This window comes from Rathayibacter sp. AY1A5 (genome assembly GCF_002930875.1).
GTDB lineage: Bacteria > Actinomycetota > Actinomycetes > Actinomycetales > Microbacteriaceae > Rathayibacter.
In genome coordinates this window covers 1-55,161 of the sequence record NZ_PSTM01000007.1, presented here as the reverse complement: position 1 = coordinate 55,161, position 55,161 = coordinate 1, and the positions used below count along the sequence as shown (strand labels likewise).

Here is a 55,161-nt window from a genome sequence, read left to right as displayed (position 1 = left end):
GCAGCTTCAGCCAGGTGATCAGCACGACGATCACGGCGATGCCGACGACGGCGGCGAGGATCAGCTGCCCCTGCCCGGCGGTGGTGGCCGGCGCGTCCCCGGCGGCGGCGCGGAGGGCGGGGAGGAGGGTCGGTGTCATGAGCGTCCTTGGTCGAGCCGACGGCCAGCGGCCGGCTTTTGTCCGACATAACCTGCGTGTGTCCCGATCATGCCTGAAGATCGGCCGGGGCGCGACTCCGGCGATGGCAGGATGACCGCATGCCCGCGCCGACGCCCTCGCTGCACCACTCGGTGCTGGACGAGCTCGGCTCGCAGATCGTGCGCGGCGAGCTCGCGCCGGGCACCACCTTCAGCGCCGACGAGCGTGCGGAGCGGCGCGGGGTCTCCCGCTCGGTGATGCGGGAGGCGGTGCGCGTCCTCGAGACGCTCGGGCTCGTGACGTCCCGCCGCCGCGCGGGGACGCGGGTCCAGCCTCCGGAGTGCTGGAACGCCCTGGACACGCGGGTCGTCGCATGGGGACTGGACGGCCCGGACCGGCGGCGCCAGCTGCACCAGCTCAGCGAGCTCCGCCTCGGGGTGGAGCCGCTCGCGGCCCGGCTCGCCGCGGCGAACGCGACCGAGGAGCAGCGGCGGACGCTCACGGAGGCGGGCGACGCCCTCTCCACCCACTCCCGCGCAGCCGACCAGTCCGCCTACCTCGCCGCCGACACCGCCTTCCACCGCTCCCTCCTGGCCGCGTCCGGCAACCGGATGCTCGCGCATCTGGGCGATCTGGTCGCCGAGGTCCTCGCCGGCCGCACCCGCAATGCGCTCATGCCGCGCGAGGCCGACTCCACCGCGGTGCGGCTGCACCGGGCGGTGGCCGCCGCCGTCGCCTCGGGCGACGCGGACGCTGCGGAGGCCGCGATGCGGGCGATCGTCGAGGAGTCGGACCGGGCGGTGCAGGAGAGCTGACGGGGTTGCACGCCCGCAGCGCCGCGCGCACAGTGGAGCGCATGGTCGAGGGATACACGTCCGCGCAGGTGCGGGCCGCCGAGGCTCCGCACCTGGCCCGGCGGGAGCCGCTGATGCAGCGCGCCGCCGACGGCCTCGCCCGCGAGCTGCGTCTCGTGCTCGCCGGGCGCTCCGACCGCTCCCGTCCGGCCTCGGTGCTCGTCCTGGTCGGTCCGGGCGACAACGGCGGTGACGCGCTCTACGCGGCCGCCGAGCTCTCCTCCTCCGGAACCGACGTCGTCCTCGTCCTCACGGCCGAGCGGGTGCACCGCCGGGGCCTCGCCGTGGCGCTCGACGAGGGCTGCGGGCAGGTGCCGGCCGACGACGCGCCCGGCCTCGCCGCGGCGGTGGCGCGGGCGGATGTCCTGGTCGACGGGATCCTCGGCATCGGAGCGACGGAGCCCGCGCTGCGGGGGCGGCCGCGCGTCGTCGTCGAGGCGGTGCTCGACGCGCTGGAGCGGCGGGCCGAGCGCCCGGTGGTCGTCGCCGTCGACCTGCCGAGCGGCATCCATCCCGACGACGGGTCGGTCCCCGATCCCACCGTGCTGCGCGCCGATGTGACGGTCGCCTTCGGCGCGATCAAGGCCGGTCTGCTGCTGCCTCCGGGCGACTCCTACGCGGGCCGTCTGCGCCTGGTCGACATCGGCCTCGGCCCGGACCTGGCCGGAGTGGAGCCCGCGGTCCGCGAGTGAGTGAGCGGCTCAGGAGGGAGCGAGGAGGTGCGCCTTCTCGGGGTGCTGCTCGAACCACTGCCCGACGTACCAGCACATCGGCACGACGCTCCGCCCGCCGGCGGCCTCGATGTCGTCGACGGCGAAGGAGACCAGCTCTCCTGCGAGCCCGCGGCCTCGGAAGGGCGGGGTCGTGAAGGAGCGGACGAGGGAGACGCTGCCGGGCGCCTCGCGGTAGTCGAGGACGCCCACCAGGGCGCCGTCGAGGTGGAGCTCGTAGCGCGACGCGTCGTCCGCCCGGCGGAAGTCTTTGGCCATGCCTCCAGAGTAGGACGGCCAGGACGGATCAGGCCTCGTCGCCGAGCATCTCGCCGTCGACGTAGAGCCAGCGACCGTCCTCGCGCAGGAAGCGGCTGCGCTCGTGCACGAGGCCTGGGCCGGCGGGCGAGCGGTAGGAGGCGCGGAACTCGACCAGGCCCTCCTCGTCGCCCTCCCCGCCGAACGAGGTGTCGACGATCTGGAGCCGGCGCCACTGGAGGTCGGGATCGAGGTCGATGCGGCGCGGCCGGGTCGAGGGGTGCCAGCTCGCGAGCAGGTAGGGAGCGCTGCCGAGGACGTTCGCGCTGTAGCGGCTGCGCATCAGGCGCTCCGCCGTCGGCGAGGGCTCCTCGCCGAGGTGGGCGGGGCGGCAGCAGTCGGCGTAGTGGCGGCGGCTTCCGCAGGGGCAGGAGTCGGCGGGGTGCATCCGGCCAGTGTGGCAGGCGATGCGGCGCCCCCGGCCCGGCGCGGCTCCGGCGAGCGCCGCGACTCCCCGGGCCGTCCAGGTGTGCATCCCCTCCACATCCGCTCCGCCGCCTTGAGGGTGCCGCCGGATCCCGGCAACGTGGCCCCCTCATCGACCACGGACGGAAGGAACGACCCGATGCTCACGCTCACCGACAACGCCAGCACCGTCGTCAAGACCATCACCGGGCAGACCGAGACCCCCGTCGAGGGAGGCCTGCGCATCAGCGGCACCGATCTCGACGCCCGCAACTTCGCGGTCGCGGTCGCCGCGGCCCCCGAAACGACGGACGCCGTCGTGGAGCAGGACGGAGCGCGCGTGTTCCTCGACGTCGCCGCCTCCGTCGCTCTCGGCGACAAGGTCCTCGACGCGCAGGTGGACGAGGGCGGCTCCGTCAGCTTCGGGATCGCTCCCCAGGACTGACCCCGTCGACATCGGAGGCCGCCCCCACCGCAGTGCGGGAGGGCGGCCTCCGTCGTCCCAGGATCAGGAGAGGACGTCGCGAGTGGTGAAGCGGCCGATCGCGAGCGACCCGAACACGGCGACGTAGGCGAGCTGGAGCAGCGCGTTCTCGCCGAAGGAGCTCCACGCGATCGGGTCGCGCAGGAGATCGGCGAAGTCGAACCACCGGTCCGTCAGCAGGAACGGGTGGAGGGCGTCCAGCTGCGAGAGCGAGCCGACGATCTGCGCCGCGATGGAGACGACGACGGTGGCCGCCATGGCGCCGACCGGCACATCGGTCAGCGTCGAGATGAAGAGGCCGATCGCCGAGAGCCCGACGAGCGAGAGCGCCGCGTACACGGCGATCGCCAGGGCCCGGCCGATCGCGTCGCCGAGCGGGACGGTGCTGCCGGAGAGCAGCGTCACCGGTCCCGCCGGGAAGAGCGCCAGGCCGATCAGGATCCCGACCACCATGACGGTGAGCGCTGCGGCGAGGCAGAAGGCGAGGGAGGCGGCGAACTTCACCGCGAGCAGCCGCACCCGGCCGACGGGGCTGACCAGCAGGTAGCGCAGCGTCCCGAGCGAGGCCTCGCCCGCGATCGCGTCGCCGGCGACGACCCCGACCGTGAGCGGGAGGAACAGCGGGACGGCGACCGTGATGGCCGCGAAGCCGGTGAAGAGGCCGTTGCCGGCGATCGCGCCCACGAAGGAGGGCCCGCCTCCGTCGCCGCCCGAGAGCCGCACCGCGACGGCGAGCAGGATCGGGATGGCGGCCAGGGCCGCGAGCAGCGCCCAGGTGCGGCGCCGGCGGAAGAGCAGGGCGAGCTCGGAGGCGAGCAGGGACCCGATCCCCGCGCGGCGGACGGTCGCGTCAGCGCTCGACATCGAAGCCCTCCCCGGTCAGCTCGACGAAGCGCTCCTCGAGCGAGGGGCGGCGGACGGCGAACCCGCGGACGCGGACGTCGGCCCGCACGAGGTCGGCGACCAGCGTCTCGGCCTCGAGCCCGGGCGGCAGTGCGGCGACGACCAGCGGCGGATCGGCGGGGTGCGGGCCCGGCGCGGTGCGCGGCTCCAGACCCCGGGTGTGCAGGGCCACGATCGCGCGCTCGCGGTCGGGCGTCAGCAGCTCGACCGAGGCGGCGTCCCCGCGCAGCTCGTCGAGCCCGCCCTGGGCGACGAGGCGCCCGGTGCGCATGACGGCGGCGTGGGTGCAGAGCTGCTCGATCTCGGCGAGGAGGTGGCTGGAGACGAGGACGGTCGTGCCGTCCTGGTTCAGTCCGCGCACGAGAGCGCGGACCTCGCGGGTGCCCTGCGGATCGAGGCCGTTCGTGGGCTCGTCCAGCACGATCAGGTCGCGCGGCGAGAGCAGGGCGACCGCGATGCCGAGCCGCTGCTTCATGCCCAGGGAGTAGGAGCCGACCTTCTTGCGCGCCGCGGCCGAGAGACCGACGCGGGCGAGGGCCTCCTTCGCACGGGTGTCGCGGGTGCGGGACGAGGTGCCCGCCTCCGCGGCGTCGAAGCGCCGGAGGTTGGCCGCTCCGGAGAGGAACGGGTAGAAGCCCGGCCCCTCGACCAGCGCTCCCACCCGGGGCAGGACCTCGGCCGCGCGCCGGGGCATGGCCTGCCCGAGGACGGTGATGCTGCCCGCGGTCGGCGCGGCGAGGGCGAGCAGCATCCGGATCGTCGTGGTCTTGCCCGAGCCGTTCGGGCCGAGGAAGCCGAAGACGGCGCCGCGGGGAACGGCGAGATCGAGACCGGAGACCGCTTCCTGGCGCCCGAAGCGCTTGGTGAGGCCCCGCGTCTCGACGGCGAGCTCGCCCGCCGTCACCGAGCGGAGGCCGCGTCGCGGAGCGCCTCGGCCGGGACCGCGCCGGCGAGGACGCGTCCGTCGTCGGTGACGAGGACGGTCAGCAGGGCGGAGGAGAGGATCCGGCCGCCGTCGACCGGCGTGGTGACCGCGTCGAGCGAGGAGAGCGCGTCGGCGTCACCGGCGGGCAGCTCGACGACGCTCGTCCAGCCGGAGCCCGTGGTGACGACGTCGGAGTGCTCGGCCGTGCCCGCGGCGGGCGCGTCGGAGGCGTCCGCCTCGTCGTCGACCGGAGCGGCCTGCTCCGTCACCTCGGCGCCGGCCGGGGGCGTGAAGGAGAAGAGGGACGCGTCGGGCGTCGAGAAGTCGATGCTCGTGTACGCGACGCTGAACGCGGGCGCGGTGCCCCCGCGGGCGGTCACGGCTACCCCGAGCGGGAGGCCCGTCTCGCCGTCGACCGAGACGGTCACGGAGCCCACGAGGGTGCCGCCGTCGCGGGGCGTGAGCACGAGCTCGTACGCGTCGCGCCCGGCGACGCTGACGTCCGAGCCGACCGCGACCGTGGTCGTCGGGTCGATCGCGGCGAGCAGCTGCTCGGCGGCGGACGACGGCGTCACGACCTGATCGCCCGGCGAGGCCTCGGGGGCTCCGCCCGCGGGAGGCACGAGGTGGGTGGCGGTGTTCGCGCTCGAGTCGTAGATCCAGACTCCGTCGGTCGTCGAGGCGACGACGTCGCGCTCGGCCAGCCGGTCGAGCACCTGGAGGCGCGCGCCCTTCTCGGCGTCGACGTACACGCGCGCCTGGTGCGAGCCCGTGGCGAGCTCGACGAGGGAATCGGCGGGGTCGGCGGACGCCGAGCCGGCCGAGCCGCCGAGCGCCGAGAGGTCGGGCAGGCCGAGGTCCGAGGTCTGCCGGATCTCGCCGGAGAACGCCGAGGTGTCGCTCTCGGCGACGAAGGCGAGGAGGTCGGCGGCGGACTTCTCGGGGAGGTCTCCCGCGGCGCTCGCCGAGAAGGGGAGGGCGACGGCCGCGGCGACGACGACCGCGGGGACGACGGCGACGGGCGTCCAGCGCTTCCAGTCAATGCTCATGCCGGGAACGCTACGCCTCGAACCTCCGCGGCGGGCCCGGAACGTGCCGGTCCACAGCCTTCCGGAAGGGGGTGCGGTCCGAGACCGCGGCCCCTTCCGGAAGGGGGTGCGGTCCGAGACCGCGGCCGGGATGATCAGGGCATGGACCTCCCGTTCGCGCTCCCCGTCGCCCCGATGCTCGCCAAGGCCGTTCCTGCGGTGCCGGAGCAGACCGCCGTCGCGGGCGGATACTCCTACGAGCCGAAGTGGGACGGGTTCCGCGCGATCGTCTCGGTCTCCGGCGGGGAGTGCGAGATCGGGAGCCGCGGCTCCAAGCCGCTGACCCGGTACTTCCCCGAGCTCGTCGAGGCCTTCCTCCGGCTGCTCCCCGACGGCTGCGTGGTCGACGGCGAGATCGTCCTGGCGACCGGCGAGCCGGGAGCGCAGCGGCTCGACTGGGACCTGCTCTCGCAGCGCATCCATCCGGCCGCGAGCCGCGTGAGGATGCTGGCGGAGACCACCCCGGCGATGCTCGTCGCCTTCGACCTGCTCGCCGTGGACGGGCGCAGCATGCTCGAGGAGCCGTACTCGGCGCGGCGGGAGGCGCTCGCCGCGGTGATGGCCGGCATCCCGCATCCGCTGCACCTCGGCCGCGCCACCGACGACGAGGCCCTGGCGCGCGACTGGCTGGAGCGCTTCGAGGGCGCAGGACTGGACGGCGTCGTGGCGAAGCCCCTGGCCGCGCCCTACTCCCCCGGGAAGCGCGCCGTGCTCAAGGTCAAGCACCACCGCACGGCCGACGTGATCGCGATCGGGTACCGCGAGCACGCCTCCAAGCCGGGCGTGGGCTCGATCCTGCTCGGCCTGCACGGCGACGACGGAGAGGTCCGCCAGGTCGGCGGGGCCTCGGCCTTCAGCGACGAGCGTCGCGTGCAGCTGCTGGAGAAGCTCGCACCCGCGGTCGAGCGCGACGCGGGGGGAGCGCCGGTGCGCGGCGAGGGCGAGCGGAGCCGGTTCTCGAGCGGCCGCGACACCTCCTTCGTGCGTCTGCGTCCCGAGCTCGTGCTCGAGGTCCGCTACGACCAGCGCGAGGGCGAGCGCTTCCGGCACACCGTGCAGTTCGAGCGCTGGCGCCCGGACCGCGACGCCGCCTCCTGCACCATGGAGCAGCTGGAGCAGCCGACCGCGTACGACCTCGGCGACGTCCTCGGCTAGGCCTTCTTCGCGCGGCTGGGCTGCACGCGGGGCGGCTCGCCCGGCATCTTGGGGAAGTCGGGCGGGAACGGCAGCTCGCCGAGGCCGGCGGCGACATCGCGCTCCCACCAGGCGAGCAGGGCGTCGAGGTGACCGGGGGCGTCGTGCATCCGGGCCCACGGATCACCGCGCTCGGCGAGGCGCGCCGGGACCGTGCGGATCGTGAAGGCCCGCGGGTCGACGCCGTCGAGCTCGTCCCAGTCCAGCGGAGTGGAGACGGGAGCGTGCGCGAGCGGCCGCGGGCTGTAGGCACCGGCGATCGTGCGGTCGCGGTTGGCCTGGTTGAAGTCGACGAAGATCCGCTCGCCGCGCTCCTCCTTCCACCACGCCGTCGTGACCTGCTCGGCCATCCGCCGCTCCAGCTCGCGCGCCGCGGCGATCACCGCGTGGCGGACGTCGAGGAACTCGTGCTCGGCGACGATCGGCGCGAAGACGTGCAGGCCGCGGTTGCCGGACGTCTTCACGAACGGGTCGAGGCCGGCCTCCCGCAGGACCTCCCGCAGCGCGTGCGCGGCGACGACCGCGTCGGCGACGTCGGTGCCGGGCTGCGGGTCGAGGTCGATCCGGAGCTGGTCGGGCAGGTCGGGCGCATCGGCGCGGGACGCCCACGGGTGGAAGACGACGGTGTTCATCTGCGCCGCCCAGACGGCGGCCGCGGGCTCGTCGATCACGAGCTGCGGATGCACCCGCCCGCTCGGGTACGTCACCGGGACGGACCGGACGTACTCGGGCGCGCCCTTGGGCGGGTTCTTCGAGAAGAACTGCTCGCCCTCGATCCCGGAGGAGAAGCGCTGCAGCGAGACGGGGCGGCCGCCGTTCGCCGCGACGAACGGCTCGCCGACGGCGATCAGGTACTCCGCGACCTCGCGCTTGGTGATGCCCGGCTCCGGGAAGAGGACTCGCTCAGGGCTCGAGATCCGCACCTCCCGGTCGCCGTGCAGTCCGGGGACGGTGAGGACGACGGCGTCGCTGCTGGGCATCTGCTGAGGCTAGCCCGCGGCGCCGCCCGGCGACAGGGGTCCTCCGGGGCGTCGCCGCAGCCGGATCGGGCCCTTCGCCCGCGAGGGGTCGACGACCTGTCCGCCCTGCACGATGTCGATCTCGCCCCGGTCGACCAGGCGGCGCGCGGCCCGGCGCACGGGCTCCATCAGCGGCCGCCACTCCTCGCCGCCGACCCGGCGCGCGACCTCGGACGGGCACGCCGTCGACGACGCCGCTCGCGCGAGCAGGACGGTACGGATCTCCTCCTCGAGGCGCGCCTCCTCCGGACCGACTCCGCGACGGCGGCAGGCGTCCGAGCAGTAGCGGACGTCCTCCCAGTCGCGCGCCCACTTCGCGCGCCACTCGATCTCGCGACCGCAGGAGGCGCAGGTCTTGCTCTCGGGATGCGCGGTGGACGTGCGCTGACGGTGGGCCATGCCCTCGAGTGTGCGCGCAGACCGCGGCCGCAGCGACGGGTTGCGCTGAGGGCGAGCGACGGGTGCGCGGACGCCGGCGCCGACGACGCACACCCGATCCGGCGTGATCGGGAACAGGGAGCGGCGGATCGGCGTTCCCCGAGGTGGCGGCGTCATACTCCGCAATCTGGCGGCCCTCCCCCGGCCGGTGCGCCAGTCTGGAGGAGCCGTGCTGCGGCGCGACGGCGGGCCACCACCCCGTGCCGCACCCTCGACCGATCAGGAGTCTCCGATGAGCCGCGAGAACCTCGCCACCACCCCGGACCGCGAGCCGGAGCACCGCGCCTTCGCCGGACTCTCCCCGGAGGACTTCAAGCTCGCGTTCCGCAACCACGCCGCCGGAGTCGCGCTGATCACCGCCGACCCGGGCACCGGCCCGGTCGCCCTGACCGCGACCTCCGTCTTCTCGGTGAGCGCCGAGCCGCCGCTGTTCGTCTTCTCGCTCTCGTCCGCCTCGTCCAGCTCTCCGGCCATCCAGGCGTCCGAGACGCTGGTCGTGCACCTGCTCGGGGCGGAGCAGCTCGACCTGGCGCGCCTGGGCTCGACCAGCGGCATCGACCGCTTCGCCGACACGTCGCTCTGGTCGCGGCTGCCCACGGGCGAGCCGTTCTTCCCGGGCGCCGCCGCCTGGATCCGCGGCACGGTGATCAACCGCATGGAGGCGGGATCGTCCACGATCGTCGCCGTGCACGCCCTCGAGGCCCACGTGCCCGAGGACTCCGAGACCACGGCGCCGCTCGTCTACCACAACCGCACCTGGCACCACCTCGGCGAGCACTCCCGCCTCAGCTGAGCTCCGCGGGCGCTCCGGAGCAGGCGGTTCAGGCCTCCGGGCCGGTCGCCACCGTCCGGCCCGGCGTGCTCGACCACTGCGACCAGGAGCCCGGGTAGAGCGCCGGTGCGAAGCCCGCGAGCGTGAGCGCGACGACGTCGACCGCGGCCGAGACGCCGCTGCCGCAGTACACGCCGACGGGGGCGTGCTCCCGCACGCCGAGCGCCTCGAATCCGGCGCGCAGGTCGGAGGCGGGCCGGAACCGCCCCTCGGAGTCGAGCGCCGCGGACGCGGGAGCGTTCCGAGCGCCGGGGATGTGGCCCGCCCGCGGGTCGATCGGCTCGACCTCGCCGCGGTACCGCTCAGGGGCGCGGGCGTCGAGCAGGACGCCCGCCGAGGGCAGCGCCGCCGCCTCGTGGATGTCCAGCACCGGGAGCCGACCGTAGGCCAGCTCGACGTCGCCCCGCTCGCGCGGGACGTCGCCCGTCTCGAGCTCCCGCCCCGAGCGGATCCAGCCGGCGAGCGACCCGTCGAGCAGGCGGACGTCCTCCACTCCCGTCGCCCGCAGCAGCCACCAGGCCCGCGCGGCCGGGACGCTACGCGCGTCGTCGTACACGACGACGGACCGGCCCCGGCGGAGCCCCCAGCCGCGCGCCGCCTCCTGCAGCACCTCGATCGGAGGCAGCGGGTGGCGCCCCTCCTCCGGCTCGCCGTGGGCGGCCAGCTCGTGATCGAGGTCGACGTGCACCGCGCCGGGCAGGTGACCCGCGAGGTACTCCGGGCGGCCGTCGGGCCGGTCGAGGCGCCAGCGCACGTCGAGGACGAGCGGCGGCTCGGTGGAGGCCATGAGCTCGGCGAGCTCGTCAGGGGTGACCAGCAGGCTCTCGCGGCTGGAGGGGGTCGTCGGGGTCATGGCGTCCTTCCGATCCGCGTCGTCGGCGGAGTCCTGCCCCAAGCATGCCGGGTCGCCCGGCGGCGCGGGAGCGGCCGGGGCACCGACCGGCCCCGTCCGCCACAGAGGAGGGAAGGAGTGAGGCGGGACTCCCGCCCTCTCGATGGGAAGGGGTCAGTTCCGGCGGGGTGCGCCAGGAAGATCCTCGCAGGGGACGCCGTCCCCGTCTCCATCCAAGTTGCCGGCGTTGGCGTAGGTCTGGAACCAGGCGTTCGCTTCTGCCCAGTTCGAGAATGACGGGCACGTCCTGATCGGCCCATTCGGTCGCGGACCCGGCGCCGGCGCCGCGGCCTGCGTGCTCGCCCAGAGTGCGCGGCCCTGCGGCGAGTAGATCACCAGGTTGCCGTCGTTCTGCATGACCATCCGGGAGCCCGGGCTGCCCGCCGTGCCGGACTGCCAGCGCGCTCCGCCGGAGCCCGCGTAGACCACGGCGTTGCCGTCGGACTGCATCTCGAGCCGGTTGCCGCCTCCGGACGTGCCGGCCGCCCAGCGGGCCGAGCCGCGCGAGTAGACGACGAGGTTGCCGTCGCCCTGCATGACCGCCTCGCTCCCTCCGTCGGAAGAGCGCAGCAGCTGACCGGACGTGAGCCGGTTCCCGGAGGAGAGGGTGTCCCGGACGGCGGGCGCGGGCGGCGCCGGAGGAGTGTCGCTCGCCCACAGCGCGCGGCCCGAGGCGGAGTAGACGACCAGGTTGCCGTCGTTCTGCATCTGCAGGCGGGATCCCGGGTTGCCCGCCGTACCCGAGGTCCAGAGGGGTCGGCCCGAGGCGGAGGTGACCACGGCGTTGCCGTCGGACTGCATCGAGAGCGTCTCGCCCTCGCCCTGGGTGCCGGCGCCCCAGCGGACGTCCCCCCGCGCGTAGACCGCGAGATTGCCGTCGCCCTGCAGGGAGGCGCGCGACCGGCCGTCCGGCGAGGTGAGCTGCTGTCCCCGGCTGAGCCGCGAGCCGGAGGAGAGGACGTCGCGGATCTCAGGCGCGCGCGAGGTCGAGCTCGCCCAGAGCGGCCGTCCGGAGGCGGCGGTGATCACCAGGTTGCCGTCGTTCTGCATCCGCATCCGCGCGCCCGGGTTCCCGGGCGTTCCCGCCTGCCAGCGCACGCCGGACCCGGCGGCCGAGACCACCGCGTTCCCGTCGGTCTGCATCGCGAGGCGGTTGCCCGCTCCGGAGGTGACGGAGCTCCAGCGCGGGGATCCGTCCACGGAGACGACGAGGTTGCCGTCGCTCTGCATCGCGGCGCGCGAGCGGCCGTCGGAGGCGGTCAGCTGCTGTCCCGGAGAGAGCTCGCGCCCGCTGTCGAGGACGTCGGCGATCGGCTCCGGCTCGGGCTCCTGCTCGTCGGCCGAGGACCAGGCCGTGTCCCCGTTCGGGCGGACGAGCACGAGCTGCCCGTCGTCCTGGATGAGGGCGAGCGCGCCGGTCTCTCCCGCGGTCCCGGACGCCCAGACGGGCGTGCCGGAGCCGGTCACGACGACGAGGTTGCCGTCCTCCTGCATCCGCACCGTGGTCGCTCCGGTGCCCTGGGTCCTGGTGCTCCAGACGGGGCGGCGCCCGGCGTCGTAGATCACGGCGTTGCCGTCCGCCTGCATCTCGAAGCTCGCGGAGTCTCCGTTCGAGAAGATGCGCTCCCCCGCGTCGAGCGAGTCGCCGCCGAGGAGAGCGTTCGTGTAGGTCTGCGATCCGCGCGCCTTCGCGGGCGGAGTCTCCCCCGGGACGAAGGCGGTCGGAGTCTCGGCGACGGCCTGCGTCGCGAGGGCGGACGGCGCCAGAGCGGCGGAACCGCCCGCGGCGAGCAGGCAGGCGAGGGCCATCGCCGCGAGGCGATGAGGAGGTCGTGGCACGGAGAGCCCTTTCGGAGGCGGCGGCGGCGGCGGCGGAAGCCGGGGTCGAGCGGAGCCTGGCACGCGCTCGCTACGGCCGTCCATCCGGGCCGCGCGGAACCACTCAGCCGGAGCGGGCGATCCGCGCCGGCTGCGCGGGCGCCGCCTCCGGACCACGGAGCCTCCGGCCGGCTCGCGCGCCCCGGTCGGGGGCGGCGGCGATCGACGCGGATCGACGGAGGACGTGCTCCCACGGCCGGAGCGCACCCCGCGCGGGCGCCCCGGGAGGCGGCTCGGACCTCCCGCGGCACGGAGGAGGTCCCCGTTCCTCCTAAAATCGGAGGCATGTCGAAAGTGTTGAGCAGTCTGCCCGTGGGCGAGCGTGTCGGAATCGCATTCTCGGGAGGCCTCGACACATCCGTCGCCGTCGCCTGGATGCGCGAGAAGGGCGCGGTGCCCTGCACGTACACGGCCGACATCGGCCAGTACGACGAGCCCGACATCGAGAGCGTCCCGTCCCGCGCGGCCCAGTACGGCGCCGAGATCTCGCGCCTCGTCGACGCGAAGAGCGCGCTGGTCGAGGAGGGGCTCGTCGCCCTGCAGTGCGGCGCTTTCCACATCCGCTCCGGCGGCAAGACCTACTTCAACACCACCCCCCTCGGCCGCGCCGTGACCGGCACCCTCCTCGTCCGCGCCATGCGCGAGGACGGCGTCGACATCTGGGGCGACGGCTCGACCTACAAGGGCAACGACATCGAGCGGTTCTACCGCTACGGCCTGCTCGCCAACCCCCGCCTGCGCATCTACAAGCCCTGGCTCGACGTGCAGTTCGTCAACGAGCTCGGCGGCCGCACCGAGATGTCGGAGTGGCTGGTCGCCCGCGGCTTCCCCTACCGCGACGCCACCGAGAAGGCCTACTCGACCGACGCCAACATCTGGGGCGCCACCCACGAGGCCAAGCGCCTCGAGGAGCTCTCCAGCGGCCTTGAGCTCGTCGAGCCGATCATGGGGGTCGCGTCGTGGCGCGACGAGGTCGAGATCGCCTCCGAGGTCGTCTCGGTGCGCTTCGAGGCCGGCCGCCCCGTCGCGCTGAACGGCGTCGAGTTCTCGGACGCCGTCGCGCTCGTGCTCGAGGCGAACGCGATCGGCGGACGCCACGGGCTCGGCGTCTCGGACCAGATCGAGAACCGGATCATCGAGGCCAAGAGCCGCGGCATCTACGAGGCCCCCGGCATGGCGCTGCTGCACATCGCCTACGAGCGCCTGCTGAACGCGATCCACAACGAGGACACCGTCGCCCAGTACCACTCGGAGGGCCGCCGTCTCGGCCGCCTGATGTACGAGGGCCGCTGGCTCGACCCGCAGTCGCTGATGCTGCGCGAGTCCATCCAGCGCTGGGTCGGCTCGGCCGTCTCCGGGGAGGTCACCCTGCGTCTGCGCCGCGGCGACGACTACACGATCCTCGACACGACCGGCCCCGCGCTGAGCTACCACCCGGACAAGCTCTCGATGGAGCGGGTCGGCGACGCCGCCTTCGGCCCCGAGGACCGCATCGGGCAGCTCACGATGCGCAATCTCGACATCGCCGACTCCCGCTCGCGGCTCGAGCAGTACGCGGCCGCCGGCCTCGTCGGCGGTCCGACCGCCGAGCTCGTCGGCGAGCTCGAGATCGGCGAGGCCGACGCGATCACCGAGGGCGGCGGGTCCGCAGCGGCCGATGCGCTCGGACGCGCCACCGACCTGGCCTCGGAGGGTGCGGCGTTCGACGCCGGAACCGACTGAACCCGCCCGCCCGACGCCCCCGCGCGCATCCGTCCCACGGGGACGCGAGGCGCACGGGGGCGTCGTGCTGTGCGGACCGACCCGGCGCGCCGGCTGCGAGGGCGGGCCCGGCGCGAGAGCGGTGCTCCGGCGTTCGTCGCGACGGCCGTCAGGGCACGGAGGATCGGACGAGCGCGAGCGCGGCGTCCACGGTGGCGAGCGACTGCGCCGGATCGACGCGGGCCAGCACGAGCGCGGCCACCAGGAGCGACACGAGGACGTCCGCCTGAGCCGACGCCCACGCCTGCGCGTCGGGCCAGCGGGCGAGCGCTCCGGCGCGCAGTGCGCCCAGCAGCTCGGCCCGGTAGTCGGCGATCACCTCGCGCACGGCGTCGTCGCGCGCGATCGGCGCGCCCGCGGCGTTGAGCAGCAGGCAGCCGCTCCTCGCGGAGAGCGTGCGGGAGTCGGCGAGCGCCGCCCGCAGCCCGGCGAAGTACTCCTCGAGCGCCGTCGGCGACGCCCCTCGCGGATCGACGAGCGGGGCGAGCCGGGGCCGCACCACCTCGTCGAGGTAGCTCTGCACGGCAGCGTCGAAGAGCCCGCGCTTGCTGCCGAAGGCGTGGTAGAGGCTGGAGCGGCGCAGTCCGGTCGCGGACTCCAGGTCCGGGAGCGACGCCTCCTCGAAGCCGCTCTCCCAGAAGACGGCGCGGGCGGCGCGGACGACCTGCTCGGTGTCGAAGCCCTGCGTGCGACCCACGGTGCTCCTCCTGAGGGGTGACAGCTGCGGCGCCGCACTGGCGCGGACCGCTCGCTCCAGTATATTGTGGACTGGTCGTTACACAATCGGTGCGGAGCCCTCCGCATCACGACCATCGCCTGGAGGCCCGCCGTGATCGTTCTCGGACTGGTGCTCGCCGCTCTCGCCGCGGCGCTGCACGTTTACATCTTCGTGCTCGAGTCGGTCCTCTGGACGACCTCGCGCGCCCGAACGACGTTCGGCACGACCGCCGGCGAGGCGGAGGCGACGAAGGAGATGGCCTACAACCAGGGCTTCTACAACCTCTTCCTCGCCGTCGTCACCGTGGCGGGCATCGTCGCCGTCGCGATCGGCGCCACCGCCGTCGGCGCGGCCCTCGTCTTCGCCGGCGCCGGATCAATGGTCGCCGCAGCACTCGTCCTGCTCCTCTCCGCTCCGACCAAGCGCCGCGCCGCGCTGACCCAGATGACCCCGGGTCTGCTCGCGGTGATCGCGCTCGCCGTCGGCCTCTCACTCTGATCCCCTCCGCTCCACCACCACGAAAGGTCCTATGAGCACCGTCACCAGCACCCAGATCCAGCTCGTCCGCCGCCCCGACGGCTGGCCCGTCGCCGAGGACTTCCGGACCGCGACCGTCGAGTACGGCGACCCGGCCGCGGGCGAGATCCGCGTCGAGAACGCCTTCCTCTCGGTCGACCCCTACATGCGCGGCCGCATGAACGACGTGAAGAGCTACACCCCGCCCTTCGCCCTCGGCGAGACCATGACCGGCGGTGCCGTCGGCCGGGTGACCGTCTCCGACGACCCCGCGTTCCCCGTCGGCAGCGCGGTCCTGCACCAGCTCGGCTGGCGCGACGTCGTGCAGGCCGAGTCGTCGCAGTTCCGCGTCGTCCCCGAGATCCCCGGAGTGCCGCTCTCGCTCCGCCTCGGCATCCTCGGGATGACCGGACTCACCGCCTACGTCGGGCTCACCGCCATCGCGGGCATGAAGGAGGGCGACACCGTCTTCGTCTCGGGCGCCGCGGGAGCCGTCGGCTCGGCCGCCGGCCAGATCGCGCGCCTCCTCGGAGCCGAGCGGGTCGTCGGATCCGCGGGTTCGGCCGAGAAGGTCGCCCTGCTGACCGAGAAGTACGGCTACGACGCCGCCTTCGACTACCACTCCGGCCCGGTCCGCGAGCAGCTGGCCGAGGCCGCGCCCGACGGGATCGACGTGTACTTCGACAACGTCGGCGGCGACCACCTCGAGGCGGCCCTCGACGCCTTCCGCGACGGCGGCCGCGCGGCGCTCTGCGGAGCGATCGCCGGCTACAACAGCACCGAGAAGACGCCCGGCCCCGACAACATGGCGAACATCATCACCCGCGGTCTCACGCTGCGCGGCTTCACGCTGTCCGGCTACCTCGACCACGCGCCGGAGTTCAACCGGCTGATGGCCGGCTGGTTCGCCGACGGAGAGATCGCCTACGACGAGACCGTCGTCGACGGCATCGACCACGCCGTGGACGCGTTCCTCTCGATGATGCGCGGCGGCAACACCGGGAAGATGGTCGTCCGCGTCTAGCGCCGACCCCGTGCGGCGGGCGCGAGGAGGGGGCACCTCCGGACGCCCGCCGCACCCGTCCTCCGCCTCCCTGTCCGGGATCTCCGAGCATGCTCGCGGATCCGCGGGGCCGTTCGGTCCGGGCGGTGGCAGACTGCGGACATGAGCACGTTCTCGCACCGGACCGGCGCCTCCGCGCTGGCAGCAGCAGCACTCGTCCTCGTCCTCTCCGGCTGCGCGGGCAGCGGCGGAGCCCCGTCCGCGCGGACGCCGCTCCCGACGCCGACCGCGACGGCGACCCCGACGTCTTCGCCGACTCCCGCTGCGACGCCGACTCCCACCGTGACCGTGACGGTCACGGCGACCCCCGAGCCCTCGTCGACCGGTTCTCCCGACGCGGATCCGGCGGCGGCGCGCTGCACGGGCTCCGACCTGACGATGGAGTACCGCCCCGACCCCGACGCGTCGGGTGCCGGGAACAGCGCCTTCGACCTCGTGCTCACCAGCACCTCCTCCTCCGACTGCGCTCTCGCGGGCATCCCCGGCGTCTACGCGACCGACGCCGACGGGAACCGGATCAGCGCGGTCGCCGACGCGTCCGGCCCGAACCCCGACGCTCCCGTGATCCTCGTCCCGGGCGCCCGGGCGGACGTCCGGGTCGCCTGGCACTCCCCCGGCGCCTACGGCTGCACGGTCGGGACCTCCGCGTTCCTCGTCGCCGAGGTCCTCGACGCCCCGGACGGCGCGGTCCGCGCCCCGGCCGAGCTCCAGGTGTGCACCGACGGCACCGTGATGATGGATGCCTCCGCCTACGCGCTGCTCTGAGCCCTCCCCGAGCGCGCACGCCTCCCGCGCGGCTCGCTCACCGGGCGCGACCCCTTGACCGGGCGCGGCGCAGCCGGGACCCTCGCACTACACGTCCCCACCCCACCCCGGAGGTCACCATGAAGGTCGGCTCACTCGTTCTCCGTCTCGCCGTCGGCGGGCTCTTCGTCGGACACGGTCTGCAGAAGCTGCGGGGCTCGTTCGACGGCCCCGGCCTCGACGGCACCGAGCAGATGATGTCGAGCCTGGAGATGCACCCGGCCCGGCGCAACGCCGTCGCCGCAGCGGCGACCGAGACGGCCGGAGGCGCCGCTCTCGCCCTCGGCGCCGCGACTCCGCTCGCCGCCGCCGGACTCGTCGCCACGATGGTCACCGCCGTGCGCAAGGTGCACTGGAGCAACGGCCTGTGGAACGCGGGCGGCGGGTGGGAGTACAACGCCGTCCTCGTCGCGGCGACGGCCGCGATCGTCGCGGACGGCCCCGGCGCGCTCTCGTTCGACGCCCTGATCGGCAAGCGCAAGTGGGGAGCCGGCTGGGCGCTGTTCGCCCTGATTGGCGGAGTGGCTGCGTCGACCGCCCTGATCGAGGCCGGCCGACGCGCCGCGCCGGTCGGAGCGGGCACCTCCGGCTCCGACGACGGCGGGTCGGACGACGACGGCGCCGACTCGACCGCCTCGTAGCCCCGCTCCCCGCACTGTGCGGGCGCGGTAGCGTCGGAGGCGTGATCGAGACACGCGCCTCCGACCCCGACCGCCCCGAGACCGACGCGCTCGCCCTCTGGCTCGCGGCGGTCGAGCGCCTCGACGCTCAGGACGACCCGGACGGCGTCGTCGAGCGGATGCGCGTCCTCGCAGCCCGCTACCCGGGACACGACGGAGTCGCCGCTTTCGAGCTGGGCGGCGCCCTCGACAGCGCGGGACACGAGGCGGAGGCGGCGGTCGAGTACGAGCGCGCCCTCGCCGCCGGCCTGGATGACGAGCGGCGGGCGCGGTTGACGATCCAGTACGCCTCGACACTCCGGAACCTCGGCCGCACCGATGAGGCGATCGACCTCCTCGCCGGCGCCGCCGCGCACCCCGCGGTGGGCTCCGCGCGGGAGGTGTTCCTCGCGCTCGCCCTGCACAGCGCCGGGCGCGTCGACGAGGCCCTGCGGATCGCGCTGGAGGCGCTGGCTCCGGGGCTCCCCCGGTACCAGCGCTCCGTCCGCGCCTACGCCGCCGCCCTCACCGACCCCGAGCAGTAGCGCGGAGGCTCGGCGCGGCGAGCGCCGAACCTCCATGGGCGCCGACTCAGTCCTCGAGCAGGATCGCGTCGATCTGCCCCATCGCCTGGCGGAGTCCCTCCTCCATGCCCATCTGGACCATCTGCTCGAGCTGCTCGACCGACTCGAAACGGCTGCTGAGGACCATCCGCGTGCGCCCCGGCTCGATCTCGTCGAGGGTGACCGTGGCCCGGGTGATCCCCAGCGCGTCGACCGGGTCGCCGCGCTCGTCGGCGAAGCCGTCCTCGAACTCGAACCGCGTCGGCTCCTCCACCCGGGTCACGCGCCACCAGCCGCGCGCCTGCTCGCCGTCCGGTCCCGTCATGACGTAGGCGCTCCGTCCGCCCTCGACCGGCTCGTGCCGCTCGAAGGTCGCCGGCCAGGTCGGCGGCCCCCACCAGCGCTCGAGAAGGCGCGGATCCGTCCAGAGGAGCCAGACGCGCTCGATCCCCGCGTCGAACTCGGCGGTCACGGTCAGGGTCAGTTCCTCGATGTCCTTCACGGACTGCAGCACGCTCATCGCGCCTCTCCCCCCAGCAGATCCCGCGCGCCGGTCGGCTCGCGGGTGTCACTCCTCGTCGAGGAGGTCCGACATGCGGTCGATCCTCCCCGCCCACAGCTGCTCGTAGGCGTCGAGCAGGCGCGACGCCCGCCGCACTGCGGCGACCTCGCCCTGCACCAGCTGCTCCCGCCCCCTCCTCCGCTTGCGGACGAGTGCCGCCCGCTCGAGGACGGCCACGTGCTTCTGCACCGCCGCGAACGACATCTCGTAGCGCGCCGCGAGTGCGGAGACGGACTGCTCGCCGACCAGCACCCGGGCGACGATGTCGCGGCGGGTGCTGTCGGCCAGCGCCCGGAAGAGCAGGTCGATGTCGGCGTCCATTCGTACAACCATGTGGTTGCACATTAGGGCCGTCCCCTCCCCCGCGCAAGAGCATCCGTCTCCGGGGCGAGCGCACCGACCGGCGCCCGACCTCAGGCGCTCGCGGCATCGAGGGCCTCGGCAGCGGCCGCGAGCACCCAGTCCGGCAGGGGGCGGGCCGCGAACAGCGAGGCGTAGAGCCGGGCCATCGAGTCGTCGGGGTCGAGCCGCAGCGCCTCGTCGAGGTGGAGCCCGGCGAGGCTCGAGACTCCCCTCGCCCACCAGCACCACGCGAGAACGGTGAGCACGGAGGAGCGCGCCTCCTCCGGCGCCAGCGCGGCGGCACGGGCGAGGAGCCCGGTCGCCCGCGCCAGACGGGCGCGCTCCGGAGCGCGCCCGCTGCCGAGCAGCAGTGCCGACAGCTCGAGGTCGTGGTCGTCGTCCGTTCCGGCGCGGGCCTCGCCCACCGCGCCGGGCGGCACTCCCACTCCCGCCTGCGGGCTCCGCGCGATCTGCACGGTCACCCGGTCTCGGAGGGGCGGCGACTGCAGGGTCCGCACGATCAGTCCTTCGCGGCGGACGTCCCGCGGTCCGCTGAGCCAGCGCTCGACGAGCCGTTCCGTGTCGCCGACCAGGGGCGGCCGGCGGAGCACCTCCGCGACGAGCGCGCGATCCTCCTCGACGACCGGCGGCAGCACGGAGAGCGCGTCGATGTCCAGAGGCTCATCGGCCACCGCTCGGGCGAGGACGCCGGTCTCGCTCCGCTCGATCTCGAGGAGCGGACGTGGCCTGCGGCACTCCTCGGCGTCCGTGTAGCGCCCCCATCCGTCGGCGGCGATGCAGGCCACGGCGATGATGTCCAGGCGCGTGCGCTCCAGGCGCCGGAGCACCGCGTGGCCGAGGTCGAGATGCGGGATCCCCCGCTCCTCGGCGTAGCCCGCACGGGTGCAGACCACCACCAGCACACCGGTGGCCCGCGGCATCGTCTCCATCATGGCCGCGCAGCCGCCCGCCAGCGCCTCCGCCTCCATCCCGCGCAGCGTCTCCGGGAGCGGGATCCGGAAGCCTCCCCCGGCGCGCGTGCCGAGGAACGGCACCACTACGACGGATTCCTCCGGACGGATGCCGATGATGGAGGGGACGGCCGCCAGGAGGTCCTGGATCGCGCTCGCCCGCAGGACTTCGGGATCGCGGCGGCGGGACGGAGGAGCAGGGGTTCGCTGTGTGGATGTCATGTCCGACACCCTGCTCGCGTCGCCGGCGGTGCAGGATCCCGCAGGCTCGGACCGGGGAGAACCGGGGCGGACCGGCGCCTGTGGAGGAGCGTCCGGGGCCGGCGGCTCAGCCGGCCGCGGGAGCCCGCAGCACCTTCGCCATCGGCCGTCCCTTCGCGATCTCGTCGATCAGCTTGTCGAGGTACCGGATGCGCTGCATCAGCGGATCCTCGATCGTCTCGACTCGCACGCCGCAGATCACTCCCGTGATCGCCGAGGCCTGCGGAGGCAGGCGCGCCTCCGCGAAGAACTCCTCGAAGGTCGTCCTGCTCTCGAGGTGCCGGGCCAGCTCCTCGTCCGAGAAGCCGGTGAGCCAGCGGACCGCCTCGTCGACCTCCTCCCTCGTCCGGCCCTTGCGCTCCGCCTTCGCCACGTAGAGGGGGTGCACGTCGGCGAACGCCACGGAGAAGATCCTGCTCATGGCCGGGAAGCGTACTCGCGCGACGCCCGGCGCGGCAGAGGCGCCCGCACCGCTATCCTCCCCAGTGGCCCTCGCGCCTCCACCCCGCAGCCCACAGAGAGAACCACCGTGAGCCTCCTCCGCACCAAGTCCGTCGAGCAGTCGATCGCCGACACCGATGAGCCCGAGTACAAGCTCAAGAAGTCGCTGACCGCGCTCGATCTCACGGTCTTCGGCGTCGGAGTCGTCATCGGCGCCGGCATCTTCACCCTCACCGGCCGCGCCGCCCACGACATCGCCGGACCGGCGATCGTCCTGAGCTTCGTCGTCGCCGCCTTCGCCTGCGCCCTCGCGGCCATGTGCTACGCCGAGTTCGCCTCCACGGTCCCGGTGTCGGGCTCCGCCTACACCTTCTCCTACGCCTCCCTCGGCGAGCTCTTCGCCTGGATCATCGGCTGGGACCTGATCCTCGAGCTGTTCCTCGGAGCGAGCGTGGTCGCGCAGGGGTGGAGCGCGTACCTCGGGTCGCTGCTGCAGCAGCTGGGAGTGACTCTCCCGCCGGCGCTCACCTACGGCGGCGTGGTCGACGTGCCGGCGATCCTGCTCGTCCTCGCGCTCGGCGCGCTGATGACCTTCGGGATCAAGGAATCGCTGCGCGTCAACCTGGTGCTCGTCGCGATCAAGCTGTTCATCGTCCTGTTCGTCATCATCGCGGGCCTGCAGTTCGTGAACACCGCCAACTACACCCCGTTCGTCCCCGCCGCCGAGCCCTCGCCGTCCGCGTCCGGTCTGACCCAGCCGCTGCTCCAGTTCCTCTCGGGCATCGAGCCGGCCACGTTCGGCGTCGGCGGCATCATCGCCGGCGCCTCCCTGGTGTTCTTCGCCTACATCGGGTTCGACGTCGTCGCGACGACCGCGGAGGAGACCCGCCGCCCCCAGCGCGACCTGCCCATCGGCATCATCGCCTCGCTGATCATCTGCACGGTCCTCTACTGCGCCGTCGCCCTCGTCGTGACCGGCATGGTCCCCTACCGCGAGCTCGACCCGTCGGCCGCGCTCGCCAATGCGTTCGCCTACCACGGGCAGACCTGGATGGCGACGGTCATCTCGGCCGGCGCCGTCGCCGGTCTGACCACCGTCGTGCTGACGCTGCTGATCGGAGCGACGCGCATCATCTTCGCGATGGCGCGCGACGGGCTCCTCCCCCGGCGCCTGGCCACCGTCCACCCGCGCCTGCGCACGCCGTGGTTCACCTCCGTGGTCGTGACCATCGTCGTCGCGCTGCTCGCCGGGCTCACTCCGATCGGCGTGCTCGAGGAGATGGTCAACATCGGCACGCTCTCGGCGTTCGTGCTGGTCTCGGTCGGCGTCGTGGTGCTGCGCCGCAAGCGGCCCGACCTGAAGCGCGGCTTCCGGGTCCCGCTGAACCCGTGGCTCCCGCTGCTCTCGGCCCTGATCTGCACCTACCTGATGCTCAACCTCTCGATCGAGACCTGGCTGCGCTTCCTGATCTGGCTGGCCGTGGGCTTCGCGATCTACTTCGCCTACTCGCGCAGCCACGCGAAGATCGGCACGCAGCCCTAGGGGGCCAGGCCCACCTTCGGCCTGGCCCAGGAGCGTCCGCGCGTGTCCTTGAGGATGTCGTACTCCACCTCGACGTGCGGCTCGATCGCGCTGTACTTGTCGTTCGGGGCGCCGATCACGAGCTGGAAGCCGAGACCGCGCCACGCACCGATCGCCCGCTTGGTGAAGTGGGCGTCGGCCTTGATCAGCGCCTCGTCCATGAAGACCGGGGCGTACCGGGGGCGGTCTGCTCCCGCGTCGCCGAGCTGATAGCGCAGCGCCGCTCCGACGATGAAGGCGATCAGCTCCTGCGACTCCCCGCCGGACTTCTCGCCGATGTGGTCGTACAGCGCCACGTGCGCTCGGGTGACGGCGTCCACGCGCTCGGCGCTGACCCGGACGTGGTTGCGGACGTCGACGAGGTCGCCGAAGTCGGGCGCGGTGCGCCGCAGCCGCTGGATGAGCCGGGACATCCGCCGGTAGACCTGCTCGCGCTCCTCCTCCGCGGACACGGCCTGGATCTGCGCGCGCACCTCGCGGAGCTCGCGGCGGAAGCGACGGCGCACCTCCGACTGGTTCTCGCGCGTCGTGATCTGCAGGCGGTGGCCGTCGTCGTAGAACGGCAGATCCTGCAGGATCACGTTGATCGGCTCGATCCGCTCGCGGATCTCCCGCAGCGAGCGGCCGAGCGTGGAGTCGAAGCTCGTGAGGTCGTTGCCGGAGAGCGTGAGCAGGCTGTCGCGCCACTCGGTCTCGAGCCGGTGCAGGCCGCTGGTCTCGAGGGCGTCGAGCAGCCGCTCGAAGTCGCCCGCGGACGCCTCGGGGTCCGCGAGCAGGTTGGGGTTCGGCCAGCGGTCGAGGAAGCCGGCCATGATCCGGCCGGCGCTCTCGCGCTGCTGCTCGTGCGCCTCGGCCGCGGAGCGGCGGTCCTCCGCCAGTCGCTGCGCTGCCGTGGCGAGCGCTGCGTCGAAGCGGACCAGGACGTCCGAGGCGCTGCCGGACGCCGCGGCCTCGGTCAGCGTGAACCGGGCGTCGAGGAAGGCGCGCTGGTCGTCGTCGAGCTCGCGTCCTGCCTGCTCCGCCGCATCGAGAACCGCCTGGCTCGCGTCGACGTCGTCGACCACGACGGCCCACTCCGCCTCGATCCGCTCGCGCTCCACACCGGCGCGCGCGATTTCCTGGCGGAGGCGCTCGAGGCGGCCGCGCAGCCCGTCGATCTGCTCCTGCAGCCCGGCGAGCTCGGGGTTCGCCTCCGCCGCCTCGGCGCCGACCGCCTCCCAGCGCTCCTGCTCGGCGAGCAGCGACTCGACGTCGACCGTCTCCCAGCTCACCAGCGCGAGGCGGGCGTGGCGCGTCATCCGGTCGTCGAGCGCATCGAGGGCCTCCTCCGCCGCCGACGCCGCCGAGACGGCCGCCGCGCTGCGGGCCCGGGCCGCCTCGACCAGGGCGTTCAGCTCGCGGAGACGACCGGTGTTGGAGAAGCCGAGGACGTTCGCGGCGCCGTGGCCGCCGTGCGCACCGCGCTGCCCCTGCGAGAGCTGACCGGTGAGGGTCAGGGCGAGCCGGTGGCGCCCGAGCTCCGCAGCGCTGTCGACGCACACGTAGCCGAAGCGGTCCTCGAGCCGGTCCTGCAGCCAGCCGGTGAAGGCGGTGGCGCGGTAGTCGAGGCGCCCGGGCAGCGTCTGCGGGTCGAGGCCCCGCACCTCCTCGAGCCCGGTCTCCACGCCCTCGTAGCGGAGCCGGACCGGGAGCCGGAGGGAGTCGATGGCGCGGCGGAAGCGGTCGAGGTGGGCGGAGTCGATCATCAGCGTCGTCGCGAAGCCGCCGAGGGCGAGCGTGAACGCCTCGCGCCAGGGCTCGAACTCGGCACGCACCTCGACCAGCTCGCCGACGAAGGGCAGGTCGTCGGCGGTGAGGCCGGCTGCCTCCGCGATCCGCTCGCGCGCCTCGTGCAGAGGCCGGGGGATGCTGTCCCGACGGTCCGAGGCCGAGCGCTGCTCCGCCTCGAGCTCGGCGAGCTCGCGCGCCGCGGCCTTCCGCTCGGCGACCGCGTCCGACCAGGCCGCACGGGTGCTGCGCTTGGCGTCGGCCGCGCTCGCCGCCCGGGCGAGCACCGCCTCGAACCGCTCGCGGGTGGTCTCCGGCTCGCCGAGAGCGCGCAGGTCCTCCTCGAGCCGGGCGCGGTTCTCGCGCGCCGCTCCCAGCCGCCGCTCCACCTCGCGGAGCTCGCGCTGGGCCGTCTCGAGGCGGTCGCCGCCGGAGGCCCGCAGCACCTCAGCGAGCCCGTCCCGCTCCGACTCCGCCGCCTCGGCGAGCGCCCGCTTCTCGCGGAGCACGGCGTCGACGGCGCGGGTGCGCTCGCGCAGCTCGACCTCGACGTCGCGCAGCAGGCCGAGGCGCTGCTCAGCGCGCCACAGGGCCGCCGGCGACACCGGGGCATCGAACTCCCCGAGCGCGTCGATGAGGCGCACGCGCTCCGCGGACGCGGCGATGCGCAGGCGCAAACCCCGCAACGGCTCGAGTGCCGCGACCTGCTGGCGCGCGGTGAGCATCCGCTGCCGCGTGCTCTCGAGCTCGTCGAAGTGGGCGACGACCGCGTCGGCGGAGGCCAGGGTCTCGGGCTCCTCGAGCACGAGCCGCTTGTAGAGGTCGTCGACGGTCGTGATCTGCTGACCGGCCTGGATGCGGGCGAGCAGGCTCATCGCCTTCGATCCGGCTCCCGCCGCTCCGATGCCGAGCACCGCGTGCAGACGCGCCGAGAACTCGCGGTCGGTGCCGAGCGGATCCAGCCCCGCCGCGCGCAGCGACGCGTCGGAGAAGCGGTGCGCCGCCGCCCGGTCGAGCGCGGCGAGGTCGACCGGGCCCTCGGCGCTCGCGCGGATCCGCACGGTCTCCTCGAGCACCCGGGAGCCGGCCGGGACATACCAGGCGCGGACCGCGCTGAAGCGAGAGCCGTCGTGGTCGACCCAGGTCATCGCGACGGCGGTCCAGGTGTCGACTCCGTCGCCGCGCAGGACGCGCATGGTCGTGCCCTCGTCCGTGCGCGACTCGTCGAGCTTGCCGCGCGCGTAGGAGAGGATGTTGCGCTGGTCCTCGCCGCGCGGACGGCCCGTCACTCCGCCGTTCGAGGCGCCGTTGAACGGCGTGGTGTGCGGCATCATCAGGGCGATGTAGGCGTCCATCAGCGTGGACTTGCCGGAGCCGGAGCCGCCGCAGAGCAGTGTGGCCCCCGGCGAGAAGCGGACCCGGTGCGCGCCGTCGTAGCCGCCCCAGTTGACCAGCTGCAGGTCCTCGGCGAGCCACTGCTGACCGCGGGAGGCGGCGGGGATCAGGCCGAAGAGGGTGTCGAGCATCGTCATCGGGGGTCGTCCTCCGGGTCGGGGGTGTCGTCGTCGGTCGGCTCGTCGTCCAGCGGCTCGTCGTCGGCCGGCTCGTCGTCCGCGACATCGGTCCCGGGCAGGACGCCGTCCGTGGGCGGGTCCGCGTCCTCGTCGAGGCCGTCGTCCTCGAGCGCGTCGTCGTCCGCCTGCTCCGGATCGTCCGAGCCGGGCTCCTCGGCGACCGCCGCTTCTGCGACCACCGAGGAAGCGTCTTCGCCCGCCCGCCCGCGCAGCCAGTCGCTCAGCTCCCGCAGCTTCGGCGCGCTCAGCACGATCTCCACGATCGGGCTGATCCTGTACCGCCCTGCGGACTCCTCGTCGACGATGCCGTCGCGCCCGAGCCGCTCCAGCGCCTTGCGGACCATGCGCTGCCGGCGGGCGGTGTCGCGCTCGGCGTCGGCGAAGTAGCTGAGCACCGTCTGCTCGACCTCCTCGACGTCCACGCGCGCCGACGCCTCGCCGGTCGCCGACTCCCGCTGATGGACCGTGCGCAGGTGCACCAGCACCAGCGTCTCGGCGCGGGTGTAGGGGAGGTCGCGCAGCAGCACCGGCATCTCCACCTCGTCGGAGCGCACCTGCTGCTTGTAGGCGACCCCGCGCTCGTGGTCGACGACGAGCCGCACGAACAGGTCGTTCAGCCGCGACTCGATCAGCTGCCGGTGCTCCTGGAGCACGGCCCACTGCTCGCGGTGGCGGTCGGCCAGGAGGAAGCGTCGCTGCAGCACGTGCACGAGCACCCGGCGCACCTCGGTGTCGAGGACGCCGCGGTCGCCGGGGAAGAGCTCGTCGGGATCCTCCTCCATCGACACGGGCGCGATGAACGGATCGGCGGCGGGCCCGTCGGTCGCCAGGGTGTCACTCATCGTCGGTCTCCTCCTCGGTGCGGGCGGTCACGGATCCGAAGGCGAAGCGGCGCACGGTCCCGTCGGGTCGGCGCGTGCTCACGACGGAGTAGCCCTCGCGGTCGACGAGGCCCGTCCGGTGCGCGATCTCGAGCAGCCCGAGCAGGTCGACGGGCCGTCGAGTGTCCTCCGGAGCCGCGCTGAACGCGTCCGCCAGATCGAACTCGTCGCCGAGCTCCGCCACGTAGGCCTCCAGCTCCGCGTAGCGGGGACCGCCCCAGGCCCGGCTGTCGTCGCCGACGAACTCGGCGTCGCCGTCGTCTCCGGCCAGGGGCGGCGGCCCGCCGGCCGGGCGCACGTCGCCCAGGGTCTGGCGCAGGTGGCCGATTCCGGCGACGGGCAGGTGCCGCAGCGGCGCGACCGCCGCGTCCGGCGAGATCCCGCCCGTCCACTCCTGGAGCCCCGCCATCACGTCGCGCAGCAGCTCGTCCACCTGGCGGTCGCGAGCGGGATCGTGGGTGCGGACCTGGCCCGTGATGACGTGGGACGCGCGACGCTGCGCGGTCAGGACCTCCTGCACGCCCAGCTCCACCCGGCGGCCGATCGCGGCCAGCTCCCCGCGCTGGGCCGGGTCCATCAGGCGGGAGAACGGCTGCACGAGCACGGTGTGCAGCTGATCGGCGAGCGCATCGATCCGCTCGGGGTCGCCCAGGAGGCGGAGGGCTCCGGCGAACGCACGGCCCTCGCTGGTGGCCTGCATCACGTGCTGCCCGCGCTCGAGGTACTCCCGCAGCACCTCGCCGGTCGGACGGACGTCGCGGCGCAGGTCCGCGACCACGTCGCGCTGCATCGCCTTGATCGACTCCGCCACCCGCGCGAAGTCGGCCGGCAGCTCGCGGGCGAGGTGCACCACGTTCTCGGCCTCCTCCAGGAGCTGCTCGTCGTCGGCCGGCTCGAGACCGGCGCCCTCCTCGAGTGCGGCGATCTCGGCGTCCAGGCGCGCCCGCTCCTCGCGGAGCCGCGAGAGCCGGGCCTCCGGGTCGGGCTCGACGTCCGCGGCCAGCCGCTCGACCGCCTCCAGCAGAGTGCGCACCCGCGAGTTCGAGACGCGCGTGCGTCCGCCTCCGGTGCGCCCGGTGATCTCGAGGGCGCTCACGGCGTGGGCGCTCAGCCGGTAGACCTCGGCCTCGCCCTCGATCTGCGGCACGAGCCAGCCGACGCGGACCCAGTAGCGGCACACCTCGCGCGCCGTGCCGCTCGGCAGAGCGCGCTCGCCCTCGTCGTACCCGGCCGAGCGGAGCTCTTCGAGCAGCTCCCCCACCTCGGCGTGCGCGTCGGCGACCGCCACGGCCTGCCGGTCGACCGTGAACACGAGCGACAGAGCGGCGACGACGAACGGCGCGTAGCGGCCGTGGAGGAGATCGAGTGTCGGCGTCCGGAAGGCGCCGAGGGAGCGCAGGTAGGCGGCCTCGGCGCGGGAGTTCGACATCGCCCTCAAGGATAGGCGGCGGGCCGGGCGCCCGAGGACGGCCGCGCCTGGGCCGCAATCCGACCAGCGCCTTCAGGCGCCGTCGGGGCGGAAGCCTTTGTAGAGCGTGAGCGCGAGGGCGGTGCGGTCGCGGAGGCCGAGCTTGCGCAGCAGCGCCGAGACGTGGTTCTTCACGGTGCCCTCGGCGAGCACGAGGGCGGCCGCGATCTCCCTGTTGGTCCGCCCTTCGGCCACCAGCTCGGCGACCACCCGCTCGCTCCGCGTGAGCAGCGTCAGCGGGCTCTCGCCGGTGCGACCCGGCTGGACGGCCGGCCGGGCGACGCGCGGATCGATCACCATCCCGCCGGCGATCACCGCGTCGAGGGCCACGACGAGACCCTCCACCGAGGTGTCCTTCAGGAGGAATCCGGAAGCGCCGGCCGAGAGGGCCGCCTGCACGAGCGCGTCGTCGTCGAAGGTCGTCAGAAGGAGGACGGGCAGACGCGGATGGAGCTGCGCACACTCGGCGGCGAGCTCCACGCCGCCCATGACCGGCATCCGCGCGTCGGTGACGACGACGTCCACCTCCGTCGTGCGCAGAATGTGCAGAGCAGCCTGTCCGTTCTCGGCCTGGGCCGAGACCACGACACCCTCGACCGTCGAGAGGAGCATGACCAGCCCACGGCGGATCATCTGCTGGTCCTCCACCAGCAGCACTCGCCTCGGTGTCGTCTCCGTCACGAGGCGCGGCTCTCCCGTTCCCCGTCGGCGCCTCCGAGAGGGATCGAGAGGCGCAGGAGGAACCGGTCGCCGATGCGCCGCGCCGTCAACCGACCTCCGCGAGCCGTCGCGCGATCGTCGAGGCCGCGCAGCCCGAACCCCAGCACAGGCTCGCCGTCGCTGATCCCGTTGCTCCTTCCCGCGCCGATGTCGCTGAGCAGCGAGAGCTCGAGCCGGACGTCGTCTGTCTCGATATCGATGCGGACTCTGCGGGCAGCGCCGTGCCGCAGAGCGTTCGTCAGCCCTTCCTGCACGCCTCGGTAGACGACGAGCGCGGTCTCATCGTCGCTGGTGAGCACACGGTCCGACGCCTCGTCGCCGACCACATCCACGGTCACGCCCGTGCCGCGGAAGGACTCCGCGATCAACTCCAGCGCAGCCAGGCCGCGGGCGCCCGCGTCCCGGAAGGGACTGAGCGCTCGTACCCACATCCGCATGTCCGCGAGAGCCTCGCTCGACGTGGATCGGGCGGTGCGGACCTCGGCCCACGCCTGCTCGGCATCGGCGGAGCGCAGGCGATCAGCGAGCTCGAGACTCATCGAGACGAGGGTCAGCTTGTACCCGAGGCCGTCGTGGAGCTCGCGTGCGCTCCGGGCGCGCTCGTCCGACAGCAGCAGCTCCTTCTCCGTCTCGGAGGCGCGATGCAACCGCCTGATCACACGCTGGTCGGCGGATCGCTCGCTCTCGAAGCCGCGAAGAGAGAGTCCCAGGGCGATCCCGAAGCACATCAGCACGGCCACGGGCACCACGTTGAGCAGACCGTCGAGCACTCCGGAGAGCAGCGCCCTCCCCGAGCCGACGGCGCCCCCGACATGGAGGGCCAGTCCGACGGAGGCGATCCAGATCATCGCGTGCGCCCCTGCGCGGAGCGAGACGTCGACCACCGCGAACGCCCCGACGAGGAGGAGGACCGGGATCGTGAAATCGAGCCGGCCGAAGACGACGACCGGCGTCGCCGCGACGATGGACACCGTCGTCACGGCGACCCCGTGTCCCGCTCGGATCAGTCGGGGCCGGACGGCCCAGAGCCCGGCGATCACAGGCACCAGCGCGAGCCATGTGACCGCGACCGCTGCACCCGTGCCTCTCTGCGCGGAGTCCACGACGCCCAGGATCCCTGCCAGGACGAGGCAGCACAGGGCGATCGCCTGAAGTGCGATGACGGTCCTGTCCACGGTGCTCGACAGGGACGGCGCGACCGCTACCCGCTCGTGTCCTGCCGCTGACGGCGCGGAGATCTCCGCCGCCGTCTCCGGAGTTGAGCCCATGTCGACAACTGTAGCTCCGACTCCGGGATGCCGACCCGTGACCGCAGTCACGCCCTCACCGTGACTCCGGTCATCCTCATCCGTGACTTCGGCGGGAGGTGGTCGACTGCGGACCTTCTTAGCCTCGAAGTCAACGCCGGGAGCCGCATCCCGCACCGCGAGACAAGTCGGACAGGAAAGGGAAGCGATGCCGCTCGACCTCGAATATCTCCGGTACTGCCGCCCGGGCAACCCGTTCTACGCGGTCGCCGAGGAGGGGGACGACATCGATGGCGACGCCTTCGACGTCGCGTCCTTCGCTCCGGAGGACTGGCAGGTGAGGGAGTCGCGGCCGTGGCGGAACTGGATGCCGGACGGTTGCCTCCTCCCTCGTCAGGGATGGAAGCTCCACCTCTCGTCGACACTCGATGACGCGGAGAAGGTCCTCGCCGCTGCTGCACGCTACTGCTTCGCCTCCCGACTGCCTTTCAAGCATCTCTCGACCACCTCTCACCTTCTGATGCAGAACGGCAAGTACGCCGATCGAGCGGGAGCTGGGAAGTTCATCACCGTGTATCCCGGTTCGGACGACGAGTTCGCCCGAGCGCTGGAGGACCTCGACGTCCGTCTTCGCGGGTTCAGAGGCCCGTACGTACTGTCCGACCGGCGGTGGAAGTCCGGGCCTGTGCACTTCCGTTACGGCGCCTTCGTCCCGTCCGAGACGGAGAGCGGCTTCGTCTCGACGGTGCTCGACCCGGACGAGAACGAGGTGGAGGACGTCCGGCGGCCGACGTTCACACCTCCCCCGTGGGCTTCACTACCGGAGTCCGTCACTGTCGGGGCGGAGAACGAGGAAGAGGTCGCCTTCGGCTTCACGATGCTCTCAGCGCTGCACTTCTCGAACGGTGGTGGTGTCCATCTCGCTGAAGCGACGACCGACGAATTCGTGCCGATCGGGACGATCGTGGTCCTCAAGGAGGCGCGCCCGCACGCCGGGTTGGACGCCGACGGAGTCGACGCCGTGACTCGCCTGGCTCATGAGGAGGAGGTGCTCGTCGATCTGCAGTCCCTGGACTGCGTACCCGTCTTCTACGGATCCTTCACGGCCTGGGAGCACCGATACCTGGTCATGGAGCACATCGAGGGGAACGATCTGAAGCGCGAATGGATGACGAGGACTCCGCTGCTCCGACCAGCACCGCGGCGCGTCGGTGACCCTGCATACACCTCCTGGCTGACCACGACCGTCGCTCGCCTCGACGCCGCTCTCGCCTCCGTGCACCGCGCAGGATGGCTGCTCGGCGACATCCACCCGAAGAACGTCATCATGCGGAACGGCACGCACCCGTGCTTCCTCGACTTCGAGTTCGCGCATCGAATGGATCCGGAGTGGCGTTGTCGCCAGGGAGCGCCCGGCTACGAGCCCCTGGAAGGCCTGAAGGGGACGGAAGCGGACGAGTGGTCGCTCGGCATCCTCGAACTCGATCTCCTCTTCCCCCAAGCGACGATCGCCGACCAGGGCAACGTCGCGAAGATCGAGCAGCTCCTCCGAGCAGCCGCAGACGATCTCGCGGTTCCGCCCGCCGTGCTGCGGTCGATCAGGACCTCCACCCTCGACGTACTCCCCGGCTCCGGTCAGAGGTCGATCGACGAAGACGTCGGTCGACTCGCCGCCCTCTCGGACGACCAGCTGCGCGGCCAGATCGCCCGCGGTGTCGCATCGGTGCTTCAGTGGACGGACGACTCGCCGGTCGTTCCCGGAGACATCCCTGTCCTCGCCCGCGACAGCGCGGACCACCGTGCCGGATTCCCCTACGGCGCGGCTGGAGTCGTCGCTGTCTTAGGACGATCCGGAGATGTCGACCTCGAGGCCGCCGATCACTGGCTCGCCGCTCGCGTGGCCCAGGTGCGGTCGCGTGGTCTCTGCGGACGCGAGGGAATTCGCTACGCGGCTCGCCAGGCAGGACTCGCGCGCACACTCGAGGTCCTCGACCGCAGGCCCTCGGCCGCCCCTTCAGGTCCGACGCTGTGGTCGGGGTGGGCCGGTGCAGGGCTCGCCGAGCTCGCAGACGGAGGGGACCCGTCGGAGGCGGCCCACCATCTCACCACGCTGCTCGATGAGGACGTCCGAGGAGCCTCCGTCGGCCTCCTGCACGGATGGTCTGCGGCCGCGATCCTGTTCGCCCGACTCCACGAAGCCACTGGCGACGACTTGTACATCACGCTCGCGATACGAGCCGTCGACGCCGATCTGGCGCGCTGTGCGATCACCCGGAACAACACTCTCGAGTTCGATGAGGGATGGAGGACTCTTCCTTACCTGGGGATCGGCTCGACCGGGCCCGGCCTGGCGATCCTGGAGCTGCGGCGGGTCACGGGCGAGGAGCTCTTCGCCGATCCCCTCGCGTCCATCGACGCCGCCGCGTCCTACCAGCAGTGCGCGCAGGCCTCACTCGCCCACGGTCTGTCCGGATTCCTCGTCTACCTCCGCCGCCGCGTACTGCACCGCCCGAGCGCGGAACTCGAGGAGGTCCTCCGCTCGCACGTCCGGTCGCTGCGCCTGCACGCCGTGCTCGACGACACCGGCGTCTTCTTCCGCGGCAACCAGAACCTCCGACTCTCGTCGGACTACCTGACCGGCTCGCTCGGAGTGCTCGCAGCGCTCGACGAGCTCGAGACCGGACGCTCCGCCCTGCCGTTCGGACTCTGACCGAGTCGGCCCGAGACGAGGAGAGGAGGTGATCACATGAACCGGATCCTCGATTTCCAGACCCTCGAAGGTGAGGCCGACGCGCACGACGCCGCGCGCGTCAGCACCTTCAGCGTCATCTCGCCGTGCCCGGGCTGGCCCAGCTCGATCACGTGGGGCAACTGCTGATAGTCGCTACCGGGCGCCCGCGATCCAGCATGACGTGGATCGCGGGCGTCTCACGAGTAAGACGTCCCCACCTTCGTCGAGGAGAAACGCTCATGATCCCCACCCTCCAGGCTCGAGCCGTCGAGCAGGTCATCACCGTAGGCCGGCAGCGGACGACCGTCCTGCGGGGCTGCGACATCGATCTGGAAGGGGGCGGGCTCACCGCTGTCGTCGGCCGCTCCGGCTCCGGCAAGTCCTCTCTCCTGATGTGCCTCAGCGGACTGGACCGGCCGACGTCCGGCGTCGTCGAGGTCAACGGCCGGGACGTGAACAGGCTGTCAGCGGCCGATCGCGCTCGCATGCTCCGCGCCCAGATCGGGTTCGTGTTCCAGCAGTACAACCTCGTGCCCTTCCTCGATGTCGAGGAGAACATCGCGCTCCCCTTCAGGCTCGACCGATCACCCGTGCCGCACGACCTGATCGGTGGACTCGTGGAATCGTTCGGCCTGCGCGACCGGCGCCGTGCGCCGGCGCGAACGCTCTCGGGAGGTGAGCAGCAGAGGACCGCTCTCTGCCGCGCCCTTGCACGGCGGCCCGGCATCGTCTTCGCCGACGAGCCGACCGGCGCCCTCGACTCGCAGAGCTCGCGGGTCGTCCTGTCGACTCTGAGGACGATGGCGGACGAGGGCCAGATGATCGTGATGGTCACGCACGATCTCGACGCCGCAGCCCTCGCGGACACGGTCGTGGTGATGCACGATGGTCGGACCGTGCGGACGACCGGACGCTGCACCAGCCATGAGCTGCTGAGCATCCTCGAAGAGGCCGGGGCCTGACTCGTGTCCCGTTACGTCGTACGCCTGTTCGCCGACGAGTGGCGCCGATGGTCTCCCGCGATCGCTGTGGTCGCCCTGATGGCGACGCTGATCGGGTTGTGCGTTCAGCAGTTCGCCTGGACCGGCGACCCCGCATTCACCGCCGCTGTCACGGAGGCCGGCGTCGCGCTCGGGGAGTTCCGGATCCTCTCGATCACGATCTGCACTGTCGTGGCGCTCGTCGGCTGGGTCGCCCTGACGATCGTCGGCCGAGCGAGCGTTCTGGCCACAGGACGCACGCACGCGCTCTGGCTCCTGCTGGGCGCCTCCCGAGCCCAGGTGTTCGTCGTCACTCTCCTCGTGCTCGGCATCGTGAGTCTCCTCGGCGCCGGCATCGGAGCGCTCCTCTCGACACTGCTGGCGTTCTGGGCGGTTCCCGCATTCAACGGTGCCGTCTCGTCCGAGGTCGATCTTCCGAGCTTCTCGCTCGCGCCCTGGGCTCCGGTGGTCACGCTGGCGCTCGGCACGCTCACCGCTCTGGCGGGCGGAGTCCTGCCCGCGCGCCGCGCCGCCCGCACGCCGCCGAGCGCCGCGCTGCGTGAAGTCGGGAGCGGTCGACCGGGTACGGCGATGCGCGCGGTGCGGATCGGCTGCGGCATCGCCCTCCTCCTCATCGCCTCCGGCCTTGTCACGGCATCCGCCTCTGCTCGAGAACTCGGAGCGACCGGACCGGCGCCGATGTTCAACCTGGCCGTCGACGTAGGAGGCAGCGTCCTCGTGGCCGTCTACCTCCTCTGCCCGGAGGTGATCGCGCTCGTCTTCCGGGCTCTGCACGCGCTCTCCGCCCGATCGGGTCTCGTCGTCGCGGCTCTCGGAATCCGCGCGGCAGCAGCCCGGGTGCAGGTCAGCACCGCCACGATCGCGCCGCTCACGGCAGGGCTGGGGGCGATCGCCGTGCTCCTGTGCGCGGTGGAGTCCGTCGTCGCCATGACGACGGCGGTCCGGCCCGGGACCCGCGCCGATCTCACCGATGTTCTGACGATCGTCGCAGTCGTAGCCGTGTCGATGCTCGCCACCAGCGCCACTGTCGTCGCTCTCTCTGCGCAGAACCGCGAGCGCGAGATCGCCCTGCTCCAGGCAGCGGGCCTGCAGCGCCGACAGATCATCGGGCTCGTCGTCTCCGAGAGCCTCGCGATGTCCCTCGCCGCTTCCACAACAGCAGCCGCACCCGTCGCCGCCACCGGCGCGGTCTGCTGGCTCGTCAGTCGCGCAGCACTGGGCGAAGGGGTAGTGATCTGGCCGGTCCCGAGCGTCGTTCTCGGCCTCATCGGCTCGTGGATCGTGCTCTCGCTGATCCTCCTGATTCCCGCGCAGGCTCGGCTTCGCCGTCCCCCTGGACCGAGGTTGCGTGAGCAGGGTGTCTGACGTGATCACGGGTCGCGACGCACTGCCGCCTCGGGTTTCTGCGATCGCCGGACGGCTGCGACATCTCGCAGCTCTGCAGCCGTCGAGCGCAGCCGCGGAGCCGACAGGCCCCCGGCAGGTGCTCCTCCGGGATCCCGACGGGCGCCCCGTGCAGCACACCCTCGTCATCGCACCGCAGGAGTCTCTGGTGCTCTCGCCGGGCGCCGCCGCTTTCGCACTTGTGAGCGATCAGGACGGTGATGAGCATCACCGCATCCGCGTCGCCGTCGCGACCAGGAGCGGAGCCGTCGAGATCGTTCAGGACGAGCGCCCCGTCTCCCCGCGCATCCGATCGTTCTCGGACGGATTCCTCTGGATAAGGCGGAACGACGCGGGTCGGCCCTGGCAGGCGGTCTGGTGGCATCGCAGCCTGACGACTCCCCACGTGCTGCTCGAAGAGCCCGATCAGGCTCGGAGGCTCGATCTGCGCAGCGTCGCCGGGGCGATCGCCGTACTCGCATCGAGAGGGGCGCGCGACTCCCGGTACTGGGTGCTGACCGGAGAGGAGAGCAGTCCCCCGACGTGCCGTCGCCTCGACCTCGGCACGGAGAACGCGGATGTCTCCGCCTGCAGGGGCGGCCTCGCGGTCCTGTATCGACGGCACGGAGTCGTCCGGAGGACCGGCTCGACGCGTCCTCTCGAGGTTCCCGTTCCGAAGGCCCTTCAGGCGGAGCACCTGCAGGAGGCCCAGGGTGAGCTCTTCGTACTCGGACGGTCGTCCGGCAGGAGAGCGGTGTGGCTGCCCGGCGGCGGGGCAGACGCGCTCTGGCTCGCGCCGGCGGCCGGGACCCTTGTTCCCGCCGTCGATCCGATCACCCGCCACCCGATCATGCTCGTCTCCTCCCCTGCTCACCGCGCCCACTGCGTCACCCCTGTACCGGGTAAGGCACTCGCCACCGAGGTCACAGAACGGATGAAGGTCACGTCACTCACTGCGCCGAGCCGGGACGGCACCCTCGTCCCGCTCACCCTGATGACTCCTGACGGCGCCGACAGCTGTCCCGTCGTCGTCCACGTCTACGGCGCCTACGGCATCAGCCTCGAGGGGCCGTTCGATCCCTTCACGGACGACCTCCTCGCGCGCGGAGCCGCGATCGCCTACTGCCATGTCCGCGGGGGCGGAGAGAACGGCCCGGAGTGGCATCGGCAGGCGACCGGCCTCGGCCGCGAGCGCCCGATCGAGGACCTCCTCGCCTGCCTGGCGTTGCTTCGTGAGCTTCCAGGGATCGACTCGCACCGGCTCCTTCTCACCGCGGCGAGCGCGGGCGCGCTGGTCGCTGCGACGGTCTGCCTCCGTCGCCCCGCAGAACTCCGTGGCCTCCACCTCGTGCATCCCTTCCTCGATCCCGTCGGCGCGCTCGATGATCGCTCCGCAGCCGCGGCGGCGTCCGACCGTGAGGAGTTCGGTGACCCTGACTGGATCCTCGCGAGCGGGCTCTCTCCACTCGCGACGATCGCCACAATGGTGGGGCGGAGCCGACCGCTTCCGCGCGCGTGGATTCGAGCCGGTCTCCGCGATGCCCGAGTCGACGCGTCGGCGATCGCGGAATTCGCAAGCGCCTACCGGGCAGTGGCTGAGCGCGACGATCCCGCGCACGTCGTCCTCCGTGCGACCTCGGGCGGTCACCTCAGCGGACTGACGCCCGAGGAGTCCCACCAGGAGAACGTCCTCGCTCACGCCTGGACGCTCGACCTCCTCGGCCTGGCCTGACCCGTCGAGCGCAAGGACGAGGGCGATCGTTCCGGCGGGAGCCGATCTCGTCCAGGCGAGAACTGCCCTACGGCGTCACTGGCCGGCACCCGACACCCCGCCCGCCGATTCGTGCGGCATCGCCACGCACCGCCACAACGAGAACCCGGTGACCGCGGAGGCGTGCTCTCCCGACTCCGTCGCCGCCGGCCCCCACTCCTGCAGCTCGGTGCACCCGTCCGCAACTGCGGCCTTCCGCACCGACTCGGTCGGCGGAGCGGAGTTCTTCAGCACCAGCAGAGGCGTGCGTCCTGCCGCGATCATCCGGGTGACGTCCTGCTCGGTGAAGACCCGCGCCTGGCCGGAGTAGCCGCCGTCGGTGAGCACGCTCGCGCCGGTCGCCGTGATGATCGGCGCCGAGATCGCCCAGGAGTCGGTGAGGAACAGGGGCGCGCCGTCCACCCCGCCGCCGGCGGCACGAGCGGCGGCGACCAGGCCGGTCTCGTCGGCGGTCATCGAGTCGTGCCCGCCGACCGCGTCCGGCGACGAGACCGCGAACGGAGCCGAGGTCTCGGCCCTCTGCGGGAAGCGCAGGCCGACGAGCGCGTCCCCGCCCGACCCGTCGAGGGACGCGTCGAGCACCTGGAGGCTGAACGCGATCGGCCCTGCCAGGATCACGACGGCCGCTGCGAGCGCGATCGAACGATGCCGGGCCGCGCCTCTGCTCGCCGCCGCACCGCCCCTACTCCACCGGGCCGCCACCGCGACCACGACGAGCCCTGCTCCGGCGAGCGCCGCGAGCGGCAGGCCCAGCACCGACGGCAGCTGCCCGCCCACGGCGAGCGCCGCGCTCCACGCCGTCTGCCCGACCAGGAGGAGCGGCAGCACCAGCCGCGCGCCGACCCGGGGCGACGCGAGCAGCCGCACCCCCTCCGCCCAGCCCAGCGCGGCGAGGAGCGCCAGCTGCACGCCGATCGCCGCGACGTACGCCATGTGCGGCACCGTCGCCACCGAGAGCACGCCCGCCGCTGTCACCAGCCACACCGCGAGGCAGACCAGGAGGGCGAAGGCACCGCGGGCACCTCCCCGCCTCCCCCGCCGCGGCCACCAGCGCACGGCGCCGAGCACCAGCCCGGCGAGCGCCGCGGGATACAGCCAGCCGACCTGCGTCGCGTACTGCGCCAGCAGCAGCTTGGCCGGCGAAGACCCCGCTGCTCCGCCCATCGTCGCCACGTGGGCGGAAGCGACGACGGCGCCGGGCACCGCTCCCGGGATCAGCCGGTCGAGCCCGTTGAACCCGAACACCATCGCGAAGGCGTCGTTCCCCGTCGACCCGTCGATGTAGGGCCGGTCCCCTGCCGGCACCGCCTGCATCGCGACCATCCACGCCACCGAGGCGCCCACCGCGACGGCCAGGAGCCCGCCCGCCCAGGCGAGGGCTCGGCGCCACCCGTGCACCCCGACGAGAGTCGCCGCCACGAGCGCCGGCAGGACGAACCAGGCCTGCATCATCTTCGCCTGGAAGCCGATCCCGATGGACAGCCCGGTCATCAGGAGCGGCCACCACCGCCCGGTCAGCACCGCGCGCTGCCACCACACCAGCGCCACGGCGAGTGCCGCCGTGAGCAGCCCGTCCTCCATCGGGTGCCCGAACATCGACACGAAGATCGGCGTGCTCGCCGCCGCGGCCGCCGCGACCAGCCCGAGCCCCCGGCCGCCCCATCGGAGCCCGACGACCGAGCACGCCGCGACGGTGATCAGCCCCTCGAGCAGCTGCGGCAGCGCGATCGACGACGTCGACATCCCGAACAGGCGGATGCTCAGCGCCTGCGGCACCGCGAATCCCGTCAGCTTGTCCAGCGTCACCGTGGCGGCGGGATCGAAGGCTCCGAACGCCAGCGCGTGCCACGACTCCGACATCGACCGTGCCGCCGCCTCGTAGAAGACGGCGTCTCCGCCCCGGGCGAGATTCCAGCCGGTGAGGGCCGTCGAACCGCACAGGATCGCGAGGAGGGTGAGCCGCGCCCACCAGCGTTCGCGCCACCAGCGGGCGAGCGGAGCGGAGTGGGTCACGTCCACCGACGCTAGGGAGCCGGCCTGCCGCCGCCCTTGCGGGCGGTCGGGGAGACGCCGTGCATGCCGCTCCGGCCTCTCAGTCCGGACGCCGCCGGCACGGCCGACGACCAGGAAGGGTGCCGCGCCGCCCCGGTCACCCTCTAGGGTGCGGACATGCCCCGCTCCATGGCCGACCTCTCCTTCCGCCGCGCCCAGTGGGAGCAGCGCTACGCACCGCACGTGGCTCCCGTGAACCGCTGGGTCGACGAGCTGCGGAACCCCTACGGACGCGGCTGGCTGCCCTACGTCGCGCCCCTGCACGGCGGAGTGGAGGCGCGCGTCCTCAGCGTCCTCCGCGATCCCGGCCCCGCCACTCAGGACGGCATCGGAAGCGGCTTCCTCTGCACCGAGAACGACGACCCGACGGCGGAGCTCATGGCCGGGCTGATGGACGAGGTGGGCCTCGCCCCCGCCGACCTGCTGCCGTGGAACGCCTACCCCTGGTACATCAACCGGGCCCCGAACGCCGAGCAGCTCGACGCCGGCGTCGAGACCGTCCTGCATCTGCTCGCGCTCGCCCCCGACGTCGAGGTGGTCCTCCTGCAGGGCGGCGACGCCGATCACGGCTGGCGGCGCCTCCTCAGGCGGCACCCGGCGATCGAGCGCGAGCGCGGCCTCACGGTGATCCGCACCTTCCATCCGTCGCGACAGGCGCTCTGGGCACGGGATCCCGCCGAGCGGGAGGCGCGCTCCGCTCGACGTCGCGTGGCTTTCGCCGAGGTCGCCGCAGCGCTCCGGTGAGCGGTCCGCAGCGTCACGACGAGGCCCGGAAACGACGGAAGCCCTGACGACGACCAGTGGTCTCATCAGGGCTTTCCGTCGGGCTGACAGGATTTGAACCTGCGACCCCTTGACCCCCAGTCAAGTGCGCTACCAAGCTGCGCCACAGCCCGTGGCAGACCGGGCCGAGGCCCGGGCAACTCGACTACCTTAGCGGATGCCGACGCCGGAAGTGAAAACGAGCGGGCCCCGTAGACTCGCTGGGCGGAACGCGTCGGCACGGGTCGACGCGCCGTCGGCAGCTCGGGAGGCGTCAGCAGTGGATGCGCGGCAGAAGCGATCACAGGTGGCCCTGCACCGGGCGATCGTCGAACTCGCGACCGGCCGCGACGTCGCCACCCTCACCGTCTCCGAGATCACCGATCTCGCCGGCGTGAACCGCTCCACCTTCTACGCCCACGCCTCGTCCGCCGCGGAGCTGCTCTGCGCCGCCCTGCAGGACGAGCTCGACGCGATCCGGGAGGGCTACCTCCAGCAGCTCCGGAGCGGTGCCGCGACCGACGCGAGCATCCGCGAGGGCACCTCCCGCGTCCTCGGCCACCTGGACGGCCACCGCGACCTCTACCTCCGCGCCTTCGACGCCCCCGGCGGGGACTCGGGCCTCCGCGCGATGCTGGCAGGGCACTTCCGCACCGCCGTCTCCGCGACGCTCGACACGGGGATCCTCGACGTCCCGGCCGCGGACGCACCGCTCGGCTTCCTCGAGGACGCGACGGCCTCGTTCCTCGCGGCGGGCTCCGTCGGCCTGATGGAGCAGTGGCTCCGTCTGCCCGCGCCCCGCGATCCCGGCAGCTACCTCGCCGCCTACCGACGGCTCCTGCCGCCGTGGTGGCCCTTCGCCACCGGCGACTGACCGGCCTCGTCGGGCGCCGCTGCGCAGACGCTCGCCGAGAGAGTCGACCGCTCGGCTCGAGGGCGGCCGCAACTCCGCAAGCCGGACCGCGCGGCTCCTCGCTCCCTCTCGAGAGAGCTGTCCCGCTCGGCCGTGACGCCTCGGCAGCAGCATCCGCCCGCGCGACTCGATCGCTGCTCCTCCCGGAGACGCGGACGGCCCGCGGGAGGAGCTCCCACGGGCCGGACACGGTGCGGCTGCGCTCAGCGCGCGCGCTTCTCGCGGACGCGCATGTTGACGTTCACCGGCGACCCCTGGAAGCCGTAGATCTCGCGCAGGCGGCGCGCGATGTAGCGGCGGTAGCCCGGGTCGAGGAACCCGGTCGTGAAGAGGACGAATGTCGGCGGGCGCGACGAAGCCTGCGTGCCGAAGAGCACGCGGGGCTGCTTGCCTCCGCGGAGGGGGTGCGGGTGCGCCGCGGTGAGCTCGGCGAGGAACGCGTTGAACTTGCCCGTCGGGATGCGCGTGTCCCACGACTCGAGGGCGAGCTCGAGCGCCGGCACGAGCTTCTCGAGGTGGCGGCCGGTGCGGGCCGAGATGTTGACGCGGGGCGCCCACGCCACGTGGGCGAGGTCGGTCTCGATCTCGCGCTCGAGGTAGCGGCGGCGCTCGTCGTCGAGGAGGTCCCACTTGTTGAAGGCGAGCACGAGCGCCCGGCCCGACTCCAGCACCAGGTCGATGATGCGGACGTCCTGCTCCGAGATCGGCTGCGAGACGTCGAGGACGACGACGGCGACCTCGGCCTTCTCGAGCGCCGTCGAGGTGCGCAGCGACGCGTAGAAGTCGGCGCCCTGCTGGAGGTGCACGCGGCGGCGGATGCCCGCGGTGTCGACGAAGCGCCAGACCTTGCCGGCGATCTCGACCTGCTCGTCGACCGGGTCGCGCGTGGTGCCGGCGAGCTCGTTGACGACGACCCGCTCCTCCCCCGCCGCCTTGTTGAGCAGGCTGGACTTGCCGACGTTCGGGCGGCCGAGGATCGCGACGCGGCGCGGTCCGCCGACCTCGCGCTTGGCGACGGCCGACTCCAGAGGGAGCTTCTCGAGCACCGCGTCGAGAAGGTCGGCGACGCCGCGGCCGTGGACGGCCGAGACGGGGCGGGGCTCGCCCAGGCCGAGCGACCACAGCGATGCGGCGTTCGGCTCCTGGCGGGCGTCGTCCACCTTGTTGGCGGCGAGGAAGACCGGCTTCTTCGTCTTGCGCAGCAGCTTCACGACGTGCTCGTCGGTCGCGGTCGCGCCGACGTTCGCGTCGACGACGAAGATGACGGCGTCGGCGAGGTCGATGGCGATCTCGGCCTGCATGGCGACGGAGGCGTCGATGCCGCGGGCGTCGGGCTCCCAGCCGCCGGTGTCGACGATGGTGAACGCCCGGTCGATCCACTCCGCCTTGTAGGACACGCGGTCGCGCGTGACGCCCGGGGTGTCCTCGACGACGGCCTCGCGGCGGCCGAGGATCCGGTTCACCAGCGCGGACTTGCCGACGTTGGGGCGGCCCACGATCGCCACGACCGGGAGGGCGGGGAGGTAGCGGACCTCGTCCGAGTCCTCCCCGGCGAACTCGAGGAGGTCGAGGTCCTCCTCGTCGAGGTCGTAGTCCTCGAGTCCGCTCCGGAGCGCCTGCGCGCGTGAGGAGGCGAGCTGCTCGTCGAGGTCGCCGAGGCGCTCGACGAGGTCGTCGTCTCCGAAGTTCAGCTCGTCGTCACCGACGTGCGTGTCCTGTGCCATGACCGGCCCTTGCTCTCGAAGTTCGGACCTCGGCGACGACCGCGTCGACGGTCTGCTCGAAGTCGAGATGAGTGGAGTCGAGAAGAGTGACTCCTTCTGCGGCGTTCATGAAGTCGACCACCTGCGAGTCGGCGCGGTCCCTCGACCGCAGCGCCTGACCCGTCGCCTCGGCGGATTCCGTGGTGACCTCGCGCGAACGCCTGGCCATTCTAGCCTCTTCGCTCGCCGTCAGCAGGATCCGGACCGGAGCGGTCGGTGCGACGACCGTCGTGATGTCGCGGCCCTCGACGATGATGCCCTCCCGACGCGTCTCGCCGATGATCCTCCGGAACAGCAGTGTGATCCTCCGACGGACCTCGGGGACCTTCGCCACGGCCGAGACCCGCGCGGTCACCCGGGGCTCGCGGATGGCGGTGGTCACCTCGGTCGGACCGACCCACACCGAGTACGACTCGGGGTCGGTGCCGATGGAGTAGTCGAAGCCGTCGAGCGCGTCGACGATCGCGTCCTGGTCCTCGAAGTCGAGGCCGCGGTCGAGCCCGTGCCAGGCGAGCGCGCGGTAGGCCGCTCCCGTGTCGAGGAACTCGAAGTCGAGGCGGCGGGCGGCAGCCCTCGACACGCTGGACTTGCCGCTGCCGGCCGGGCCGTCGATGGCGACCACGACGGCCTCGCCGAAGTCGCCCTGCTCGGCGGCCTCGGAGCGCGCCTCGCGCTCGGGAGCCGCGCCCCCGTCCTCCGGGATGCTCTGCTGTGCCCGGCGGGCGGGCGTCATCCTGTTCAGGCCGCCCTCCTGCCTGTTCTGCTCGGTGCTCATCCGGCGATCCTCCAGCCGCGTATGGTCAGTTCTTCGGTCAGCGGCGCGACCGCTTCGGGCACCACCGAGATCTCGGCGAGACCCACTCGGCGCCCCTGCGCGTGCTCGAGGCGAACGTCCTCGAGATTGACGCCCGCCTCGCCGATCTCCACCAGGAGCCGCGCGAGGGTTCCGGGAGAGTCGTCGACGAGGACGATCAGGGTCGAGAAGCGCTGGTCCTGGCCGTGCTTGCCGGGCAGGCGCGCCACTCCGGCGTTGCCCGCGGCCAGGTGCTCGGCGAGCACGCGGCGCGAGCCGGGCGCCTCGAGGTCGCGGAGCGCGTCGGCGACCGCGGCGACGTCGTCGCGGAAGGCGTCGAGCACCGCGACGACGTGCTCGCGGTTCGCGGCCAGGATCTGCATCCAGAGCTCGGGGGCCGAGGCCGCCAGGCGCGAGACGTCGCGGACGCCCTGCCCGGCGAGGCGGAGCGCCGCGTTCGGGGCGTCGAGGAGGCGCTGGCCGAGCAGTGACGAGATCACCTGCGGGGCGTGCGAGACGAGGCCGACCGAGAGGTCGTGCTCCTCCGGGTCCATCTCGACGATGGTGCCGCCGAGGTCGAGAGCGAGGCCCTCCACCCTTGCGAGCGCGTCGGGCGCGGTCTCGCCGTCGCGGCAGATCACCCAGGGTCTGCCGACGAAGAGGTCTCCCCGCGCGGCGACCGGTCCGCCGCGCTCGCGGCCGGCCATCGGGTGCGAGCCGATGTAGCGGGCGAGGTCGACGCCGCGGGAGCGCAGCTCGCGCAGCGGCTGGGTCTTGACGCTCGCCACGTCGGTGACGACGGCTCCGGGGTGCGCCGCGAGCTCGCGCTCGACGACGCTCGCGGTGACGTCAGGGGGGACGCAGACGACGACGACGGAGGGCCGGTCGTCGGCGGAGGCGGCGCGGCCGGCCCCGTAGTCGATGGCGAGGGAGAGGCTCGCGGGCGAGGCGTCGTCGAGGACGACGTCGATCCCGCGGGAGGCGAGGCCGAGGCCGATGGAGGCGCCGAGCAGTCCGGAGCCGACCACCCGCACCGTCCCGGTCGTCCGCATCGCGGGCGGCGCGGGGTGCAGGAGCTCGTTCACCCCGACAGCCTAGCGATCGGCGCGGCGCTGCTTGTCGGCGCCGGACCGGCGCGGAGGACCGTCGCTCCGCCCGCCGCCGCCGGCGGAGGAGCCGCCGCGATCCGAGGATCGCCCGGCCGAGCCGCGCTCCGCCGGGGCGACGCGCTCGCCGCTGTCAGGCCGGGGCCGCCGCGCACCCGCGCTCACCTTCTTCGAGGGGACCGCGGGAGCGGCCGCCACCGCCTCGCCGCCCTGCCGCGCGATCGTGAGCAGCGCGCCCAGCTCCTCCCGGGTCAGGTCGCGCAGATCGCCCGAGCGCAGGGTGCCCAGGTGCAGCGGCCCGAACTGGCGCCGGACGAGCTCGATCACCGGGTGGCCGACCGCCGCCATCATCCGGCGGACGACCCGGTTGCGACCGGAGTGCAGGGTGATCTCGACGAGCGAGGCGTTCGAGCGGCCCTCCGGCCGGCCGAGGAGACGCGCCTTGTCGGCGGCCACCGGTCCGTCGTCGAGCTCGATCCCGGAGGTCAGCGTCGCGATCGTCTGCGGGAGGACCTGCCCGTGCACCTTCGCGATGTAGGTCTTCGTCACTCCGAACGACGGGTGCGCGAGGACGTGGGCGAGCTCGCCGTCGTTGGTCAGCACCAGCAGGCCCGAGGTCTCGGCGTCGAGGCGCCCGACGTTGAACAGCCGCTCCTCGAAGTTCTTCGTGTAGAGGCTGAGGTCGGTGCGTCCGTTCTCGTCCGCCAGCGAGCTGACGACGCCGATCGGCTTGTTGAGCATGACGTAGCGGCGCGAGGTGTCCAGCTGCACCGCGACCCCGTCGACCTCGATCCGGTCGGTCGCCGGATCGATGCGGCGGCCGAGCTCGTCCGCCACCTCGCCGTTGACGCGGATCCGCCGCGCCACGATCATCTCCTCGACCACTCGTCGGGAGGCGACCCCCGCTGCCGCGAGGACCTTCTGCAGTCGTTCGCCGTCGGGGCCGCTGTCAGGCGCGCTCATCGAATCCGTCTCTTCCGTCGCTCAGTAGGGGGGAGATCTTCGGCAGCTCGTCGAGCGAGGTGAGGCCGAGGTGCACGAGCAGCTGCTCGGTAGTGCCGTAGAGGACCGCGCCCGTCTCGGGGTCGTGGCCGACCTCCGCGATGAGGCCGCGGCCGAGGAGGGTGCGCGCGACGGAGTCGACGTTGACCGCGCGGATCTGCGCGACCTGACCGCGCGAGACCGGCTGCTTGTAGGCGATCACGGCGAGCGTCTCGAGCGCCGCCTGCGAGAGCCGCGTCGGGTTCTGCGTCAGGACGAAGTCCTTGACCACCGGGTCGTACTCGCGGCGCACGTAGATCCGCCAGCCGGCACCGACCTCGCGCAGCTCGAAGCCCCGGCGGATCGCCCCGTCGGCGCCGTCGTAGTCGGCGACCAGGCGCTCGATCGACTGGCGGACCACGGCGATCGGCCTCGACAGCGCGGTCGCGAGGGAGGCGAGCGGCTGCGGCTCGTCCGCGACCATCAGGATCGCCTCGATCGCCCGGTCGATCTCGAACGCGACGGTCCCGGGGCCGGCGTCAGGAGTCATAGTCGGCTCCGAGCGCGGCGAGGCTCGCATCGCTCCACTGCTCGGCGACCCACCGCAGCGTGAGCTCGCCGAGCGGCTCCGGCTGGTCGAACGAGATCGCGGCGTGCCGGTAGAGCTCGAGCACGGCCAGGAAGCGCGCGACGATCACGCCTTTCTCGTCGGCGTCCGCGATCAGCTCGCCGAAGGTGGCCCTCCCGCGGGCGCGCAGCATCGCCACGACGTGGGCGGCCTGCTCCCGGATGCTGATCTGCGGGGCGTGCAGGTGGTCCAGGCCCACCGTCGGCAGCTCGCGCGGAGCGAGGGCGACGGTCGCGAGGGCGGCGAAGTCGGCGGGCGACAGGGTCCAGACGAGCTCCGGCTTCGCGGACCGGTACTCCTCCTCCAGAGGCACGTCGCGCACGTGGCGGGCGGTCTCGATCGCGATCCGCTCGGCGAACCACGACGACACCTGCTTGAAGGCCCGGTACTGCAGGAGCCGGGCGAACAGCAGGTCTCGCGCCTCCAGCAGCGCCGCGTCCTCCGCGTCCACGAGCTCGCCCTGGGGCAGGAGTCCGGCGATCTTCAGGTCGAGGAGCGTCGCGGCGACGACGAGGAACTCCGACGCGCGGTCCAGCCCCTCGAGCGAGTCGATCCCGTGCAGGTACGAAAGGAACTCGTCCGTCACGGCGCTCAGCGCGATCTCGGTGATGTCGACCTGCTGCTTCGCGATGAGGCTCAGCAGGAGGTCGAACGGACCCTCGAAGTTGGTCAGCGCGAGGTGGAACCCGGTGGGAGCGGCGCGCTCCTCGAGGAGGACCTCAGGCGACCGCGCCACGCGAGATCAGCTCCCTGGCGAGCTTGCGGTACGCCTTCGCGGCGTTGTGCTCGGGCGCGAACTGGGTGATCGGGACGCCGGACACGCTGGCGTCCGGGAACTTCACCGTGCGGCCGATCACCGTCTCGAGCACGCTGTCGCCGAAGGCGTCGACCACCCGGTCGAGCACCTCCCGCGAGTGCAGGGTGCGGGAGTCGTACATCGTGGGCAGGATGCCGTCGAGCTCGATCACCGGGTTGAGCCGGTCGCGGACCTTGTCGATCGTCTCGATCAGCAGGGCGACGCCGCGCAGCGCGAAGAACTCGCACTCGAGCGGGATGAGGACGCCGTGGCTCGCGGTGAGCGCGTTGACCGTGAGCAGGCCCAGCGAGGGCTGGCAGTCGATCAGGATGACGTCGTAGTCCGCGCTCACCTTGCGGAGCACCCGGGCGAGGATCTGCTCGCGCGCGACCTCGTTGACGAGGTGGACCTCGGCGGCGGAGAGGTCGATGTTGGCCGGGATGACGTCCAGGCCCGGCACGCGGGTCCTCCGGATCGCCTCGGCCGGGTCCTTCACGGTGCCGAGGAGCAGGTCGTAGATCGTGATGGCGTCGTAGGTCGTGACCCCGAGGCCGGCCGAGAGGGCGCCCTGCGGGTCGAAGTCGATGGCCAGTACGCGTCGGCCGTACTCGGCGAGGGTCGCGCCCAGGTTGATGGTCGTCGTCGTCTTGCCGACGCCGCCCTTCTGGTTGCAGAGGGAGATGATCCGAGCGGGGCCGTGACCGGTGAGCTCCACCGGCAGCGGGAAGTCGCGCAGGGGGCGGCCGGTCGGGCCGAGCGTCGGGGCTTCGAGACCGGTGAGCTCGGCCTTGTCGTCCGTCTTGCGTGTCACCTGCGTCGTCCTCGCTTCCGTGGCGGCGTGCGCTCCCGCGCGGCCTCCGTCGAGTGTACCGGCGCCCCGCTCCCCGGCCGCCGCGCCCCGCCGCGCGGGGCCGCGGCTCTAGCGCCGCGCTCGCGGGTGCGCGGACGTGTAGACGTCCCGGAGCGTGTCCGCCGTCACCAGCGTGTAGATCTGCGTCGTCGCCACCGAGGCGTGCCCGAGGAGCTCCTGCACCACGCGGACGTCGGCACCGCCCGCGAGCAGGTGGGTCGCGAACGAGTGCCGGAAGGTGTGCGGCGAGATCTCCCGGTCCAGCCCGGCCTTCTCGGCGACGGCGCGGATGACCAGCCAGGCGCTCTGCCGCGACAGGCGGCTCCCGCGGACCCCCAGGAAGAGCGCCGGCGTCGCGCGTCCCCTCCGCGAGAGCTCGGGCCGCGCACGCACGAGGTACTCGTCGACCGCCTCGCGGGCGAAGCGGCCGAGCGGCACCATCCGCTGCTTGGACCCCTTGCCCGTAAGCCGCACCACCTCCGCGGCGACCACGTCGTCGACGTTCAGGTCCACCGCCTCCGAGATGCGCGCGCCCGTCGCGTAGAGCAGCTCCAGCAGGGCCCGGTCCCGCAGGTCCGCGAGCTCCTCGCCGCGCGCCGCGTCGAGCAGTGCCGCCATCTGCTCGACCGTGACCGCCTTCGGCAGGGTCATCGGGACCTTCGGCGGCATCACGTCCCGGGCAACGTCGTCCGCGACGACCCCCTCCTCGAGGGCGAAGCGGTGCAGCCCTCGGACGCTCGAGAGGATCCGTGCGCGCGAGCTCGCCGCGAGCGGCCGCTCCGGGCGTGCGGCCAGCCAGGAGGAGAACTCCCCCACGTCGACCCGTCCGAGCTGCGCCAGATCGACGGTCCCGCGCTCCTCGAGCCAGCCGAGGTAGAGCTCCAGGTCGCGCCGGTAGGCCGCGAGCGTGTGCGCCGAGAGCCCGCGCTCCACGCTCGCCTGCCGGAGGTACGCCTCGGCGCAGGCGCGGGGGCTCACCCCCGGGGGTGGCGGACCCGCGGGTGGCGCGTCCACGGCGAGGACGCGTCGCCCAGCCCGTCCCAGTCGCGCGAGCGGAACGCGTGCGCCGCGAGCACCGCGATCGTCAGCGAGGGGTTCTGCACCCGGCGGGCGAGGACCGCCTCGACCGCCTCGTCCAGCGGCACCCACCGCAGCTCCATGTCCGCCTCCTCCGCCTCGCGGTCGAAGGCGGAGCCGGTGGACGAGAGCCCGCGGGCCAGGTAGATCCGGATGACCTCGTCGCTGCCGCCCGGCGAGGTGGCGAACTCCGAGAGCAGGTCCCAGCGCTCGGCCTGCAGGTCCGTCTCCTCGCCCAGCTCCCGCTGAGCGGCGACCAGGGGATCCTCGCCCTCGACGTCGAGCAGGCCGGCCGGGATCTCCCACTCGCGGGTGCGGACAGGGTGCCGGTACTGCTTGATCAGGGCGACGCGGTCCTCGTCGTCGAGGGCCAGCACGGCGACGGCTCCCGTGTGATCGAGGAACTCCCGGCGCAGCTCGCCGCCGCCGTAGCGGAACGTCTCGGCGCGGACGCCCCAGACCATCCCGTCGAAGACGCGCTCACTGGTCAGGACCTCCGGCTCGACGAGCTCGTCCGACAGCGGCTCACTCATCGGCGCCCGCCTCCGATGCCGGGAAGAGGCGCGAGGCCTCCTGGCGCTCGAGGGCGGCGGTCACGAGGCCGCGGAAGAGCGGGTGCGCGGCGTTCGGGCGCGAGCGGAGCTCCGGGTGCGCCTGCGTGCCCACGTAGTAGGGGTGCTTCTCGCGGGGCAGCTCGACGTACTCCACGAGGTGGCCGTCGGGCGAGAGGCCCGAGAACCAGAGCCCCGCCTCGGCGATCCGGTCGCGGTAGCGGTTGTTGACCTCGTAGCGGTGACGGTGGCGCTCGGCAGCCTCAGGTGCGCCGTACACCTCGGCGACGATCGAGCCCTCGGCGAGCTCGGCCGTGTAGAGGCCGAGGCGCATCGTGCCGCCCATGTCCCCGGACGCGAGGATCTCGACCTGCTCGGCCATCGTCGCGATGACGGGGAACTCCGTCTCCGGGTCGAACTCCGACGACGAGGCCCCCTCGAGGCCGGCCTCGTTGCGGGCGTACTCGATGACCATGCACTGCAGGCCGAGGCAGAGCCCGAGGGTCGGTATCCCGTTCTCCCGCGCGAAGCGCAGCGCGCCGAGCTTGCCCTCGATGCCGCGGATGCCGAAGCCGCCGGGCACGCAGATGCCGTCGAGCTCGGAGAGCGCCTTGGCCGCAGCCTCGGGGTCCTCGAGCCCGTCGGAGGCGATCCAGCGGATGGCGACCTTCGTCTGCTGCGCGAAGCCGCCGGCCCGCAGAGCCTCCGTCACGGAGAGGTAGGCGTCGGGCAGGTCGATGTACTTCCCGACCAGGCCGATGGTGACCTCGTGCTTGGGCTCGTGCACGGCCTCGAGCAGTCGCGACCAGCCGTCCCAGACGACCTCGCCGGCCGGGAGGCCCAGCTGGTCGATGATGTAGGCGTCGAGGCCCTGCTCGTTGAGCATCTGCGGGATCTCGTAGATCGACGCGACGTCCTTGGCGTTGACCACGGCCTGCTCGTCGACGTCGCACATCAGCGCGATCTTGCGCTTGTTCGACTCCGACACGGGTCGGTCGCTCCGCAGCACCAGCGCGTCCGGCTGGATGCCGATCGAGCGCAGCGCCGCGACGGAGTGCTGGGTGGGCTTGGTCTTCTGCTCGCCGGAGGCGCCCATGAAGGGCACCAGCGAGACGTGCACGAAGAAGACGTTGCGGCGGCCGAGCTCGTGGCGGACCTGGCGGGCCGACTCGATGAACGGCTGGCTCTCGATGTCGCCGACGGTGCCGCCGATCTCGGTGATGATGACGTCCGGCTGCGGGTCGTCCTCCGACTGGAGGCGCATGCGCCGCTTGATCTCGTCCGTGATGTGCGGGATGACCTGGACCGTGTCGCCGAGGTACTCGCCGGCGCGCTCCCGCGCGATGACCCGCGAGTAGATCTGGCCGGTCGTGACGTTCGCGGCCTGGTTCAGGTTGATGTCGAGGAAGCGCTCGTAGTGGCCGATGTCGAGATCGGTCTCGGCGCCGTCGTCGGTCACGAAGACCTCGCCGTGCTGGAACGGGTTCATCGTCCCCGGGTCCACGTTGAGGTACGGGTCGAGCTTCTGCATGACGACGCGCAGCCCGCGCGCGGTCAGCAGGTTGCCCAGGCTCGCGGCCGTGAGTCCCTTGCCGAGCGAGGAGACGACACCGCCGGTGACGAAGATGTGCTTCGTGATCTTCGAGGGGGCGTCCTGCCCGGCCGTCGAAGCGTTCCGGGTCGAGGACCCGGAGGAGCCCTCGGGATCCGAGGGAGAAGAAGAGGAAAGGCCCGCGTTCGTAAAGTCCACCACGGGGTTCCACCGTAACAGCAGAACGGCGGCGGCGGACCGTCCGGGACGGATCGATGTCGTCCAGGGCCGCTCGCGATCAGCCCCGCCGACTCGATTCGAGGAGCTCCCGCGCATGAGCGAGAGCGTTGGCGGAGTCGGTGAGCCCCGAGAGCAGGCGCGCCATCTCGGACACCCGCTCCTCGGAGTCGAGCTGCGTCACGGCGCTCGAGGTCACCGCGCCGTCCGAGCCCTTCTCGACGCGGAGGTGGTTCGTGGCGAATGCGGCGACCTGCGCGAGGTGGGTCACCACGATGACCTGCGACGTCTCGGCGAGCCGCGCGAGCCGTCGGCCGATCTCGATCGCCGCCGCTCCGCCGACCCCTGCGTCGACCTCGTCGAAGACGAACGTCGGCACGGGGTCGTTGGCGGCGACCACGACCTCGATCGCGAGCATCACCCGCGAGAGCTCGCCTCCCGAGGCTCCGCGGGCGAGGGGCCGGGGTGCGGCCCCGGTGTGCGGCTGGAGCAGCATCTCGACGGAGTCGCGCCCGTGGACGCTCGGCTCCCCCGCGGCCGTCACCTTCACGTGCAGGCGCGCATCCGCCATGGCCAGCGCGGTGAGCTCGTCGCTGACCCGCTCCCCCAGCTCGGCGGCCGCCGCGGTCCGCAGCTCGGTCAGCCGGGTCGCGAGGCGGTCGACGAGGTCCGCGTCGGCAGCGGTGTCGGCCTCGAGAGCCGCGATCCTCTCGTCGTCGCCGTCGAGCTCGAGCAGGCGGAGTCCGGAGGAGTCCACCAGATCGAGCACGTCGTCCAGCGTCGGTCCGTAGGTGCGGGCGAGCAGAGACAGCTCCGCCCGCCGGTTCTCGATCAGCTCCAGGTCGTGCGCGCCGTCGAGGTCGAGCTCCGCCAGGTAGGAGGAGAGCCCGCCGGCGGCGTCGACGAGGAGCACCGCCGCCTCGCCGAGCGTCTGGACCGTCGGCTGCAGGGCGGCGTCGTGCTCGGCCGCCCGCTCCAGCACGCGCCGCGCCGTCTCGAGGAGCCCGAGCGCGTCCCGCCCGTCCAGCTCCTCGGACGAGATCGCCTCGCGGGCCTCGCCGGCGGCGAGCCGGAGCTGCTCGATGCTCCCGAGCCGGGCGGACTGCGCCGCGAGCTCGACGTCCTCCCCGCGCTGGGGGGCGACCACCTCGATCTCGGCGAGGGCGGAGCGGAGCCGTTCGGCTTCGCGGGCGCGCGTCTCCCGGGCCTCGGTGAGCGAGTCGAGCTCCTCCCGGTTGGCCCGCCAACGCTCGAAGGCGCTCGCGTAGTCGCGGAGGGCGTCGGCGAGACCGGGTCCGCCGAACCGGTCGAGCGCCTCACGCTGCGCCGCGGCGGAGCGGAGGCGGATCTGGTCCGACTGCCCGTGCACGACGACCAGCTGATCGGCGAGTTCGCTCAGCACGCTGACCGGTGCGCTCCGGCCGCCGACGACGGCTCGCCCGCGTCCCTCCGCCGAGACCGAGCGCGCGAGGAGCAGCTCCGGGCCGTCGAGATCGCCGCCGGCGTCGTGGACCCGCTCGGCGACCGGGCCCTCCTCGGGGACCAGCCAGCGCCCCGACACCCAGGCCTGCTTCGCTCCCGAGCGCACCGCGGACGCGTCCGAGCGCGCGCCCAGCACGAGGCCGAGCGCCGTGACCACCATCGTCTTGCCGGCGCCGGTCTCGCCGGTGACCGCGGTGAAGCCCGGTCCGAGCGGGAGCGTCGCCTCGGCGATCACTCCGAGGTCGCGGATCTGCAGCTCTTCGAGCATCGGGCCTTACTCCGTCTCCGCCGACCCCCGCCATCCGCGGATGGGGAGACCGAACTTGTGCACGAGTCGATCGGTGAAGGGGGCGTCGTGCAGGCGCGCGAAGCGCACGGGCACGGGCGAGCGCCGGTAGACGACGCGCGCTCCCGGCGGCAGCTCGTAGGCGCGCCGGCCGTCGGCCCAGAGGACGCCGACGCCGTCGGTCCTCTCCTTGACCTCGACGGCGAGGCTCGACGACGGGCCCACGACGAGGGGCCGCGCGAAGAGAGCATGGGCACTGAGCGGAACGAGGAGCATCGCCTCGACGGTCGGCCACACCACGGGCCCGCCCCCGGAGAAGGCGTAAGCGGTGGAACCGGTCGGAGTGGACACGACGATGCCGTCGCAGCCGAAGCTCGACAGCGGACGTCCGTCGACGCCCACCATGACCTCAAGCATCCGCTCGCGGCTGCCCTTCTCGACCGTGGCCTCGTTGAGCGCCCAGGTCTCGTAGACGACGGCCTCGTCGATCTTGACGCGCACCTGCAGGGTCATCCGCTCCTCGACCGCGTAGTCGCCGTCGAGCGCACGGGCGACCGCGTCGTCGAGATCGTCCCGCTCGCTCTCGGCGAGGAACCCGACGTGGCCGAGGTTCACGCCGAGCAGAGGGGCCGTCCCCGACCGGACGATCTCCGCCGCGCGGAGGATGGTCCCGTCCCCGCCGAGCACGAACACGAGCTCGATGGACTCGAGCGGCACGTCGGACCCGAGCACGGCGACGTCGCTCAGATCCGGAGCGACCGCGACGATGTCGCCCTTGTCGTCGGCGCAGAGGACGGGGTGGGCGCCGGAGTTCCGGAGGCGCTCGACGACGAGGACCGCCGCATCGAGGGAGTCCGTCCGTCCGGTGTGGGCGACGACGAGGATGTTGCGCTCGCCACGAGGGGACTGCATCGAGGGTGTGTCCTTCTGGTCGGTCGACAGCGGCGGACACGATCGCGTCATCCGGTGGTGAGCGCGGTGACCGCGTCCCTCCATTCTGTCGGAATCGTTCCGCGGTCGCGGTGGAGGTGCGCCAGATACTCACGATTCCCAGCGCCACCCGGGAGTGGCGACTCGGCCAGCCCGACGACGCCGAGCCCCAGGTCCCACGCCGACCACAGGACGTCCGAGAGGGCCTCGCGACGCAGCTCCGGATCCCGGACGATCCCCTCCCGCACTCCCAAGCGGCCGACCTCGAACTGCGGCTTCACCAGCACCACGAAGTCGGCGAGCGGATCCACAGAGGCGGCGACCGGAGGCAGAACCATCCGCAGGGAGATGAAGGACACGTCGGACACGACCAGGTCCGGCACGATCGCGGTCCTGGCGGCTTCGGCGAGCCGGGCGGCGGTGAGATCCCGCGCATTGAACCCCTCCACCACGTGGACGCGATCGTCGGACCGGATCCGGGGAGCGAGCTGCGCGTGCCCGACGTCGAGGGCGATCACCGAGGCGGCGCCGCGCTCGAGCAGGACCTGCGAGAACCCGCCCGTCGACGCCCCGACGTCGAGAGCGTTCCGGCCGGCGACTCGCACCGTCGCGAAGGTGTCGAGGGCGGCGAGCAGCTTGTGGGCGGCCCGGCTGACGTAGTGGTCGAGGCCGGCGACCGCGACGTCCTGATCGTCGCGGACGCGGATCGAGGGCTTCAGTGCAGGGACGCCGTCCACCGTCACCAGACCGTCGGCGATCATCCGAGCGGCATGGGTGCGGGACCGGGCGATGCCCCGTTCGGCGAGAGCCGAGTCGAGTCGCGAGTCTTCGGTCATCGGTCGCGGTCGGCGTTCTCGAGTCGGATGCGCAGCTGCTCCTGCAGCTGGACGTATCCGGCCGCCCTCTTGTCGAGCGCAGTCTGCTCGATCCGGAGGAGCTCGTCTGACAGGACGTGTTCCTCCACGACGTCGAAGCCGTTCTGGAGCGGCCTCGATTCCGGAGAGGACGTCGGGTCGTGCTGAGTCATCGCTGCTCCTCGTTCCGGAGTCGGGCGACGACGGTCATCGTCGCTCCGGCCGGCCCTGTTCGTCCTCGAACAGAGACCGACCGGTTAAACAGCGATGGCCACCCATTTCTGGGTGGCCATCGTGAATGGTGTCCGGCGGTGTCCTACTCTCCCACAGGGTCCCCCCTGCAGTACCATCGGCGCTGAGAGTCTTAGCTTCCGGGTTCGGAATGTGACCGGGCGTTTCCCTCTCGCTATGGCCGCCGTAACCCTGGCGACACACGCACCCGAGGGCACATGGTCAAATCTGGGTTACACGCCGTGCGTGTATTCAATTGTTCCGCTCCTCCCGAAGGAGGATGCGGGGTGCCCGTCTTCTGGGAACCACAAAGTGGACGCAAGCAATCTCTGGCCACTCCTACCAGCCTTTACAACGGTATGAGTGTAGTGATTATCAAGTTATCGGCTTATTAGTACCGGTCAGCTCCGACAGTCTTTAGTCCTGTCTTCCACATCCGGCCTATCAACCCAGTCGTCTGGCTGGGAGCCTCT

The 55,161-nt window shown here is 72.7% G+C and carries 53 protein-coding genes, 1 tRNA gene, 1 rRNA gene and 1 pseudogene (1 of these 56 only partly in view); 19 read left to right on the top strand and 37 right to left on the bottom strand.

Annotated features, from left to right (window positions below):
- Positions 1-139 carry the beginning of a GntP family permease gene (locus tag C5B98_RS06575; RefSeq protein ID WP_104327498.1) on the bottom strand. Its footprint begins 1,268 nt before the window's first position, so 139 of the gene's 1,407 nt are visible here — the first part of the coding sequence; the start codon lies at positions 137-139; its stop codon lies beyond the left edge, outside the window.
- Positions 140-258: 119 nt separating this feature from the next.
- Between C5B98_RS06575 and C5B98_RS06570 the strand changes: the two genes are divergently transcribed.
- Entirely contained in the window at positions 259-954 is a 696-nt protein-coding gene (locus C5B98_RS06570; RefSeq protein WP_104222556.1) for a FadR/GntR family transcriptional regulator, read from the top strand.
- A gap of 41 nt (positions 955-995) precedes the next feature.
- A complete protein-coding gene (locus C5B98_RS06565) occupies positions 996-1,685 on the top strand; it encodes an NAD(P)H-hydrate epimerase (RefSeq protein WP_104225395.1) in 690 nt (229 codons plus the stop codon).
- Between the two features lie 9 nt (positions 1,686-1,694).
- Here the strand turns inward: C5B98_RS06565 and C5B98_RS06560 are convergent, their stop codons facing one another.
- Positions 1,695-1,982, bottom strand: coding sequence for a GNAT family N-acetyltransferase (locus tag C5B98_RS06560; RefSeq protein WP_104222554.1), 288 nt, complete (start codon positions 1,980-1,982; stop codon positions 1,695-1,697).
- 28 nt (positions 1,983-2,010) lie between these two features.
- Positions 2,011-2,496 carry a YchJ family protein gene (locus C5B98_RS06555; RefSeq protein WP_258063454.1) on the bottom strand — a complete coding sequence of 162 codons (486 nt, stop codon included), beginning with the start codon at positions 2,494-2,496 and terminating at the stop codon, positions 2,011-2,013.
- A gap of 90 nt (positions 2,497-2,586) precedes the next feature.
- Between C5B98_RS06555 and C5B98_RS06550 the strand changes: the two genes are divergently transcribed.
- Positions 2,587-2,871, top strand: a complete 285-nt coding sequence (locus tag C5B98_RS06550; RefSeq protein WP_104222553.1) for a hypothetical protein — start codon at positions 2,587-2,589, stop codon at positions 2,869-2,871.
- Positions 2,872-2,934: 63 nt separating this feature from the next.
- Here C5B98_RS06550 and C5B98_RS06545 read toward each other — a convergent pair whose 3' ends face one another.
- The 3 genes from C5B98_RS06545 to C5B98_RS06535 are packed head-to-tail and all read right to left on the bottom strand — an operon-like array spanning position 2,935 to position 5,787.
- Entirely contained in the window at positions 2,935-3,774 is an 840-nt protein-coding gene (locus C5B98_RS06545; protein WP_104250736.1) for an ABC transporter permease, read from the bottom strand.
- The gene (locus C5B98_RS06540) at positions 3,761-4,717 is read right to left on the bottom strand and encodes an ABC transporter ATP-binding protein (RefSeq protein ID WP_104238593.1); all 957 of its coding nucleotides are present in this window, start codon (positions 4,715-4,717) and stop codon (positions 3,761-3,763) included. Before C5B98_RS06540 ends, C5B98_RS06545 begins: the two co-directional genes overlap by 14 nt.
- A complete protein-coding gene (locus C5B98_RS06535) occupies positions 4,714-5,787 on the bottom strand; it encodes a DUF2092 domain-containing protein (RefSeq protein WP_104324604.1) in 1,074 nt (357 codons plus the stop codon). The genes C5B98_RS06540 and C5B98_RS06535 overlap by 4 nt, the downstream gene beginning before the upstream one ends.
- A 141-nt stretch (positions 5,788-5,928) precedes the next feature.
- Between C5B98_RS06535 and C5B98_RS06530 the strand changes: the two genes are divergently transcribed.
- Positions 5,929-6,981 carry an ATP-dependent DNA ligase gene (locus tag C5B98_RS06530; protein ID WP_104327497.1) on the top strand — a complete coding sequence of 351 codons (1,053 nt, stop codon included), beginning with the start codon at positions 5,929-5,931 and terminating at the stop codon, positions 6,979-6,981.
- Here C5B98_RS06530 and ligD read toward each other — a convergent pair.
- On the bottom strand, positions 6,978-8,000 hold the full coding sequence (gene ligD / locus C5B98_RS06525; RefSeq protein WP_181065473.1) for a non-homologous end-joining DNA ligase: 1,023 nt from the start codon (positions 7,998-8,000) through the stop codon (positions 6,978-6,980). The genes C5B98_RS06530 and ligD overlap by 4 nt on opposite strands.
- Positions 8,001-8,009: 9 nt before the next feature.
- Positions 8,010-8,438, bottom strand: a complete 429-nt coding sequence (locus C5B98_RS06520; RefSeq protein WP_104233370.1) for a DUF2256 and DUF3253 domain-containing protein — start codon at positions 8,436-8,438, stop codon at positions 8,010-8,012.
- A 271-nt stretch (positions 8,439-8,709) separates the two neighbouring features.
- Between C5B98_RS06520 and C5B98_RS06515 the strand changes: the two genes are divergently transcribed.
- Positions 8,710-9,270, top strand: coding sequence for a flavin reductase family protein (locus tag C5B98_RS06515; protein ID WP_104222547.1), 561 nt, complete (start codon positions 8,710-8,712; stop codon positions 9,268-9,270).
- Positions 9,271-9,298: 28 nt separating this feature from the next.
- Here C5B98_RS06515 and C5B98_RS06510 read toward each other — a convergent pair whose 3' ends face one another.
- The gene (locus C5B98_RS06510; protein ID WP_104324609.1) at positions 9,299-10,162 is read right to left on the bottom strand and encodes a sulfurtransferase; all 864 of its coding nucleotides are present in this window, start codon (positions 10,160-10,162) and stop codon (positions 9,299-9,301) included.
- A gap of 153 nt (positions 10,163-10,315) precedes the next feature.
- Positions 10,316-12,010 carry an excalibur calcium-binding domain-containing protein gene (locus tag C5B98_RS06505; protein WP_181065472.1) on the bottom strand — a complete coding sequence of 565 codons (1,695 nt, stop codon included), beginning with the start codon at positions 12,008-12,010 and terminating at the stop codon, positions 10,316-10,318.
- Between the two features lie 354 nt (positions 12,011-12,364).
- On the opposite strand from C5B98_RS06505, the gene argG reads away from it, so the two are divergent.
- The gene (argG, locus tag C5B98_RS06500) at positions 12,365-13,801 is read left to right on the top strand and encodes an argininosuccinate synthase (RefSeq protein WP_104222545.1); all 1,437 of its coding nucleotides are present in this window, start codon (positions 12,365-12,367) and stop codon (positions 13,799-13,801) included.
- Between the two features lie 148 nt (positions 13,802-13,949).
- On the opposite strand, the gene C5B98_RS06495 is transcribed toward argG, so the two are convergent.
- Positions 13,950-14,537: a TetR/AcrR family transcriptional regulator gene (locus C5B98_RS06495; RefSeq protein ID WP_104327495.1), complete on the bottom strand. Its 588-nt coding sequence runs from the start codon at positions 14,535-14,537 to the stop codon at positions 13,950-13,952.
- Between the two features lie 132 nt (positions 14,538-14,669).
- Here C5B98_RS06495 and C5B98_RS06490 point away from each other — a divergent pair, with 132 nt between their 5' ends.
- The 5 genes from C5B98_RS06490 to C5B98_RS06465 all read left to right on the top strand — a co-directional run bounded on the left by C5B98_RS06490 (position 14,670) and on the right by C5B98_RS06465 (position 18,145).
- Positions 14,670-15,056: a DUF1304 domain-containing protein gene (locus C5B98_RS06490; RefSeq protein ID WP_104261131.1), complete on the top strand. Its 387-nt coding sequence runs from the start codon at positions 14,670-14,672 to the stop codon at positions 15,054-15,056.
- A gap of 31 nt (positions 15,057-15,087) precedes the next feature.
- A complete protein-coding gene (locus tag C5B98_RS06485) occupies positions 15,088-16,098 on the top strand; it encodes an NADP-dependent oxidoreductase (RefSeq protein WP_104222542.1) in 1,011 nt (336 codons plus the stop codon).
- 141 nt (positions 16,099-16,239) lie between these two features.
- Positions 16,240-16,902: a DUF4232 domain-containing protein gene (locus C5B98_RS16865; protein WP_181065471.1), complete on the top strand. Its 663-nt coding sequence runs from the start codon at positions 16,240-16,242 to the stop codon at positions 16,900-16,902.
- A gap of 119 nt (positions 16,903-17,021) precedes the next feature.
- Positions 17,022-17,582, top strand: a complete 561-nt coding sequence (locus C5B98_RS06470; protein ID WP_104327493.1) for a DoxX family protein — start codon at positions 17,022-17,024, stop codon at positions 17,580-17,582.
- Positions 17,583-17,623: 41 nt separating this feature from the next.
- Complete coding sequence (locus C5B98_RS06465) at positions 17,624-18,145, top strand: tetratricopeptide repeat protein (RefSeq protein ID WP_258063453.1); 522 nt, start codon at positions 17,624-17,626, stop codon at positions 18,143-18,145.
- Between the two features lie 46 nt (positions 18,146-18,191).
- Here the strand turns inward: C5B98_RS06465 and C5B98_RS06460 are convergent, their stop codons facing one another.
- The 4 genes from C5B98_RS06460 to C5B98_RS06445 form a co-directional block, all read right to left on the bottom strand.
- Positions 18,192-18,683 (bottom strand): SRPBCC domain-containing protein, encoded by a 492-nt coding sequence (locus C5B98_RS06460; protein ID WP_104327492.1) that lies wholly within the window; start codon positions 18,681-18,683, stop codon positions 18,192-18,194.
- Between the two features lie 48 nt (positions 18,684-18,731).
- Complete coding sequence (locus tag C5B98_RS06455) at positions 18,732-19,058, bottom strand: metalloregulator ArsR/SmtB family transcription factor (protein ID WP_104222609.1); 327 nt, start codon at positions 19,056-19,058, stop codon at positions 18,732-18,734.
- A gap of 80 nt (positions 19,059-19,138) precedes the next feature.
- The gene (locus tag C5B98_RS06450) at positions 19,139-20,260 is read right to left on the bottom strand and encodes a DUF4192 family protein (RefSeq protein WP_104309599.1); all 1,122 of its coding nucleotides are present in this window, start codon (positions 20,258-20,260) and stop codon (positions 19,139-19,141) included.
- Between the two features lie 106 nt (positions 20,261-20,366).
- On the bottom strand, positions 20,367-20,720 hold the full coding sequence (locus C5B98_RS06445; protein WP_104222536.1) for a DUF2200 domain-containing protein: 354 nt from the start codon (positions 20,718-20,720) through the stop codon (positions 20,367-20,369).
- 108 nt (positions 20,721-20,828) lie between these two features.
- Here C5B98_RS06445 and C5B98_RS06440 point away from each other — a divergent pair, with 108 nt between their 5' ends.
- A complete protein-coding gene (locus C5B98_RS06440; RefSeq protein ID WP_104327491.1) occupies positions 20,829-22,283 on the top strand; it encodes an amino acid permease in 1,455 nt (484 codons plus the stop codon).
- Here C5B98_RS06440 and C5B98_RS06435 read toward each other — a convergent pair.
- The 5 genes from C5B98_RS06435 to C5B98_RS06415 form a co-directional block, all read right to left on the bottom strand.
- Positions 22,280-25,621, bottom strand: coding sequence for an ATP-binding protein (locus C5B98_RS06435; RefSeq protein ID WP_104327490.1), 3,342 nt, complete (start codon positions 25,619-25,621; stop codon positions 22,280-22,282). The genes C5B98_RS06440 and C5B98_RS06435 overlap by 4 nt on opposite strands.
- Entirely contained in the window at positions 25,618-26,505 is an 888-nt protein-coding gene (locus C5B98_RS06430) for a DUF4194 domain-containing protein (protein ID WP_104327489.1), read from the bottom strand. Before C5B98_RS06430 ends, C5B98_RS06435 begins: the two co-directional genes overlap by 4 nt.
- Complete coding sequence (locus C5B98_RS06425) at positions 26,498-27,973, bottom strand: DUF3375 domain-containing protein (protein WP_104327488.1); 1,476 nt, start codon at positions 27,971-27,973, stop codon at positions 26,498-26,500. Before C5B98_RS06425 ends, C5B98_RS06430 begins: the two co-directional genes overlap by 8 nt.
- Before the next feature lie 72 nt (positions 27,974-28,045).
- On the bottom strand, positions 28,046-28,693 hold the full coding sequence (locus C5B98_RS06420; RefSeq protein WP_258059250.1) for a response regulator transcription factor: 648 nt from the start codon (positions 28,691-28,693) through the stop codon (positions 28,046-28,048).
- Positions 28,690-30,000 (bottom strand): sensor histidine kinase, encoded by a 1,311-nt coding sequence (locus C5B98_RS06415; protein ID WP_104327487.1) that lies wholly within the window; start codon positions 29,998-30,000, stop codon positions 28,690-28,692. Before C5B98_RS06415 ends, C5B98_RS06420 begins: the two co-directional genes overlap by 4 nt.
- 187 nt (positions 30,001-30,187) lie before the next feature.
- Between C5B98_RS06415 and lanKC the strand changes: the two genes are divergently transcribed.
- From lanKC to C5B98_RS17450, 5 genes are all read left to right on the top strand, one after another.
- Positions 30,188-32,689, top strand: a complete 2,502-nt coding sequence (gene lanKC, locus C5B98_RS06410) for a class III lanthionine synthetase LanKC (RefSeq protein WP_104327486.1) — start codon at positions 30,188-30,190, stop codon at positions 32,687-32,689.
- 36 nt (positions 32,690-32,725) lie between these two features.
- Positions 32,726-32,857 carry a hypothetical protein gene (locus C5B98_RS17230; RefSeq protein WP_258059251.1) on the top strand — a complete coding sequence of 44 codons (132 nt, stop codon included), beginning with the start codon at positions 32,726-32,728 and terminating at the stop codon, positions 32,855-32,857.
- A gap of 92 nt (positions 32,858-32,949) precedes the next feature.
- Positions 32,950-33,672, top strand: a complete 723-nt coding sequence (locus tag C5B98_RS06405) for an ABC transporter ATP-binding protein (RefSeq protein WP_104225415.1) — start codon at positions 32,950-32,952, stop codon at positions 33,670-33,672.
- Positions 33,673-33,675: 3 nt separating this feature from the next.
- Positions 33,676-35,076 carry an FtsX-like permease family protein gene (locus C5B98_RS06400; RefSeq protein ID WP_104327485.1) on the top strand — a complete coding sequence of 467 codons (1,401 nt, stop codon included), beginning with the start codon at positions 33,676-33,678 and terminating at the stop codon, positions 35,074-35,076.
- A gap of 868 nt (positions 35,077-35,944) precedes the next feature.
- The gene (locus C5B98_RS17450; protein WP_374953049.1) at positions 35,945-36,826 is read left to right on the top strand and encodes a prolyl oligopeptidase family serine peptidase; all 882 of its coding nucleotides are present in this window, start codon (positions 35,945-35,947) and stop codon (positions 36,824-36,826) included.
- Between the two features lie 75 nt (positions 36,827-36,901).
- Here the strand turns inward: C5B98_RS17450 and C5B98_RS06390 are convergent, their stop codons facing one another.
- Complete coding sequence (locus tag C5B98_RS06390) at positions 36,902-38,878, bottom strand: glycosyltransferase family 39 protein (RefSeq protein ID WP_104327483.1); 1,977 nt, start codon at positions 38,876-38,878, stop codon at positions 36,902-36,904.
- Positions 38,879-39,034: 156 nt separating this feature from the next.
- Here C5B98_RS06390 and C5B98_RS17220 point away from each other — a divergent pair, with 156 nt between their 5' ends.
- Entirely contained in the window at positions 39,035-39,661 is a 627-nt protein-coding gene (locus tag C5B98_RS17220) for a uracil-DNA glycosylase (protein ID WP_104273319.1), read from the top strand.
- Positions 39,662-39,739: 78 nt separating this feature from the next.
- On the opposite strand, the gene C5B98_RS06380 is transcribed toward C5B98_RS17220, so the two are convergent.
- Positions 39,740-39,813 (bottom strand) — tRNA-Pro (locus tag C5B98_RS06380).
- A gap of 173 nt (positions 39,814-39,986) precedes the next feature.
- Between C5B98_RS06380 and C5B98_RS06375 the strand changes: the two genes are divergently transcribed.
- Positions 39,987-40,553 carry a TetR/AcrR family transcriptional regulator gene (locus C5B98_RS06375; protein WP_104225419.1) on the top strand — a complete coding sequence of 189 codons (567 nt, stop codon included), beginning with the start codon at positions 39,987-39,989 and terminating at the stop codon, positions 40,551-40,553.
- 242 nt (positions 40,554-40,795) lie between these two features.
- Here C5B98_RS06375 and der read toward each other — a convergent pair whose 3' ends face one another.
- From der to rrf, 15 genes and pseudogenes are all read right to left on the bottom strand, one after another.
- Positions 40,796-42,316 (bottom strand): ribosome biogenesis GTPase Der, encoded by a 1,521-nt coding sequence (gene der, locus C5B98_RS06370; RefSeq protein WP_104222506.1) that lies wholly within the window; start codon positions 42,314-42,316, stop codon positions 40,796-40,798.
- Positions 42,291-43,130 (bottom strand): (d)CMP kinase, encoded by an 840-nt coding sequence (cmk, locus tag C5B98_RS06365; protein ID WP_244230649.1) that lies wholly within the window; start codon positions 43,128-43,130, stop codon positions 42,291-42,293. Before cmk ends, der begins: the two co-directional genes overlap by 26 nt.
- Positions 43,127-44,200 carry a prephenate dehydrogenase gene (locus C5B98_RS06360; RefSeq protein WP_104222605.1) on the bottom strand — a complete coding sequence of 358 codons (1,074 nt, stop codon included), beginning with the start codon at positions 44,198-44,200 and terminating at the stop codon, positions 43,127-43,129. The genes cmk and C5B98_RS06360 overlap by 4 nt, the downstream gene beginning before the upstream one ends.
- A gap of 258 nt (positions 44,201-44,458) precedes the next feature.
- Positions 44,459-45,217, bottom strand: a pseudogene (locus C5B98_RS06355) (pseudouridine synthase); the annotation flags it as partial.
- Positions 45,204-45,785 carry an SMC-Scp complex subunit ScpB gene (gene scpB, locus C5B98_RS06350; RefSeq protein WP_104238575.1) on the bottom strand — a complete coding sequence of 194 codons (582 nt, stop codon included), beginning with the start codon at positions 45,783-45,785 and terminating at the stop codon, positions 45,204-45,206. The pseudogene C5B98_RS06355 and the gene scpB, both read right to left, overlap by 14 nt.
- Positions 45,775-46,599 (bottom strand): ScpA family protein, encoded by an 825-nt coding sequence (locus tag C5B98_RS06345; protein WP_104267431.1) that lies wholly within the window; start codon positions 46,597-46,599, stop codon positions 45,775-45,777. The genes scpB and C5B98_RS06345 overlap by 11 nt, the downstream gene beginning before the upstream one ends.
- Complete coding sequence (locus tag C5B98_RS06340; RefSeq protein WP_104222502.1) at positions 46,583-47,470, bottom strand: ParA family protein; 888 nt, start codon at positions 47,468-47,470, stop codon at positions 46,583-46,585. The genes C5B98_RS06345 and C5B98_RS06340 overlap by 17 nt, the downstream gene beginning before the upstream one ends.
- A gap of 108 nt (positions 47,471-47,578) precedes the next feature.
- Positions 47,579-48,487 carry a site-specific tyrosine recombinase XerD gene (gene xerD / locus C5B98_RS06335; protein ID WP_104225422.1) on the bottom strand — a complete coding sequence of 303 codons (909 nt, stop codon included), beginning with the start codon at positions 48,485-48,487 and terminating at the stop codon, positions 47,579-47,581.
- The gene (locus C5B98_RS06330) at positions 48,484-49,119 is read right to left on the bottom strand and encodes an NUDIX hydrolase (RefSeq protein ID WP_104233392.1); all 636 of its coding nucleotides are present in this window, start codon (positions 49,117-49,119) and stop codon (positions 48,484-48,486) included. The genes xerD and C5B98_RS06330 overlap by 4 nt, the downstream gene beginning before the upstream one ends.
- Positions 49,112-50,776: a CTP synthase gene (locus C5B98_RS06325; protein WP_104222604.1), complete on the bottom strand. Its 1,665-nt coding sequence runs from the start codon at positions 50,774-50,776 to the stop codon at positions 49,112-49,114. Before C5B98_RS06325 ends, C5B98_RS06330 begins: the two co-directional genes overlap by 8 nt.
- Before the next feature lie 190 nt (positions 50,777-50,966).
- Positions 50,967-52,655 carry a DNA repair protein RecN gene (gene recN, locus C5B98_RS06320; protein WP_104247183.1) on the bottom strand — a complete coding sequence of 563 codons (1,689 nt, stop codon included), beginning with the start codon at positions 52,653-52,655 and terminating at the stop codon, positions 50,967-50,969.
- A gap of 6 nt (positions 52,656-52,661) precedes the next feature.
- Positions 52,662-53,585, bottom strand: coding sequence for an NAD kinase (locus C5B98_RS06315; protein WP_104324584.1), 924 nt, complete (start codon positions 53,583-53,585; stop codon positions 52,662-52,664).
- 47 nt (positions 53,586-53,632) lie between these two features.
- Complete coding sequence (locus C5B98_RS06310) at positions 53,633-54,439, bottom strand: TlyA family RNA methyltransferase (protein WP_104233394.1); 807 nt, start codon at positions 54,437-54,439, stop codon at positions 53,633-53,635.
- A complete protein-coding gene (locus C5B98_RS06305; protein WP_104222496.1) occupies positions 54,436-54,630 on the bottom strand; it encodes a hypothetical protein in 195 nt (64 codons plus the stop codon). The genes C5B98_RS06310 and C5B98_RS06305 overlap by 4 nt, the downstream gene beginning before the upstream one ends.
- A 130-nt stretch (positions 54,631-54,760) precedes the next feature.
- A 5S ribosomal RNA gene (gene rrf / locus C5B98_RS06300) occupies positions 54,761-54,877 on the bottom strand.
- Between the last annotated feature and the right edge of the window lie 284 nt (positions 54,878-55,161).

What these genes read in the sequence shown, in the direction of transcription:
- C5B98_RS06570 (WP_104222556.1), top strand. Translation starts at nt 259, where the DNA reads ATGCCCGCGCCGACGCCCTCGCTGCACCACTCGGTGCTGGACGAGCTC.
- C5B98_RS06560 (WP_104222554.1), bottom strand. Translation starts at nt 1,982, where the DNA reads ATGGCCAAAGACTTCCGCCGGGCGGACGACGCGTCGCGCTACGAGCTC.
- recN (WP_104247183.1), bottom strand. Translation starts at nt 52,655, where the DNA reads ATGCTCGAAGAGCTGCAGATCCGCGACCTCGGAGTGATCGCCGAGGCG.
- C5B98_RS06565 (WP_104225395.1), top strand. Translation starts at nt 996, where the DNA reads ATGGTCGAGGGATACACGTCCGCGCAGGTGCGGGCCGCCGAGGCTCCG.
- C5B98_RS06505 (WP_181065472.1), bottom strand. Translation starts at nt 12,010, where the DNA reads ATGGCCCTCGCCTGCCTGCTCGCCGCGGGCGGTTCCGCCGCTCTGGCG.
- C5B98_RS06460 (WP_104327492.1), bottom strand. Translation starts at nt 18,683, where the DNA reads ATGAGCGTGCTGCAGTCCGTGAAGGACATCGAGGAACTGACCCTGACC.
- C5B98_RS06430 (WP_104327489.1), bottom strand. Translation starts at nt 26,505, where the DNA reads ATGAGTGACACCCTGGCGACCGACGGGCCCGCCGCCGATCCGTTCATC.
- C5B98_RS06330 (WP_104233392.1), bottom strand. Translation starts at nt 49,119, where the DNA reads ATGAGTGAGCCGCTGTCGGACGAGCTCGTCGAGCCGGAGGTCCTGACC.
- C5B98_RS06360 (WP_104222605.1), bottom strand. Translation starts at nt 44,200, where the DNA reads ATGCGGACGACCGGGACGGTGCGGGTGGTCGGCTCCGGACTGCTCGGC.
- der (WP_104222506.1), bottom strand. Translation starts at nt 42,316, where the DNA reads ATGGCACAGGACACGCACGTCGGTGACGACGAGCTGAACTTCGGAGAC.
- argG (WP_104222545.1), top strand. Translation starts at nt 12,365, where the DNA reads ATGTCGAAAGTGTTGAGCAGTCTGCCCGTGGGCGAGCGTGTCGGAATC.
- lanKC (WP_104327486.1), top strand. Translation starts at nt 30,188, where the DNA reads ATGCCGCTCGACCTCGAATATCTCCGGTACTGCCGCCCGGGCAACCCG.
- C5B98_RS16865 (WP_181065471.1), top strand. Translation starts at nt 16,240, where the DNA reads ATGAGCACGTTCTCGCACCGGACCGGCGCCTCCGCGCTGGCAGCAGCA.
- C5B98_RS06470 (WP_104327493.1), top strand. Translation starts at nt 17,022, where the DNA reads ATGAAGGTCGGCTCACTCGTTCTCCGTCTCGCCGTCGGCGGGCTCTTC.
- C5B98_RS06425 (WP_104327488.1), bottom strand. Translation starts at nt 27,973, where the DNA reads ATGTCGAACTCCCGCGCCGAGGCCGCCTACCTGCGCTCCCTCGGCGCC.
- ligD (WP_181065473.1), bottom strand. Translation starts at nt 8,000, where the DNA reads ATGCCCAGCAGCGACGCCGTCGTCCTCACCGTCCCCGGACTGCACGGC.
- C5B98_RS06535 (WP_104324604.1), bottom strand. Translation starts at nt 5,787, where the DNA reads ATGAGCATTGACTGGAAGCGCTGGACGCCCGTCGCCGTCGTCCCCGCG.
- C5B98_RS17450 (WP_374953049.1), top strand. Translation starts at nt 35,945, where the DNA reads ATGCTCGTCTCCTCCCCTGCTCACCGCGCCCACTGCGTCACCCCTGTA.
- C5B98_RS06530 (WP_104327497.1), top strand. Translation starts at nt 5,929, where the DNA reads ATGGACCTCCCGTTCGCGCTCCCCGTCGCCCCGATGCTCGCCAAGGCC.
- C5B98_RS06415 (WP_104327487.1), bottom strand. Translation starts at nt 30,000, where the DNA reads ATGGGCTCAACTCCGGAGACGGCGGCGGAGATCTCCGCGCCGTCAGCG.
- C5B98_RS06450 (WP_104309599.1), bottom strand. Translation starts at nt 20,260, where the DNA reads ATGACATCCACACAGCGAACCCCTGCTCCTCCGTCCCGCCGCCGCGAT.
- C5B98_RS06305 (WP_104222496.1), bottom strand. Translation starts at nt 54,630, where the DNA reads ATGACTCAGCACGACCCGACGTCCTCTCCGGAATCGAGGCCGCTCCAG.
- C5B98_RS06545 (WP_104250736.1), bottom strand. Translation starts at nt 3,774, where the DNA reads ATGTCGAGCGCTGACGCGACCGTCCGCCGCGCGGGGATCGGGTCCCTG.
- C5B98_RS06510 (WP_104324609.1), bottom strand. Translation starts at nt 10,162, where the DNA reads ATGACCCCGACGACCCCCTCCAGCCGCGAGAGCCTGCTGGTCACCCCT.
- C5B98_RS06555 (WP_258063454.1), bottom strand. Translation starts at nt 2,496, where the DNA reads ATGCACACCTGGACGGCCCGGGGAGTCGCGGCGCTCGCCGGAGCCGCG.
- C5B98_RS06455 (WP_104222609.1), bottom strand. Translation starts at nt 19,058, where the DNA reads ATGGTTGTACGAATGGACGCCGACATCGACCTGCTCTTCCGGGCGCTG.
- scpB (WP_104238575.1), bottom strand. Translation starts at nt 45,785, where the DNA reads ATGACTCCTGACGCCGGCCCCGGGACCGTCGCGTTCGAGATCGACCGG.
- C5B98_RS06515 (WP_104222547.1), top strand. Translation starts at nt 8,710, where the DNA reads ATGAGCCGCGAGAACCTCGCCACCACCCCGGACCGCGAGCCGGAGCAC.
- C5B98_RS06405 (WP_104225415.1), top strand. Translation starts at nt 32,950, where the DNA reads ATGATCCCCACCCTCCAGGCTCGAGCCGTCGAGCAGGTCATCACCGTA.
- cmk (WP_244230649.1), bottom strand. Translation starts at nt 43,130, where the DNA reads ATGAGCACCGAGCAGAACAGGCAGGAGGGCGGCCTGAACAGGATGACG.
- C5B98_RS06310 (WP_104233394.1), bottom strand. Translation starts at nt 54,439, where the DNA reads ATGACCGAAGACTCGCGACTCGACTCGGCTCTCGCCGAACGGGGCATC.
- C5B98_RS06315 (WP_104324584.1), bottom strand. Translation starts at nt 53,585, where the DNA reads ATGCAGTCCCCTCGTGGCGAGCGCAACATCCTCGTCGTCGCCCACACC.
- C5B98_RS06550 (WP_104222553.1), top strand. Translation starts at nt 2,587, where the DNA reads ATGCTCACGCTCACCGACAACGCCAGCACCGTCGTCAAGACCATCACC.
- C5B98_RS17220 (WP_104273319.1), top strand. Translation starts at nt 39,035, where the DNA reads ATGCCCCGCTCCATGGCCGACCTCTCCTTCCGCCGCGCCCAGTGGGAG.
- C5B98_RS06445 (WP_104222536.1), bottom strand. Translation starts at nt 20,720, where the DNA reads ATGAGCAGGATCTTCTCCGTGGCGTTCGCCGACGTGCACCCCCTCTAC.
- C5B98_RS06435 (WP_104327490.1), bottom strand. Translation starts at nt 25,621, where the DNA reads ATGACGATGCTCGACACCCTCTTCGGCCTGATCCCCGCCGCCTCCCGC.
- C5B98_RS06520 (WP_104233370.1), bottom strand. Translation starts at nt 8,438, where the DNA reads ATGGCCCACCGTCAGCGCACGTCCACCGCGCATCCCGAGAGCAAGACC.
- C5B98_RS06485 (WP_104222542.1), top strand. Translation starts at nt 15,088, where the DNA reads ATGAGCACCGTCACCAGCACCCAGATCCAGCTCGTCCGCCGCCCCGAC.
- C5B98_RS17230 (WP_258059251.1), top strand. Translation starts at nt 32,726, where the DNA reads ATGAACCGGATCCTCGATTTCCAGACCCTCGAAGGTGAGGCCGACGCG.